General features: G+C 72.1%; 43 protein-coding genes and 2 pseudogenes (2 of these 45 cut by a window edge). 26 read left to right on the top strand and 19 right to left on the bottom strand.

Going from position 1 to position 57,671, the window contains the following annotated elements; genetic code table 11:
• Both AR3_RS02885 and AR3_RS02880 read right to left on the bottom strand, forming a co-directional pair.
• Positions 1–1,160, bottom strand: partial view of a bifunctional glycosyltransferase/CDP-glycerol:glycerophosphate glycerophosphotransferase gene (locus AR3_RS02885; protein WP_227022976.1) — the 5' portion only. Its footprint begins 2,263 nt before the window's first position; the window shows 1,160 of its 3,423 coding nt (coding positions 1–1,160); its start codon is at positions 1,158–1,160; the stop codon falls past the left edge of the window.
• Positions 1,161–1,214: 54 nt separating this feature from the next.
• Complete coding sequence (locus AR3_RS02880) at positions 1,215–3,470, bottom strand: bifunctional glycosyltransferase/CDP-glycerol:glycerophosphate glycerophosphotransferase (protein ID WP_083950879.1); 2,256 nt, start codon at positions 3,468–3,470, stop codon at positions 1,215–1,217.
• A 340-nt stretch (positions 3,471–3,810) separates the two neighbouring features.
• On the opposite strand from AR3_RS02880, the gene AR3_RS02875 reads away from it, so the two are divergent.
• Positions 3,811–5,742 (top strand): glycosyltransferase family 2 protein, encoded by a 1,932-nt coding sequence (locus tag AR3_RS02875; RefSeq protein WP_083950878.1) that lies wholly within the window; start codon positions 3,811–3,813, stop codon positions 5,740–5,742.
• Between the two features lie 32 nt (positions 5,743–5,774).
• Here the strand turns inward: AR3_RS02875 and AR3_RS02870 are convergent, their stop codons facing one another.
• Positions 5,775–7,295: a glycosyltransferase family 39 protein gene (locus AR3_RS02870; protein ID WP_067907860.1), complete on the bottom strand. Its 1,521-nt coding sequence runs from the start codon at positions 7,293–7,295 to the stop codon at positions 5,775–5,777.
• 194 nt (positions 7,296–7,489) lie between these two features.
• Between AR3_RS02870 and AR3_RS02865 the strand changes: the two genes are divergently transcribed.
• From AR3_RS02865 to AR3_RS30975, 3 genes are all read left to right on the top strand, one after another.
• On the top strand, positions 7,490–9,160 hold the full coding sequence (locus AR3_RS02865) for a hypothetical protein (RefSeq protein WP_146150151.1): 1,671 nt from the start codon (positions 7,490–7,492) through the stop codon (positions 9,158–9,160).
• Between the two features lie 242 nt (positions 9,161–9,402).
• The gene (locus AR3_RS30220; protein ID WP_067907854.1) at positions 9,403–9,780 is read left to right on the top strand and encodes a hypothetical protein; all 378 of its coding nucleotides are present in this window, start codon (positions 9,403–9,405) and stop codon (positions 9,778–9,780) included.
• 728 nt (positions 9,781–10,508) lie between these two features.
• Positions 10,509–10,862 (top strand): hypothetical protein, encoded by a 354-nt coding sequence (locus AR3_RS30975; RefSeq protein WP_169803776.1) that lies wholly within the window; start codon positions 10,509–10,511, stop codon positions 10,860–10,862.
• Between the two features lie 243 nt (positions 10,863–11,105).
• On the opposite strand, the gene AR3_RS02850 is transcribed toward AR3_RS30975, so the two are convergent.
• From AR3_RS02850 to AR3_RS02820, 7 genes are all read right to left on the bottom strand, one after another.
• Positions 11,106–11,777 carry a hypothetical protein gene (locus AR3_RS02850; RefSeq protein ID WP_067907848.1) on the bottom strand — a complete coding sequence of 224 codons (672 nt, stop codon included), beginning with the start codon at positions 11,775–11,777 and terminating at the stop codon, positions 11,106–11,108.
• Complete coding sequence (locus tag AR3_RS02845) at positions 11,767–13,275, bottom strand: protein kinase domain-containing protein (RefSeq protein ID WP_067907845.1); 1,509 nt, start codon at positions 13,273–13,275, stop codon at positions 11,767–11,769. The genes AR3_RS02850 and AR3_RS02845 overlap by 11 nt, the downstream gene beginning before the upstream one ends.
• 170 nt (positions 13,276–13,445) lie before the next feature.
• On the bottom strand, positions 13,446–14,459 hold the full coding sequence (locus tag AR3_RS02840; protein WP_067907842.1) for a CDP-alcohol phosphatidyltransferase family protein: 1,014 nt from the start codon (positions 14,457–14,459) through the stop codon (positions 13,446–13,448).
• Positions 14,460–14,769: 310 nt separating this feature from the next.
• Positions 14,770–18,270: a bifunctional glycosyltransferase/CDP-glycerol:glycerophosphate glycerophosphotransferase gene (locus AR3_RS02835; RefSeq protein ID WP_067907839.1), complete on the bottom strand. Its 3,501-nt coding sequence runs from the start codon at positions 18,268–18,270 to the stop codon at positions 14,770–14,772.
• Positions 18,271–18,375: 105 nt separating this feature from the next.
• Positions 18,376–19,776 carry an acyltransferase family protein gene (locus AR3_RS02830; RefSeq protein ID WP_083950875.1) on the bottom strand — a complete coding sequence of 467 codons (1,401 nt, stop codon included), beginning with the start codon at positions 19,774–19,776 and terminating at the stop codon, positions 18,376–18,378.
• A 39-nt stretch (positions 19,777–19,815) separates the two neighbouring features.
• Positions 19,816–21,252: an LCP family protein gene (locus AR3_RS02825; protein ID WP_067907836.1), complete on the bottom strand. Its 1,437-nt coding sequence runs from the start codon at positions 21,250–21,252 to the stop codon at positions 19,816–19,818.
• A 58-nt stretch (positions 21,253–21,310) separates the two neighbouring features.
• Positions 21,311–22,174 (bottom strand): TIGR03089 family protein, encoded by an 864-nt coding sequence (locus tag AR3_RS02820; protein ID WP_067907834.1) that lies wholly within the window; start codon positions 22,172–22,174, stop codon positions 21,311–21,313.
• Positions 22,175–22,295: 121 nt separating this feature from the next.
• Between AR3_RS02820 and AR3_RS02815 the strand changes: the two genes are divergently transcribed.
• From AR3_RS02815 to AR3_RS02805, 3 genes are all read left to right on the top strand, one after another.
• Positions 22,296–24,311, top strand: coding sequence for a glycosyltransferase family protein (locus tag AR3_RS02815; protein WP_067907832.1), 2,016 nt, complete (start codon positions 22,296–22,298; stop codon positions 24,309–24,311).
• 121 nt (positions 24,312–24,432) lie between these two features.
• Positions 24,433–25,365 carry a glycosyltransferase family 2 protein gene (locus AR3_RS02810; RefSeq protein WP_067907829.1) on the top strand — a complete coding sequence of 311 codons (933 nt, stop codon included), beginning with the start codon at positions 24,433–24,435 and terminating at the stop codon, positions 25,363–25,365.
• A gap of 13 nt (positions 25,366–25,378) precedes the next feature.
• Entirely contained in the window at positions 25,379–26,470 is a 1,092-nt protein-coding gene (locus AR3_RS02805; protein WP_067907826.1) for a glycosyltransferase family 4 protein, read from the top strand.
• A 55-nt stretch (positions 26,471–26,525) separates the two neighbouring features.
• On the opposite strand, the gene trxA is transcribed toward AR3_RS02805, so the two are convergent.
• The gene (gene trxA, locus AR3_RS02800) at positions 26,526–26,849 is read right to left on the bottom strand and encodes a thioredoxin (RefSeq protein WP_067907900.1); all 324 of its coding nucleotides are present in this window, start codon (positions 26,847–26,849) and stop codon (positions 26,526–26,528) included.
• A gap of 2 nt (positions 26,850–26,851) precedes the next feature.
• A complete protein-coding gene (locus AR3_RS02795; protein ID WP_227022927.1) occupies positions 26,852–27,871 on the bottom strand; it encodes a lysylphosphatidylglycerol synthase domain-containing protein in 1,020 nt (339 codons plus the stop codon).
• A gap of 152 nt (positions 27,872–28,023) precedes the next feature.
• On the opposite strand from AR3_RS02795, the gene AR3_RS02790 reads away from it, so the two are divergent.
• The 6 genes from AR3_RS02790 to AR3_RS02765 all read left to right on the top strand — a co-directional run bounded on the left by AR3_RS02790 (position 28,024) and on the right by AR3_RS02765 (position 36,242).
• Positions 28,024–28,728 carry a class I SAM-dependent methyltransferase gene (locus tag AR3_RS02790; protein WP_067907822.1) on the top strand — a complete coding sequence of 235 codons (705 nt, stop codon included), beginning with the start codon at positions 28,024–28,026 and terminating at the stop codon, positions 28,726–28,728.
• 98 nt (positions 28,729–28,826) lie between these two features.
• Positions 28,827–29,987 carry a glycosyltransferase family 4 protein gene (locus AR3_RS02785; RefSeq protein WP_106258090.1) on the top strand — a complete coding sequence of 387 codons (1,161 nt, stop codon included), beginning with the start codon at positions 28,827–28,829 and terminating at the stop codon, positions 29,985–29,987.
• A gap of 146 nt (positions 29,988–30,133) precedes the next feature.
• The gene (locus tag AR3_RS02780) at positions 30,134–31,201 is read left to right on the top strand and encodes a mannose-1-phosphate guanylyltransferase (RefSeq protein WP_067907819.1); all 1,068 of its coding nucleotides are present in this window, start codon (positions 30,134–30,136) and stop codon (positions 31,199–31,201) included.
• 57 nt (positions 31,202–31,258) lie between these two features.
• Positions 31,259–32,173: a DNA-3-methyladenine glycosylase family protein gene (locus AR3_RS02775; protein WP_313819567.1), complete on the top strand. Its 915-nt coding sequence runs from the start codon at positions 31,259–31,261 to the stop codon at positions 32,171–32,173.
• Between the two features lie 373 nt (positions 32,174–32,546).
• Positions 32,547–33,533, top strand: coding sequence for a LysR family transcriptional regulator (locus AR3_RS02770; protein WP_067907813.1), 987 nt, complete (start codon positions 32,547–32,549; stop codon positions 33,531–33,533).
• A gap of 135 nt (positions 33,534–33,668) precedes the next feature.
• Positions 33,669–36,242 (top strand): bifunctional FO biosynthesis protein CofGH, encoded by a 2,574-nt coding sequence (locus AR3_RS02765; RefSeq protein ID WP_067907810.1) that lies wholly within the window; start codon positions 33,669–33,671, stop codon positions 36,240–36,242.
• Between the two features lie 52 nt (positions 36,243–36,294).
• Here the strand turns inward: AR3_RS02765 and AR3_RS02760 are convergent, their stop codons facing one another.
• Positions 36,295–39,162, bottom strand: coding sequence for an ATP-binding protein (locus AR3_RS02760; RefSeq protein WP_067907807.1), 2,868 nt, complete (start codon positions 39,160–39,162; stop codon positions 36,295–36,297).
• Between the two features lie 190 nt (positions 39,163–39,352).
• Here AR3_RS02760 and AR3_RS02755 point away from each other — a divergent pair, with 190 nt between their 5' ends.
• From AR3_RS02755 to AR3_RS02740, 5 genes are all read left to right on the top strand, one after another.
• On the top strand, positions 39,353–41,491 hold the full coding sequence (locus AR3_RS02755) for a hypothetical protein (protein ID WP_146150152.1): 2,139 nt from the start codon (positions 39,353–39,355) through the stop codon (positions 41,489–41,491).
• Between the two features lie 698 nt (positions 41,492–42,189).
• The gene (locus AR3_RS30210; RefSeq protein ID WP_146150153.1) at positions 42,190–43,140 is read left to right on the top strand and encodes a hypothetical protein; all 951 of its coding nucleotides are present in this window, start codon (positions 42,190–42,192) and stop codon (positions 43,138–43,140) included.
• Between the two features lie 2 nt (positions 43,141–43,142).
• The gene (locus AR3_RS02745; protein ID WP_067907798.1) at positions 43,143–43,586 is read left to right on the top strand and encodes a hypothetical protein; all 444 of its coding nucleotides are present in this window, start codon (positions 43,143–43,145) and stop codon (positions 43,584–43,586) included.
• Positions 43,587–43,600: 14 nt separating this feature from the next.
• Positions 43,601–44,047: a hypothetical protein gene (locus tag AR3_RS30205; protein ID WP_146150154.1), complete on the top strand. Its 447-nt coding sequence runs from the start codon at positions 43,601–43,603 to the stop codon at positions 44,045–44,047.
• Positions 44,048–45,246: 1,199 nt separating this feature from the next.
• A complete protein-coding gene (locus tag AR3_RS02740) occupies positions 45,247–45,921 on the top strand; it encodes a TIGR04222 domain-containing membrane protein (protein WP_146150155.1) in 675 nt (224 codons plus the stop codon).
• Positions 45,922–45,947: 26 nt separating this feature from the next.
• Here the strand turns inward: AR3_RS02740 and AR3_RS02735 are convergent, their stop codons facing one another.
• The gene (locus tag AR3_RS02735) at positions 45,948–46,175 is read right to left on the bottom strand and encodes a helix-turn-helix domain-containing protein (protein WP_067907792.1); all 228 of its coding nucleotides are present in this window, start codon (positions 46,173–46,175) and stop codon (positions 45,948–45,950) included.
• Positions 46,162–46,947: an ATP-binding protein gene (locus tag AR3_RS02730; RefSeq protein ID WP_067907789.1), complete on the bottom strand. Its 786-nt coding sequence runs from the start codon at positions 46,945–46,947 to the stop codon at positions 46,162–46,164. Before AR3_RS02730 ends, AR3_RS02735 begins: the two co-directional genes overlap by 14 nt.
• A gap of 178 nt (positions 46,948–47,125) precedes the next feature.
• Here AR3_RS02730 and AR3_RS02725 point away from each other — a divergent pair, with 178 nt between their 5' ends.
• The 4 genes and pseudogenes from AR3_RS02725 to AR3_RS32860 all read left to right on the top strand — a co-directional run.
• Positions 47,126–47,986, top strand: coding sequence for a helix-turn-helix domain-containing protein (locus AR3_RS02725; RefSeq protein ID WP_067907786.1), 861 nt, complete (start codon positions 47,126–47,128; stop codon positions 47,984–47,986).
• A gap of 14 nt (positions 47,987–48,000) precedes the next feature.
• Positions 48,001–48,210: a DUF397 domain-containing protein gene (locus AR3_RS02720; protein WP_067907895.1), complete on the top strand. Its 210-nt coding sequence runs from the start codon at positions 48,001–48,003 to the stop codon at positions 48,208–48,210.
• Positions 48,211–48,224: 14 nt separating this feature from the next.
• Positions 48,225–48,560, top strand: a complete 336-nt coding sequence (locus tag AR3_RS32760; RefSeq protein ID WP_313819566.1) for a DUF397 domain-containing protein — start codon at positions 48,225–48,227, stop codon at positions 48,558–48,560.
• A 55-nt stretch (positions 48,561–48,615) separates the two neighbouring features.
• Positions 48,616–48,711, top strand: a pseudogene (locus AR3_RS32860) (DUF397 domain-containing protein); the annotation flags it as partial.
• 25 nt (positions 48,712–48,736) lie between these two features.
• Here AR3_RS32860 and AR3_RS30195 read toward each other — a convergent pair.
• From AR3_RS30195 to cofD, 4 genes and pseudogenes are all read right to left on the bottom strand, one after another.
• The gene (locus AR3_RS30195; protein WP_227022977.1) at positions 48,737–49,726 is read right to left on the bottom strand and encodes a M48 family metalloprotease; all 990 of its coding nucleotides are present in this window, start codon (positions 49,724–49,726) and stop codon (positions 48,737–48,739) included.
• A gap of 27 nt (positions 49,727–49,753) precedes the next feature.
• A pseudogene (locus AR3_RS32855) lies at positions 49,754–49,840 on the bottom strand (DUF2510 domain-containing protein); the annotation flags it as partial.
• An 86-nt stretch (positions 49,841–49,926) separates the two neighbouring features.
• A complete protein-coding gene (locus AR3_RS02710; protein WP_067907780.1) occupies positions 49,927–51,213 on the bottom strand; it encodes a coenzyme F420-0:L-glutamate ligase in 1,287 nt (428 codons plus the stop codon).
• Positions 51,210–52,160, bottom strand: a complete 951-nt coding sequence (cofD, locus tag AR3_RS02705; protein ID WP_067907777.1) for a 2-phospho-L-lactate transferase — start codon at positions 52,158–52,160, stop codon at positions 51,210–51,212. Before cofD ends, AR3_RS02710 begins: the two co-directional genes overlap by 4 nt.
• 215 nt (positions 52,161–52,375) lie before the next feature.
• On the opposite strand from cofD, the gene AR3_RS02700 reads away from it, so the two are divergent.
• The 4 genes from AR3_RS02700 to AR3_RS02685 form a co-directional block, all read left to right on the top strand.
• Positions 52,376–53,194, top strand: a complete 819-nt coding sequence (locus AR3_RS02700; protein WP_106258099.1) for a hypothetical protein — start codon at positions 52,376–52,378, stop codon at positions 53,192–53,194.
• A 207-nt stretch (positions 53,195–53,401) separates the two neighbouring features.
• Positions 53,402–53,665 (top strand): WhiB family transcriptional regulator, encoded by a 264-nt coding sequence (locus tag AR3_RS02695; protein ID WP_067907771.1) that lies wholly within the window; start codon positions 53,402–53,404, stop codon positions 53,663–53,665.
• Positions 53,666–53,870: 205 nt separating this feature from the next.
• The gene (locus tag AR3_RS02690) at positions 53,871–57,602 is read left to right on the top strand and encodes a glycosyltransferase (protein WP_083950870.1); all 3,732 of its coding nucleotides are present in this window, start codon (positions 53,871–53,873) and stop codon (positions 57,600–57,602) included.
• Positions 57,603–57,604: 2 nt separating this feature from the next.
• A protein-coding gene (locus tag AR3_RS02685) for a DUF5719 family protein (RefSeq protein WP_067907768.1) crosses the window boundary here: on the top strand, positions 57,605–57,671 show its 5' end (the start). It continues 1,376 nt past the right edge of the window; only the first 67 of its 1,443 coding nucleotides appear in the window; it begins with the start codon at positions 57,605–57,607; its stop codon lies off the right edge, out of view.

Below are 57,671 nucleotides of genomic sequence, written 5' to 3'. Positions count from 1 at the left end.
CGGCGCCGCATGCTCACCGCGTTGATGTACGCCTCGCCGGTCACGAACAGCTTGCCGTCGCGCCAGGCCACCTCGTGGGTGCGGCTGCGCAGCGCCACCTCGGTGCGCGCCAGGTACACCTCGTCGGGGACGCCGACCTTCTCGTCCTTCCAGTACGGGTGGACGACGTAGCGGCGCAGCCCGCTGCGCACGATGGCGGGGGACGGCTTGCCCCGCGCGTACCGCACCACCTTGACCAGCTCGGTGCGGCGCTCCCGGCCCGCCAGATGCCACTTCAGCCGGGTGATCGACGGCAGTTCGGCCAGCGTCTCGGAGTCCAGCCAGGACGCGTGCGCCGCCGCCTGCTTCACCACGGCGGCGCGGTCTTCGTCGGTGGCGTCGGGCAGCGCGTCCAGGAACGCCCGCAGCTCGGCGTTCAGCACCGAGGCGAGGAAGCGGCGGCGGTCGCGGGCGGTCCAGCGGCCGTCCAGGGCGGCCAGCGCCGCGGCGACGGCGGCGAACCCGTCGGCGACGGCCTGCGGATCGGCGGTCGGCTCGGGCGCGGTGTCGCGGGCGCGGCGCAGCACCACCTCGGGCAGCACGTCCACCGCCTCCGCCAGGAAGTACGCCGGCACCGCCACGGCCAGGTCGTCGTCGCGGTTGACGTCGGGGAAGGCGAGGGCGTGCCGGTCCCAGAACGCGCGGCGGAACAGCTTGCCGGTGACCAGCCGGTCGTCCAGCAGCGCGGGATGCTTGCGCACGTGGGTGCGCAGGTGCGCGGACGCGAACGCCTCGCGGTGCCGCCGCGACGGCCGCGACCCGCCCTCCCGCCGGACCGCGATGTTCCCGGCCGCGAAGTCCGACCCGCTGGTGGTGAGCGAGGAGTGCAGCGCGGCCAGCGCGTCCTTGGGCAGCACGTCGCCGTCGTCGGCGAACGCCAGGAACTCGCCCTCCGCCTCGGCGACGCCGATGCCGCGGGCCGCGCCGCGGCTCGGCGCGCCGCGCCGGATCAGCCTGAACCGGTCGTCGGGCAGGTCGGCCTCGGCGGCCGCGCCGGTCCCGCCGTCCACCACGAGCACCTCGAGGTCGCCGTACGTCTGGGCGGCCAGCGATCGCAGCGTGTCGTTCAGCTCGGCGGCGGTGCCGTGCGCGGGGACGATGACGCTGATCCGGTGGGGCACCAAGGCGATCTCCTTTTGCCGGGGGGAGGGCGGGGAGACGGGGGTGGCCGGAGTCTAGGCCGGGGAGGGCGGGTTCGGCACGTCCTCGCCGAGGAAAACGCGGCGCACGGCCCGTTCGGCCGCGTGCCCGTCGTCCCACGGGCAGAAGCGGGCCCGGAACGCCGCGCGCGCCCGCGCCACCTCCTCGTCCTGCCACGGCCTGCCGGAGCGGAACGTCTTGATCAGTTCCTCTTCGTCGAAGGCGACCGCGCCCGGCGGGAAGGCGGTGACGTCGAAGTTGGTGCCCCGGGTGAGCCGGTAGGTCTCCCAGTCGGGGACGAACAGCACGATCGGCCGGTCGGGCAGCACCGCGTAGTCGAACATGATCGACGAATAGTCGGTGAGCAGCGCGTCCGAGGCGATGCACAGGTCCTCGACCGAGCGGTGCGCCGACACGTCGATGACCCGTTCGGGGTCCCACTGCCGGGCGCCCGGCTTGTAGAAGTAGTGGGCGCGCAGCAGCAGCACGTACTCGTCCCCGAGCTCGCGGGCGAAGCGGCGGATGTCGAACGTCGGCTTGAACGAGCGCTGGTACTCGCGGTGCGTCGGCGTGTAGAGGACGGCCTTCTTGCCCTCGGGGACGCCGAGCATGCGGCGGAGCTCGGCCTTCTCCTCGGCGGTGGCGCGCACCAGCCGGTCGTTGCGCGGGTAGCCGATCTCCAGCATCTCGTACTTGCAGGGGAAGCCGCGCTCCCACGCCTCGGTGGACAGCGGGTTGGCCGAGACCACGAAGTCCCACCGGTCGGCCCGGCGGATCATCAGCTTGAAGTCCATGCCCTTGGCGCTGGCCGGGTACTTCATCTGGTCCAGGCCCATGCTCTTGAGCGGGGTGCCGTGGTGGGTCATCACGTGCACCTGGCCGGGCCGCTTGACGATGTCGTCGGTGAAGTTGACGTTGTTGACGAAGTACTTGGCCCGCGCCATGACGCGCCAGAAGTCCTTGGACCCGCGCACCACGTAGTCCACGCCCTTGGGCAGGGACTTGACGTTCTCCTGCTTGACCACCCACACGCCGTGGATGTTCGGCGCCAGCTCCTTGAGCTTCTCGTAGATGGCCGCCGGGTTGCAGGCGTAGCCGCGGTACCAGTACGCGGCGAACACCGCGAGGTTCTCGTCGATGGGCAGCCGCAGCTGCGCCTTGTAGTACTGCTTCAGGCCGGTGCGCTTGGCGGCGTTGACGGCGGCGCGCTGCCGCTTGCGGAACATGGAGGCCGCGGCCTTGGCGGGCTTGGCGGGGCCGGACGTGCCGGCCAGCTGCCGCTGGTAGCCCTTGAAGTCGTTCTTCTCGATGGCCGCGTACTTCTTGGCGAGCCGCTCGTCGCGGGGAAGCTCGTGCCCGGCGGGCCGGTATCGGGCGTAGGTCTGCGCCATGCGCTCGAAGAAGCGCGGGCCGTCCTCGTGGTTCACCAGGCCGCCGCGTTCGAGGACGGTCTGCAGGTGCCGGATCATCGCGTCGAACATCGGCGGCCGGAGCGGCTCGCCGGCGGCGCCCCGCGCGTCGAGGAACGCGAAGACCTTGTCGTACTGGTCGAACACGTCGAAGCGCCCGGCGCCGGCGGCCCGGGCGGCCGCGCCGCGCCGCCGCTCCCGGCGGATGAAGCAGACCTGGTCGAGCAGGCTGATCCGCTCGGCGGCCAGAAGCGCCGGGTAGGCGACGCCGACCTCCTCGAAGTCGCCGCCGCCGAACCGCACCCCCAGGTCGAGCAGGAACCGCCGGCGGAAGGCCCGGTTCCAGGGCGCCGGCGTCACGCGCAGCACGTCGGGCCGCTCGGCGCAGGCGAACACCGCGGGCTCCGGGTCGCGGAACAGGGCGTGGTCGGCGCTGCGCTTGACCTTGCCGTGCCAGTACTCGCGGGCGTGGTCGAACAGCAGCACGTCCGGCTGGTCCTCGGAGAGCCGCTCCAGGATCGCGCCGAGCGCGTCGGGCGGGAGGCAGCCGTCGCTGTCGACGAACCACACGTAGTCGCCGGCGGCCGCGTCGAGGCCGATGTCGCGGGCTTCGCCCGGGCCGACGCTGCGCTGCATGTGCAGCACCCGCACCCGCGGGTCGCGCTCGGCGTACTCGTCGAGGATCCGGCCGCTGTGGTCGGGGGAGGCGTCGTCCACCGCGATCACTTCGAGGTCGGGCACGTCCGGCACCAGGATCGAGTCCAGGCACTGGCGCAGATACCCCTGCGCCAGGTGGACGGGGACGACCACGCTGAGCGAGACGGGGGCGCCCGGGCTCGGGTCGGCGTGTCCGTTGGGGATGTGACCGGGGGTCTCTGCCATTGCTCCGAAAGGGGTAGTCCAGCGGTCGGCCGTGAATGGGTGGCTGTACGGACTTTAGCCGCAAGTCAACCGCGCGTACCTCGCCGTTTCCTGAGGACGCAGCTCACATCTTGGGGCAGCTCGCCCTTCACTGCACATCGTCGCAATGTGGTTACGGTACGGCATGGCTGACAAATGTTGCCAATTAGCAGCAACTGGGACATCGGCGGTGGTCGGCGGCGGGCTCGGCGCTCGCGGCGCGCGGCGCCGGGCGGCAGCCCCGGCAAAGACGGCGCGGCGCGGCGGGGCGGTCGATAGCCTGGTGAAGTTCTACAAGTGACCGATATTACGGACACACGGGGTGGGTGTGGGACAGGGGTCGAAAGTCACCGTCGTCGTGCCGGTCTACAACTGTCGCCCCACGCTGCGACGGGCGCTGGAGTCGGTGTTCGAGCAGTCGCTGCGGCGTTCGCTCGGCCCCGACGCGATCGAGGTCATCGCGGTGGACGACGGGTCCACCGACGGCAGCGGCGCCGAACTCGACGGGCTCGCCGAGGAGCATCCCGGGCTGACCGTGGTGCACCAGCCCAACTCCGGCGGCCCGGGCGCGCCGCGCAACGTCGGCATCGACCGGGCGTCCGGCGAGTACGTGTTCTTCCTCGACGCCGACGACTACCTGGCGCCCGAGGCGCTGGAGCGCATGTGCGCGATGGCCGACGCCAACGGCACCGACGTGGTGGTCGGCCAGTACGTGGGCGTCGGGCGCCAGGGGCCGGTGTTCGCGCGCGACCTGCCGCGCACCACCGTGGCCGAGACGCCGCTGCTGTACAACTCGCTGTCGCCGCTGAAGCTGTTCCGCCGCTCGCTGCTGGAGCGGCTCGGGCTGCGGTTCGTCGAGGGCCTGTTCTCGCACGAGGACATGCTCTTCACCGCCCAGGCGTACTTCGGCGCCGACGGGATCTCCGTCCTGGCGACCTACGACTGCTACTACTGGGTCGACCGGGAGGACGGCACGAGCGTCCTCCAGCAGGGCGGCGCGCCCGCCGAGCGCTACTTCCCGGCCATCTCGGAGGTGATGAGCTTCCTGGCCGGACGGGTCGAGCCGGGCCCGCTGCGCGACCGCCTGATGCTGCGGCACTTCCGGCACGAGATCGTCTCCCGGTTCGGCCGGCGCTACCACGAGCTGCCGGAGGAGGAGCAGGCGCTCACCCGCGTCGGCGCGCGCCGGCTCGTCGACGCCTGGTACACGCCGGGGGTCGAGGCCCGGCTGTGGCCCCGGTCCCGGCTGATCATGCACTGCCTGCGGTACCGGCTGGACGACGTGCTGGCCGAGATCGTGGCGACCGACCCGGACGTCCCGCCGCCCACGGTCGTGGAGAAGGACAAGGCGTTCCAGGCCTACCCCCGCTTCCGCGACCCCGCCACGGCCCTGCCCGACCACCTGTACGACATCACCGACCGGATCCCCGCGCAGACCCAGGCGGCCGAGGCGTCCTGGACGCCGTCCGGCCTTCGCCTGACCGGCCGCGCCACGCTGTCGGGCGTCGCCGAGCGGCACGAGACCGCGCTGCTGCTGCGGCGCCGGGGCGAGCCCGCCGAGGAGCGCCGCGTGCCCGCCCGCGCCGTCGCCCCCGACCGGTTCCGCGCCGACGTCGACCTGGCCGCCGACGAGCCGCTCGCCGACGGACGCTGGGACCTGCACGTCGAGATGCGGGTGCAGGAGCTGACCGTCGTGCGGCCGCTGCGCCCGGCCGACGGCCTCGAGCTGCCGGAGCGGCGCCTCATGCGCGGCGGCCGCTTCCTCACCCCGGCCCCGCGCGGCGACGGCCTGGAACTGCGCGTGTCCGCGCCGCAGCGCGGATCCTTCATGACGCTGGAGACGGCCGGGTGGGCCGCGGACGGGGTGCTGCGCGTCACCGGCCACCTGCCGAGCGCGCTGCCGTCCGGGCACCCGGTCGAGGCCGCCGCCGAGCTGGTGCGGCGGCAGGACGGCACCGTCGTGCCCGCGCGGGTGCAGGCGTCGTGCGTCCCCGAGGCGCTGAACCTGACCGCCGAGTTCGACCTGCGCGGCTGCGCTCCCGGCCGGTGGACGCCCTGGGTGGAGGTCACCGTCGACGGCACGGTCATCCGGCTGCGTCCTCCCGCGCCGGCGTCGCTCCCGCCGTCCGGCACGGCGGGCAGGCTGCGGCAGGCCGTCCCGTACCGCACCGAACGCGGCGGCCTGTCGGTGAAGATCACCCCGGCGCGGGCCGCCCAGGCCGCGCGCCGCTTCGCGCGCCGCCTGCGGGGCTGACCGGGCCGCCCGGGCCGGCGGCCCCCGCGCCGTCAGGGGGCGCGCTCGCCGCCCTCGCCGCCGGGCACGACGCCGGGACGCCGGTTCTCGTACAGCGTCACGGTGCCGCCTTTGAAGCGCCAGCGCTTCACCATGCGGAAGGCGCCGGACCGCCGGACCAGCTCGTCCTTGGCTCGGTCGTGCGCGTCCGCCCTCGCGGTGTACCGGTGGACGTACCAGAGCCGTCTCGCATCGGCCAGGCGCCGCGCCAGCTCCGCCGGCCCGACCTCCTCCCCGTCGATGGTCCCCGACCGCGCGCCCGTCCGCGCCATCGCGATGTCGCGCAGCCCCTCGTACGCGTCCGCGTAGGCGCCCATGGCGCGGCGGTAGTACCGCTGGTGGAACAGGATCGCGTCGTCCGGCCGCTTATTGGCGCGGACGACGGCGCTGAGCGTGCGCAGGTCGTCGGCGCGCGCGTCGGGCGCGCGGATCTGCCGGTGCTCCGGCACGACCGCGACGACGACCACGCCGAGCACCGCGACCGCGGCCCACACGGGCAGCCGCCGCAGGCCCAGCGCGGCGAGCAGCGCCACCGCCGGAAGGCAGAACAGGACGTAGCGGAACAGGTACGCCGGCACCACGAGCGAGACGGCCAGCAGCACCGCCGGCGGCAGCGCCAGCCAGGCCGCCAGCCCCCACCGCGCGTCCGCCTCGGCGCCCGCCGACGCTTCGGCCGGGCGTGCGCGCGGACGCCAGAGCGCGAGGACGACGAGCGCGGCGATCGGCGGGATCAGCCACCGGGCGCCCGCCAGCATGTCGAGCAGCTGCCGCAGGTCGGCGCCGTCCGGCCGGGTGATCCAGTCGACCTGCGCGCGCTGCGTGACCGACAGGGCCGCCAGCGGCAGCACCGCCGCCAAGGCGCGGCCCACGGCCATCGCCCACTGCCGCAGGGCGCCCCGCGCCAGCACCGCGTGCGGCAGCACCAGCAGCAGTGCGAACATGTGCAGCCAGCCCATCACCGCGACCACCACGGCGTACGCGGTGAACTCCCGGCGGCGGCGGTCGTCGTGGTCCTGCCGTCCCAAGGCGCGGAGAAGCAGCAGCGTGGCCGCGACCGCGAGCGCGGTAACCCACGTGTACTGGCGGGCCTCCTGCGCGTACCGCGACATCGCGGGCGACACCGCGACCAGCAGCCCGGCGGCCAGCCCGACCCGCGCGTCCGCCAGCCGCAGGCCCAGCCGGGCGGTGAGCCCGGCCGCGGCCGCCGCGCCCAGCACCGACGGCACCCGCACGGCCGCCTCGCCCGCGCCGAACAGGGCCACCACCGGGTGCATGAGCAGGTAGTACAGGACGTGCACGGCGTCGACGTGGAACAGCAGCCGCAGGATGTCCCACGGGGAACGCTCCGCCACCGCGATGGTGACGGCCTCGTCACGCCACAGCGTCGGCCGCGTCAGCGCCCACAGGTGCACGACGAGGGCCGCCACGGCGGGGAGCGCGACGGCGTAGGCGGCGGCGCTCGCGGACCCTCGGGCTCTCCCGGCGGCGCGCTCCGGCAGGATGCGCGTCGACATGAGCACCCCCGTCCAGCGCGCAAATGGCGGTTAATGCCCGAATTCTAAGTTGAATTCCGCCATATCGGGCGTCCAGGGGACGGCTATGCTTCGCGAGGGGGCGCGAAACCGGGGGCGGGGAGGTGGCCGAAACCGGCCGCATGGACGGAAAACGCGGAGCTGGAGTGAGCGACGAGGCCACAATTGCGCAGGGCTTGAGCCGAACGATGCGTGGCCTGGGACGATTTCTCGTCGGGCACGGCCTGTTCCTGGTCGTGCTGGCCGGGGCGGTCGCGGTTCGCTGGATCGCGGTGCTGGGGTACCCGACGGTGCTGTGGTTCGGCGACTCCAACACCTACCTCGAGAGCGCCCTGCGCTTCGAGCCGTCCCCGCTGCGGCCGGGCGGCTACTCGGTGTTCCTGTGGCTGCTCAAGCCGTTCCACAGCTTCCTGGTCGTGCTGGCGGCGCAGCACGCGCTCGGCGTGCTCACCGGGCTCATGGTGTACGCGCTGGTGTGGCGGGCGTTCCGCGCCGGGTGGCCGCGCCGCGGCGTCTGGCTGCCGGGCCTGGTCGCCTCCCTCGTGTCGGTCCCGGTGCTGTACGACGCGTACCAGATCCAGCTCGAGCACATGCTCGTGTCGGACGGGGTGTTCACCTTCCTGCTGGCCGCCGCGATCACCGTCGTGCTGTGGAACGCCGGCGGGCGCGGATGGGGCGCCCCCCGCACGCCGGACGCGCGGCCCCGCAGGCTGAGCTGGTGGGCCGGGGCGCTGGCCGGACTGCTGATCTCCGCCGCGGCGATGGTGCGGTCGGTCGGGCTGCCGATGCTGATCGTGCTGCTGGTGTGCATGCTCGTCATGCGTTCGGGCCGGCGGGCCATGGCCGCGGCGGTCGCGGCGGCCGCCGTCCCGGTGGCGCTGTACATGTCGTGGTTCCACTCCGTGCACGGCAAGTACGCCATCACCACGACCGACAAGATCTGGCTGTACGGCCGGACGGTCGACTTCGCCCGTTGCGACATCATCAAGCCCGCCCCGGACGTCGCCGTCCTGTGCCGCGACCACCTGCCGCCGGAGCCCGGGACGGCGCCCGCGTTCCAGGCCCTGTGGGGCGAGGACTCCGGCTTCAAGCAGCTGCCCGGCTGGATGTACGACCCGGAGGCCAACCGGATCGCGGGGGAGTTCGCCATGGCCGCGATCACCAAGCAGCCCGGCGACTACGCCCGCGTGATCGTCCGCGACACGTTCCGCGCGTTCGAGTGGGAGCGCAAGCCCTACCCGCGCAAGAGCACCGTGGAGGAGTACGAATTCCCGGTCGGCGCGGCGCTGCGCGACGACCACGCCCTGCGCGCCTACCCGTACGGCGGCGACACGGCCGAGGCCCGGGTCGTCGAGCCCTACGCCGGCTGGATGCGCGACTACCAGGACAGGGTGTTCGTGCGCGGCCCCTACCTGGGCGTGCTGATGGCGGTGGGGCTGCTGGGAGTGCTGGTGCGGGTGCGGCGGCTCGGCGGCGAGGTGCTGCTCCCGTGGTCGGTGGCGCTGGCCCTGCTGGTCGTCCCGGCCGCCACCGCCGACTTCGACTACCGGTACGTGCTGCCCGCCATCCCCTTCGCGGCGCTCGGCGCGGGCGTGACCTTCTCCCGCCGTCCCCGCTCCCGCCGTCCCCGCGCGGCCGCCGCGACCCCGGCGGGCGCCAAGGCGCTGTCACTCGAGCCGCCGCGCACCGATCCCGAACCGTCGCGGACCGAGCCTGAGCCGCAGGCCGAGGCCGAGCCGCGTCCGTCCGAGCCAGAGCCGTCGCCGCTGGAAATGTCGCCGCCTGGGCCCGGCGACTCCGCGGACGCCTCCGGACCGGCCGTGGCCGACACGAAGGTCGGCTCCTGAAGGGACGGCGGCGGCCCTCGCCGCGTCATCACACAGAGTGGTCGCTTGAACACTCTGTGCTGAAGCGCGGCGATTAAACGCTCGATTCCGATAATCGATCGGCGTCACGGCAATCTTGCTTCTTTTTGCTGCCCTAGAAGCATTTGTGCATAAGGGGACGGGCATTCCTCGGTGCGGCGAGATGGTGGGGAAATTCCAATGTCTCGTCATGGTCGACATCCCAGATGGGGGGAGACAGGCGAATGAACATTCGCACGGGAGTTGCCCTCGGCATCTCCGGGCTCGTGCTGGGCGGCACGGCCGTGGTCGCGCCCGCCGCTCGGGCCGCCGCCGTCGCCGACACCGCCGCCGTCGCCGCGGTCCAGGCGGCCGCTCCGGCCGACCGCGCGCCGCGATGCCAGTACGGCCGCGGCTACTGGGGCAGCGACGGCCGCTGGTACTGCCGCGGCTGGGGCAACCAGGGCTGGGGCAACCAGGGCTGGACCGGCTGGGGCAACCAAGGCTGGGGCTACAACCGGAACCTCGGCTTCAACCGGAACTTCGGCTTCTGGCGCGGTGACGGCCGTTGGAACTACGGGCGAGGATTCGCCCAAGGGGGCATCGGCTCCAACGGCCGCTGACGCGTAACTCCGCAAACGGGCGTTCCGTGCGGCACGGCACGGGACGCCCGTTTCCGTGCGCGGCGACCACCGCCGCATGGTGCGCCGCGCGACGGCGGCCAGGCGAAGGCGGCAGTGCGGCGCTCACGACGAGCTGGTCGACCGAGCCGGTCGACCGAGCCGGTCGACAAGGCGATGGCGGCCGTGCGGTCGCGGGGGAGCGTGACGCCGGTCGCGGGCCGGGCGAACCCGATCACCATGCTCACCTGGTCACGGTCGCCGTTCACGTCCTGACCCCGACCGGCCGCGTCGCCTGCCGGCCGCCAGACGACAGACCGGGGCCGTGTCGGAGGGGCCGCAGCGGGTGGGCGACCGTCAGACGACGAAGCCCAGCGAGCGCCGTACGGCCCGACGTCGGCGCACGTCGTCGGCGCAACTCCGTACCGCGAGCGGTCCTTGACCCGTCTCCCCACATCTCCCTCACACCCGCCCTCCTCGGTGACTCTCTTCGGCGACATCACGCCACCAGGTGACTACGCATTGTAGCTAGTACGTCACGCTGTGTCATGATTCGCCGTCAAGCACCTAATTTCAGGGGTTAGTGATTGATTCATGGGTAATCTTGCTTCTTTTTGCTGATCTGGAGGCATTTGTACAAGAAAGTACGGGCATCCCTCGTCACGGCGAGATGGTGCGAATTCCGCGATATCTCGCCGCGGTCGAGAACCCAGATAGGGGGAGACATGCGGATGAACATTCGCACGGGAGCTGCCCTCGGCATCTCCGGGCTCGTGCTGGGCGGCGCGGCCGTGGTCGCGCCCGCCGCTCAGGCGTCCACCGTCGCCGGCACCACCACGGCCGTCGCCGCCAAGGCGACCACCGCGACCGCCACGTCGCACCGCTGCGGCAGGAAGCGCTGCCACCGCAGCTTCCACACCTGGGGCTACAAGCGCTACTACTTCGGCCCCCTGGGTGAGCTGCGCGAGCGCGGCTTCAGCGTCAAGACCCGCGGCCACAAGCGCCTCGGCGGCCTCGGCTGGGGCGGCCTCGGCGGCTTCGGCGGCTGGGGCGGTCTCGGCGGCTTCGGCGGCTGGGGCTGGTGACGCCGTCCACAAGTGATCACAATGGCGGGCGTTCCGTGCACGGCACGGGACGCCCGTCCCGTGTTTCCACAGATCACCATCGTGAGCGGGGAATGGGCCGGCGCCTGGGCAATGCCTCCGGCGGTGACATCATCGGCCTCCGCCGCGAGACGGGATTCTCCTCCTTTCGGGCCAGTGCCCGCCCCCCCGAAAGAATGGGGCCTTCTGGGGAATTGCGATCTGCCGATGCGACCGCCGAGGCGCTCAGTGCTGGGCGTCGGCATCGTCGATCAGGCGTTGCAGGCGCGAGGCGCGCCACGGGGTGATGGTGCGCTCGCGGACGCGGGTGACGACGGTGGCGCGGAGCTGCTCGATGCGGGCGTCCACGCTGCGCTCGATGCCCGCGCGGGCCTCCCGGATGGCGGCGTCGATGAGGTTGGTCAGGTCCAGGCCCACGTCGGGCCGGATCTCGCGGGCCTCCACGCCGTTCTGCACGGACATGCGCAGGAGCAGCAGCGCGTCGCCGTCCTCGTGCTCCCGCTTCCACTCGGAGCCGCGCCGCTTCCGCGGCCGGTCGGAGTCGTCGTCGGGCGGGTCCGGGACGGGGGAGGAGGGCGTCGAGGTCGCGGGCGGCCGGAACGAAGGGGGCGGCGTTCCGGGCGTCGACGTGCGCGGCGGGGCGAGGGTGGGCTGGCTGCGGTCCAGCGGGGTCAGGTCGATCCCGGCGTACAGGACGGTCGCGGCGGTGGCGGTCGAGACCAGGCTGCCCGCGATCGGCAGGAGCATCCGCAGGACGCGGTGCCCGCGGGCGCGGACCCCGGCCGGACGGCCGCCGGCGGCCGGCGGCGCGGCGCGGTGGTCGAGAGGCTCGACGATCTCGTCGGTCGGCGCGGGGCGCCGCCCGGTGTCCGTTCCCCGGTCCGTCTCAGCCGTCATGGTCGTCCAGGACGCGGGTCAGTTCGGCGGCGGCGTCCGGGGTCAGCGCGCGCTCCCGGAGCCGCGTGTCGATCCTGCGGCGCAGCTCCTCGACGCGGGAGTCCGCGTCGACGGCGTGGCCCGTGACCAGCTCGTTGCGCAGATTGTTGATGTGGTTGTTCAGGTCGACGGCCACGTCCGGCCGCATCCGCCCGGTGGCCTGCGCGCCGTCCACGATCGGCTGCAGCCGTCCGAGGAGGCCGAGCAGCCCGGTGTCCGCGGCCTCGCGGGCGGCCGGCGGCTCGGAGGGGACGGGCTCGGAGGGGACGGGCTCGGAGGGGAAGGGCGCGGAGGGGAAAGGCGCGGAGGGGAAGGGCGCGGACGGCTCGGTGTCCGGCGCCGGCGCCTCGGAGGGCGTCTCGGCGGGCGCCGCGGAGACGCCGCCGGCCGGGGGCGGTTGCGGGGCGGCGACCTCCCTGGCCGCGGGCGCGGGGCGGTTCAGCGCGATCATCATCGCGATGACGGCGGCGGCCGCGACGGCGACCGCCGCGATGAGGACGGGCCGCCGGTCCGCGGGCGGCGGGCCGGGCGGGGGAGGAGCGTCCAAGAGCTCGGTCCGCTGGTCGCCGCGTCCCCCGGCGAGGTCCCGGCCGCCGTCGGCACCGGGCCGCGGCGCGTCGCCGCGCCCGGCGGACAGGCTCGCCAGGTCGATCCGGTCGCGGACGGACGCGGACGGCGCCGCCGCGCGGGTGAGCACGTCGGCGACGCGGCTCATGGGCGGCCGCTCCCCGGGATCGGCGGCGCGGCATTCGTCGCGGAGGAGCGCGACCTCGTCGGGGACGCGCGCCGCCGCCGGGCCCGCGTCCAGGCAGGCGGCGAGCAGCTCCCCGAACGCGCGGACGTCGTCGGCCTCGGCGGCGGCTCGACCGACGCGCGCCTCGACGGGCGCGGTGCCGGCGGCCGGCTCCGCCGGTTCGCACGCGCGGGCGGGCGCGGAGCGCAGCACCGCCCCGATGCCCACGTCCACGATCTTCACGCCGCCGGGGGTGAGGAAGACCCGGCGGGGCGTCAGGTCGCCGTGCGTCACCCCGTCGCGGTGCGCGACCGCCAGCGCGGCGGCGACCCTGGCGCAGATCTCCAGCGCCTCGCCCGCGGGCAGCGGGGCGCGGTCGAGGCGCGCCGCCAGGCTCTCGCCCTCCAGGTACTCGGTGACGAGGTAGGGGACGGACCGTCCGGCGGCGTCGCGGGTGCGGTCGCAGTCGTAGATGGCGGCGAAACCAGCGTGCGGCACGCCCGCGGCCCGGCTCGCCAGCCGGTCGAAGTCGCGGACGCGGTCGGCGCCCCCCAGCCGGACCGGGTCGGGCAGCTTGATGGCGACGGAGCGGCTCAGCGCCTCGTCCCAGGCGCGCCACACCTCCATGGCGTCCCCGTCGTCGAGGCGCTCCATCAGCCGGTAGCGCTCGGCGAGCCGCAGCTCCGGCTTCACCGGACCGGCCTTCCGCGCGCGCAGGCCGTACATCTCAGCACGTCCAGCAATACGCGGCGCGCCCCCCAGGGGTTCGACGCGCCGACGCGCCCGCCGGGCGCCGCGCGGGGGGCGGGACGGCGGCGCCGCGACATGAAAAACCCGTCCGCGCGAGGCGGACGGGCGGTGCGCGGACGCGCCGTCGAACGGCGCGTCCGCCGGGCTCACACGTGGTCGACGACCGTCACCTGCTCGGGAAAGCGCGCCCGATACTCGGCGATCTTGTTCTCCAGCCTGGTCACCGCGCGGCTGTAGTCCCGGCTGGACAGCCAGAACTTGTAGATGATCACGAGCTCGAAGGCCAGCAGCCCGGCGGCGGCCACGACGGTCACCGGAATGATCGCGCCCGGCACCGCGGCGGCGATCACCGGGCCGACGATGAACACGCCCATCTGGAACTCGATGCCGCTGATCAGGTGCGGGCGGATGCGGCCGCGCAGCAGGGCGTTGCGGATCCGCGCGTACCAGGGGAACTTCCGGTTGAACTCCTGCTGCATGAGCAGGTTGGCCTGCTGGGTGGTGTCGCCGACGACCCGGTCCTCCATGTCGGCCTCCGGGTCCGGGCGCAGCGCGCCCTGGGCCGACGCCAGGTCCTGGTCCACCGCCGTGGCCGCGGCCGCCCCGCCCTCGGCGCGCCGCGCGGCCTCCTCCAGCGTCCGCGCCTCCTCCTGCAGCTGGCGCAGCTTGTTGCGCATCTGCGAACGCACCTTGTAGATCTCCAGGGCGTCCATGTAGCGCAGCATGTCCAGGAACACCACGGCCAGCCCGGTCCACACGTACGCGACGTTGCCGGTGGCCGCGTACTGCCCGCCCATCAGCGCGATCGCGCAGGCCAGCACCCGCACCCGGTCGAAGATGTAGTCCAGCCAGGCGCCGAACACCGACCCGGTGCCCTTCAGCCGGGCGATCTTGCCGTCCATGCAGTCGAGCGTGAACGACAGGTGGTACAGCACCGCGCCGAGCAGCAGGAACTGCCACTCCGCCACCGCGTAGCAGGCGCCCGCGCCCAGCCCCAGGATCAGCGCGCCCACGGTGAGCTGGTTGGGCGTGATGTTGGTGCGGTTCGCCGTGAAACGCACCAGGCGGGATGCCAGCGGGTCGACCAGCAGCACGGTCCACCATGCGTCACGCGCCTTGTACGTCCGTTCGCGAACGTCCGCGAGCGTGAAGTTCGCCATGGAGAGCTGTCCTTTCAACTTGTGGCTGGAGGCTTCCCGCCGTCGATCCACGCGAACCCCAAGACGCGGCGACCGTCCAGGTGGCCCGCTCGGCGGCTCCGAGCGCCATCGGCCGCGGGGGGCTGCGAGCGCGCACCCGCCGACCGGGGGCTCGATGGTATCGCCCTGACACGGGGTGTCCGCCGGGGAGACGCGCGATTCGTCATCTTATGGTGATCAATAACGCCTCGCGGCGCCCGGCGGACCCCCGACGGCCGGGCGGCCCCCGGCCGGGAACCGGGGGCCGCCGACGGCGACGGGCGAAGGCCCCTCAGAGCGACAGCAGCCGGTCGACGACCCGCGCCGCGGCCTGCCCGTCGTCCTTCGGGCAGTACCGCTCGCGGAAGGCGCGGTAGGCCGCGGCGTGCTCGAGGGCGAGGGAGTCCACGCGGCGCAGCGCGTCCACGACCTCGTCCGGCTCGCGCAGCAGCGGACCCGGCGCCTCCGCGGCCAGGTCGAAGTACGCCCCGCGCAGTTCCTCCTGGTAGAAGTCCAGGTCGGGGGTGTAGAGGAGGATCGGCCGACCGGTCGCGGTGAAGTCGAACATGGCCGACGAATAGTCGGTGATCAGCACGTCCGCGACCAGGAACAGCTCGGTGACGTCCGGGTAGTGGGTGACGTCCACCACCCGGTCCCCGACGCCGACGGTCCGGTCGGCCACCAGGTGGTGCTGGCGGACGAGGAGCACGTGGTCGTCGCCGAGCGCGGCGGCGAGCCGGTCGACGTCCAGCACGAGCTCGGCCTTCCGGCCCGCGGTCTGCCAGACGTCCTCTCGCCAGGTCGGCGCGTACAGCACCGTGCGGCGCCCCGCCGACAGCCCGAGCCGCTTGCGCACCTGCTGCGCCCGCTCATGCCGGTCGGCGGCGAACAGCAGGTCGTTGCGCGGATACCCGGTCTCCCAGACCTCGCCCTCGTAGCGGAACGCGCTGCGCAGCACCTGCGTGACGTGCGGGCCGGACGACAGCAGGACGTCCCAGAAGGGCACGTCCTCGACGAACCGGCCGAGCGTGGCGATGCCCCCGGCGATCCGGCCGCCCCGCACCAGGTCGTAGCCGATGTGCTTGTACGGGGTGCCGTGCCAGGTCTGCAGGTACACCTGGCCGTGGCGCTTCTCGAACCCCTGCATCTGCGGGCCGTTGTTGACGATGTACCGGGCCGCCGACGTCAGCTCGTGGTGCTCGCGGCTGCCGCGCAGCACCGTCTTCCCGCCGTCCGGCACCCGGAACTGCCCGTCGGAGGTGCACCACACCAGCTCCAGGCCCGTGTCGCGGCGCCTGAGCTCCTCGTAGATCGCCTGCGGGTTGCACGCGTACCGCTGGCCCGCGTAGCTCTCGAACACCGCCACGTCGCGCAGCGGCGCGGTGTTGGACGCGGAGAAGTACCGCCGCTGCAGCTTGCGCTGCGCGTACGGGCCCCGCTCGTCGTCCGACAGCGCCGGGCGGATCCACAGGTGCAGCAGGTCCCGGCTGACCTGCAGCGCCAGCTCGTGGACGCCGACGAACCGCGGCTCGGGCAGCGACGCGCGGGCCTGCCGGTCGATCCCGACGGCCACGTCGCCGTTCGGGCCCGGGGCGTAGAAGTCCCACCGGCCGCTCGGCAGCGGCAGCGGCCCGTCGAACGACGTCCACCGGGCGTCCAGCAGCGCCGTGAACTCCGCGCCGTCCCACGTCAGCGGCACCTCGTGCACCGTGCTCGAGCGGCGCCGCCGCATCACCAGGCGGTCGGGGCGGGTGCCGGGGTCGGCGCACGCGCCGCGCAGCTCGATCGTGGTGCCCTCCAGCCAGCGCACGCCCGTCACCACCAGGCGCGGCGACCGCTCCACCAGCGTCAGGTTGCCGTACTTGGTGCTGATGACGTCGTACTCGCGGCCCGCCACGGTCTCGCGCAGCCCGAGCAGGTCGGCCTCGACGCCCAGGCGCAGCTTGCCGCGCCCCTTGACCTGCAGCGACACGTCCCAGTCGATGCTGTCGCCGGTCACCGCGGCCTCGGCCGCGCCGGTCTGCTCGACCAGCTTGGCCAGCTCGATGGCGGCGGTGAACTCCACCCGTCCGCCGACGCCCGTCCCGGTGTGCCGCACCGGGAACTTCACCGAGGTCTTGCCCTGCCGGAACGACACCAGCAGCTGCCCGCCGGTCACGTACGCCGCGTCCTCGCGCCGCACCCACCCGGTCAGCTCGATGGCGCCGTCGCCGCCCCGCACGTCGGTGACCTGCGCGCGGATCGGCTGCACGCCGATGAGCAGCTCGCGCGCCTGGGTGTACTTGGGCTTGACCTGGCGGCCGGGGGCGACCTCGTGCGCCGGAGGCCACAGGCCCGCGCCCTTGGGGCCGGCGAGCCGGCCGCGCCGCTTCTCCCCGTGCGTGGTGACGGTGACGAACACGTGCCAGTTGCCGTGCCCCGGGCCGAGCTTGGCCGGGTCCAGCTCGAACACGAACCCGGACCAGTCGAGGTCGGCGGTGGCCTGCCCGCTGCCAGCCGTCACGTCCGGGCGCCGCACCCGCTGCACCTCGGGCCGGATCACCTTGGGGAACAGCCGCAGCAGCCGCCGGCGCAGCTCGATCTCGATCACCGAGTCGTCGGGGGACGACACGTCCAGCCGGTCGATGTAGGCGTGGCCCTCGATGCGCAGCCTGCCGTTGCGCCACGACACCTCGTCGATGCCGGTCTTCAGCTGGAGCTCGTCCTCCGACAGCTCGAACAGCCGGTCGGGGAACCGCGGGTCGCCCAGGAACGGGTAGTCGCCGTACCAGCGGCCGGGCGCGCCCTCCCGCCGGATGGCGCTGGTGCGCTGCGGGTGCCGCTTGGAGAACGAGACGATCTCCACCAGCTCCGGCATCATCCGCTGCCGCACCGCGTGGAACTTCAGCCGGTCGATGGCGGGCAGGTCGTCGTACAGCTTCGGGTCGACGGTGTCGAGGAACTCGTTGACGATGTCGAAGAACGTCTCGCGGTACTGGTCGTCGCCCTGGTCGACGATGTTGACGTAGATGCGGATGTCGTCGCGCAGCGTCGAGGCGTCGTAGGCGTTCTTCAGGTCCGACGCGTGCTCGGCGAGGAACTGCGACGCCGACCGCACCGACCGGATGCGGTCGGCCAGGTTGCCCGGCTCGGTGCGCCGCTGGGTGATGGACCGGGCTCCGGTCTCGCGGACCCGCCAGTGGTAGACGACCTCGTGCAGCACGTCCACCCGCTTGGCGAGCACGTGCGCGGGGATGGTCACCGGCGCGTCCTCGTACAGCCCCGACGGGAACTCGAAGCCGTGCCGGTCCCAGAACGAGCGGCGGAACACCTTGTTCCAGGCGGTGCGGTCGCGCAGCAGCTCGGGGAACTCGCGGACGTGGGTGCGCTTGCGCGTCACCGGGAAGATCTTCTGGTGCACGCCCGAGTGCGTCAGCCCGTCGACGCCGAACCGCCGCACCGCGCCGCACGCGATGTCCGAGCCGGTCTCCTCCAGCGACGACACCATCAGGTCGTAGGCGTACCGCGGGATGATGTCGTCGCTGTCGGCGAACGCCAGGTACTTGCCGGTGGCGTGCGGCACGCCGGCGTTGCGCGCCGGGCCGAGCCCTTGGTTCTCCTGCTGGACGAGCCGGAACCGGGAGTCGCGTTCGGCGAAGTCCTTGGCGATCGTCGCGCTGCCGTCGGTGGACCCGTCGTCCACCATGATGACTTCCAGATCCCTCAGGGTCTGCCCGGCGATGGACTCCAGGCAGGGCTCGAGATACGCCTCGACGTTGTAGAAGGGGACGACGACGCTCAGCAGTGGTGACACTTTTTTCTCGGCTTTCCCGACGGAGGTGCGCCCGACACTGGACGCTGGGGGCGACCCGGGCCGGCGGGGCGGCGCTCGGGGGACTCTGGCAGAGTAGCCAACCGCTTAACGAACGACCGGTTCCGCGTGTTTCGCGGAGGAGTCCGCCGTCGTGGAGGGGCCCGACGCCTGCGGCGGACGCGGCTTCTTGGCCTTGGACTTGGCCGAGGGGCCGGCCCCGAGGTGGCGGAACCGCGTGAACGCCCACGTCATCTTCGGCTCCAGCGCCCAGCTCATGCAGCGGACCACCGGCTTGGTGCACAGCACGGTGCCGACGACCAGCGCGATCGCGATGATGGCCAGCACGCCCGGCGTGGTGTTCATCCAGGGCAGGTCCCACCAGCCGAGGAACTTCAGCAGCCGGGTGTAGAAGCCGTGCAGCAGGTAGGTGTACAGGGTGTACGCGCCGAGCTTGGTGAACCAGGTGCGGCGCCGCGGCACCACCGAGAGGAAGGCGAACACCAGCGCCGTCGCGCAGACCATCATGCCGAGCCGCATGAGCGTGCCGGTGACGTTGTCCACGCCCAGCTCGGAGTGGGGGTCCTTCCAGTAGATCCAGTCCCGCGACATGCGGTTCATGACCAGGTAGGCGCAGCCCAGCCCGCCCGCGAGCACGACGACGCCGAACACCCGCGACAGCGGGCGCTTGATGATCTCGAAGTGCTCGGGCCGCAGCATCAGGCCCAGCACGTAGAACGGCAGCAGCCCGATGACGCGGTGGATGTTGAACGTGCCGCCCATCTCGCTCATGTACGACATCAGCGAGAAGCCCAACGCCACCGCCAGCGGCCACCGGATCTGCTGCCACACCGGCGTGGACAGCCGCCACATGAACAGCGCGCACAGGAACCAGGTCAGGTAGTACGGCTTGAGCAGGCTGATCTCCAGCTCGTTGCGCCCGACCAGCCAGTCGTAGGTGGAGTAGGCCGTCTCGAACACCACGTACGGCACGCCGACGTTGGTGATGAGCTTGCGCGCCTTGCCCGGGGAGGCCGACCAATGCCGCGAGAAGTAGCCGGTGATCACGATGAACAGCGGCATGTGGAACATGTAGATGAAGATGTACAGGCCTTTGGCCAGCGGCACCTCCATCAGGCCGGCGATCGAGTGGCCCACCACCACCAGAAGGATCGCCAGGAACTTGGCGTTGTCGAAGAACGGGTCGCGCTCCTTGCGGCGCGGCGCCGCGCCCTTGCCGCCGCCTCCCGCTCCCGGCTTGCCCTTGGTCGCGGCTCCGCCGCCGGACGGGGCCTTCCCCGAGTAGACCACCGTGTCGGAGGACGGCCCGCCCTGCGCGGGCACGGCCGCGCCGCCGAAGGGGCCGCCGGGCGTGTCGTCGCGCGGGGCCGCGGGGGCGGGGACGGGCTCGTGCCGGCCGGGCGCGGGGGGACCTCCCCCGTTCTCCGGTGTCGCGGTCGGTGCGGGGTCGTTCTGCGGAGCTGCGCTCGGCCTGGTCGGATGAGTCATGAGCCCGGGTGCGGGATTCTCCCTAGTTGGCTGCTGGGGTCATTCTTTGCAGATGTCGTCGGTCGCCCGGATCTCGCCCTGCTGACGCGGGATGCCGGTCTGCACCCCCTGGGCGGTCTTGAGCGCCTGCCAGTCCGAGCCGACCACCAGGTCCACCGTGCCGGGGACGGCGTCGCCCATGCGCGGGGCGGGCTTGGGCCCGCTCGGGATCAGTCCGGCCAGCGTCTGCGCCTGCTGGTCGGCACCGGCACCGTACAGCACTTTGGTGGTCCGTGAGGCGGGCATGTTGCCGCCGACGCTGACCTGGAAGCCCTGTTCCTCCAGATCGTCGGCGACCCGGCGCGCCTGGCCGTTGATGCCGCTGGCGTTGTAGACGCGCACCCGGATCTGGCTCGGCGGGATCTTGGGGCCGGCGTTCTGCTTGCGCTGGCTCGGCACGGTCTTGTCGTTGCGCAGCGCGGTGAAGAACTGGTCGGCGGCGGGCTGGGTGAGCTGGAGCCGGTTCGGGTCCTGCACCCACGGACCGGACGGGACCGTCACGAAGCGCAGCTTGCCCGACGTCAGGCCCTGCATCCCCTGGGCGATCTGCATCATCACCCGCGGGGTGAGGTCGTCGTCGGTGGTCAGCGACTTGGTCCCCGCGTTGATCAGCGCCCACAGGCGGCTGGGGTTGGTGAGCACGCCCGCGCTCAGCGCCTTGTTGGCCAGCGAGCCCATGAACTTCTGCTGGCGCTTGATGCGGGCGGTGTCGGAGCCGTCGCCGAGGGCGTAGCGGGCGCGCACGTACGCCAGGGCCGTCTCGCCCTTGATGACGTGGCGGCCCTTGGACAGCCGGAGCTTGGACTTGGGGTCGTTGACGTCCTTGGGCAGGCACACCTCGACGCCGCCGACGGCCTCGGTGATGGCCTTGAACCCCTGGAAGTCGACCTGCACGAAGTGGTCGATGTGGATCTTGGTGAGGTGCTCGATCGTCTTGACCGTGCAGGACGCGCCGCCGTAGGTGAACGAGTTGTTGATCTGGTCGAGCGACCGGGCCGGGGTCTTGGTGCCGTCCTTGCGGGTGCACGACGGGATGGGGATCATCAGGTCGCGCGGGAAGCTCACGCCGATCGCCTGCCCGCCGCCCGGCGACAGGTGCAGCAAAATCATGGTGTCCGACCGCGGCGGGTCGTTCCTCAGGCTGCGGCCGTACTTGGCGTTGGCGCCCTCGCGGGTGTCCGACCCGAGCAGCAGGATGTTCAGCGCGTTGTTCAGCTTCTTCGGCCGGTTGGGACCGACCAGGGCGTCGGTGTCCTCGTGCGTGATGTTGCCGAACGCCTGGCGGTAGAAGCCGTAGGCGGTCAGGCTCCCGACGACCATGGCCGCCGACAGTCCGATGGACACCCAGCCCAGGATGCGCCAGCCGCGTCGACGCGCCGGCTCGGGCTGCAGCTCGGCGTCGTCGACGTACTCCATGTACATCGGGTTGCTGCTCATCGGCTCCGTGGTGGGGCTCTGCCGCCCCTCAGGGGTCGGAAACAAGGGGAAGGTTAGGTCAAAGGAGGCGGCGCACGGACCCGGTTGCGTCATTCCATCCGGACACGCCCGCCACCGCTGTCACATGCTCCAGGATGACTCGGCGATCTACGGCTGCTTTGTTCGGGTTTCGTTGGATTATGACGGAAGCTCCTGAGGCCAGTGGGGCGACCAGCCCGCACAGAACCCCGTTCAGTGTGGTGAAGGGCAGATCGACCAGGATCCGGTCGCTCGCGCCCAGCCCCCATTTCTCCACCGCCGCGCGCGCCTCGTATGTCACACCTGCCGCGCTGAGTGTGGTTTTTGTCACAAGTCTCCCCGGTACCGTGAGGGCGGGATCGTCCGGAGTGACCGAAGGGTCCGGGGTGAACCGGTCGCCGTGGGCGCGGACCTCCGCCGCGTAGTCGACCACGCCCGGCGGGCACGCGGCCAGCGGGCCGCCCAGCGAGTGCAGCGACAACCCGACGATCTCTTCGGTCCCGGCGTCGTCGATCACCGTGTCCAGCACCTCCTCGGCGGCCGCCAGGAGGTACGGACCGGACGGGACGGCCGGTTCGCCCGCCTCGCCGCCCGGCTCGGCGCCCGCCGTGGCCGGGTCGCCCGGCGGCGGGACCGGCTCGGCTACCAGGCCCGCCGACCAGCAGGCCATCAGCCACACCGCGGTCTGCCAGTGCGGCGGCAGCATGAGCACCACCCGGTCGCCGGGCTGCGCCCCCAGCCCGTCGACGAGCAGGTTCGCGGTCTTGGCGACCCAGTTGTCGAAGGTCCGGGCCGACAGTTCGACGCGTTCGTCGGTCGCGTCGTCGTAGAACGTCACGAAGGGCCGGGACGGGTCCGTCGCCACCCGTCGACGCAGCAGCTCGGCTGGTCCGATCTCGGTCATGTGTCCCGAGCGTAGAACCCGCGGCGCCGATCGCCCGGCTGCCCCGGTGATCACGGCGCGCCCGCGCCGCGCGTCGCGGCCCGCTACGCTCCGCACCGATGATTCGACCGAGGAAGAGCCGATGAGCGCCGGGCGCGTCCTGGCGCGCGCCGGCGTCGTCCCGGCCCTGCTGATCGCGGCGTGGCTGGCGGCGTCGCTGCCGCTGCTGCTCGCGGGCGCCTTCCGCCCCGGCCCGGCCGTCGCCCTGTTCGCCGCGACCGCGGCGGCGGCGCTCTGGCTCGCCCTGCGCGTGCCGCCGGCCGAGGACGACACGCGGCCCGTGACCTGGCGGGCGGCGGGGGGCGTGTTCGCGGTCGGGGCCGTCTTCCTCGTCTTCCAGGCCGTCATGGCCTCCGAGCAGATCATCGTGCGCCGCGACCCGGCGTCGTACGTGCAGTTCGCGACCTGGCTGAGCGAGCACGGCTCGCTGCCCATTCCGCAGATGCGGTGGGCGTTCGGCGGGGGAGACCCCGCGCTGACGTACGACAGCCCCGCCTTCTACCAAAGGGGCGGCGTCATCGTCCCGCAGTTCATGGCGGGACTGCCGATGCTCCTCGCGCTGGGCGGCTGGATCGCCGGGACCCACGGGATGCTGCTGATGGCGCCCCTCCTCGGCGCCTGCGCGGTGGTGTCGTTCGGGGGGCTGACCGCGCGTCTGGTGGGGCCGAACTGGGCGCCGCTCGGCGCGCTTGCGCTCGCGTCGACCCTGCCGATGCTGTGGGTGTCGCGTTCCACCTACAGCGAGCTTCCCGCCCTGGTGCTGCTGCTGGGCGGCTTGGCGCTGGTGCACGACGCCCAGCGCCGCCAGGTGCGGACGCAGGCGTTCCTGGCCGGGCTGGCGTTCGGGCTCATCGTGCTCGTGCGCATCGACGCGCTCCGGGACGTGCTGCCGGTCGTCGTGTTCGCCGGGCTGCTGATGGGGCTCGGGCGCCGGACCGGATGGCCGCTGGGCCTGGGGCTGCTCATCGGCGCCGGCGCGGGACTGGTCGAAGGGTTCGTCCTGTCCCGCCCCTACCTGGAATACCTGCACGCGTCGCTGAACCCGCTCCTGTACATCGCCGCCGCGCTGGTGGTCGCGACCCTGCTCATGGCGGTCGCGTTGCGGTGGGACGCGACCGGCCGGCGGTTGCGGGGCCTCGGCGCGGCCGTGGCGCGCGGGCGGCTGCCGGACGTCGCGGCCGCGCTCACCGTGCTGGTCGTGGCCGCGTTCGCCGTCCGGCCGCTGCTGCAGACCGTCCGCCGGGAGCCGCGCACGGCCGACGACCGGCTGAACGCCGACTTCATCGCGCAGGTGCAGCGCATCAACCACCTGCCGATCGACGGCACCCGGCAGTACTCGGAGCTGTCGTACCACTGGGTCGTCTGGTACATCGGCGTGCCGGCCGCGCTGCTGGCCGCGCTCGGCGCGGCGCTGCTGGTCCGCCGCCTGCTGCGCGGCCGCTCCCCGGAATGGGCGCTGCCGTTCGCCGTCGTGGCGTGGACGACCGTCACCACGCTGCTGCGTCCGGCCATCACCCCTGACCACCCGTGGGCGTCGCGGCGGCTCATCGCCGTGGTCATCCCGGGCATGCTGCTGCTCGCGCTGTGGGCGGCCGCATGGGCGCCGCGCAGGATCCGCCGCGCCGGGCACGGGACGCGGGCCGTGCGGGCGGCCGCCGCGGGCGGCGCGGTGCTCATCGTCGCCCCCATCATGATCATGTCGGCGGCGTACGCGGCGGTGCGCACCGAGCAGGGCGAGGTCGCGGCCGTGCGGGGGATGTGCGACCGGCTCGGCCCGGGACGCTCCGTCGTGATCGTCGAACGCGCCACCGCCGACCGCTTCTCCCAGGTCGTGCGCGGCATGTGCGGGCTGCCCGCCGCGCGCACGGTCCCCGACGCCGGCGCCGGCGACGTCCGCCGGATCGTCCGCCGGATCTACGACGCGGGACGGCGCCCGGCGATCCTCGGCGGCGCGGCGTCCGACGTGGCGCCCTACGGGCGGCCGGTGCGGGTGCTGCACCTGCGGACCCGCCAGGACCAGCGCACCCTGACCAAGGCGCCGACGGGCACCTGGAGCATGTCCGTCGACGTGTGGATGGCCGAGCCGCCCCGCCCCTGACCCGTCCCCGGCGCCGGTGCCCGTCTCCCGGCCGCGGACGGCGGCCGGCTGGCGGCGTCGCCCGCGGCGGTCGGCCCATGGTGGCCGACCCGCGCCGTCCGGGCGAGTATCCTCGCCCTGCGTGAGCACCGAGCCCGAGCCCACCGTGCCCGCCGAGCCTCCCGAGAACGTGCACGTGACGATCGTCCTGCCGTGCTACAACGAGCAGGACCACGTCATCGACGAGGTCGAGCGCATCTGCAAGGCCATGGACAACAGCGGCCAGTCCTACGAGCTGCTGGCCATCGACGACTGCTCCACCGACGCCACCCTGGAGCGCCTGCGCGAGGCCGAACCCCGCTTCCCGAACATGCGGGTCATCGCGTTCCAGCACAACAGCGGCTCGGGCACCGTGCGGCGCATCGGCACCCAGCAGGCGCGCGGCGACATCGTGGTGTGGACCGACGCCGACATGTCCTACCCGAACGACCGCATCCCCGAGCTGGTCGAGATCCTCGACGACGACCCGTCGATCGACCAGGTCGTCGGCGCCCGCAAGACCGAGGAGGGCACGCACAAGCTGCTGCGGGTGCCCGCCAAGTGGTTCATCCGCAAGGTCGCCGAGCGGCTCACCAACACCAAGATCCCGGACCTGAACTCCGGGCTGCGCGCGTTCCGCCGCGAGGTGGCCAAGCCCTACCTGCGGCTGCTGCCGCCCGGGTTCTCCTGCGTCACCACGATCACGATCGCGTTCCTGTCGAACCAGCACCCGATCCGGTACGTGCCGATCGACTACTTCAAGCGGGCGGGCAAGTCCAAGTTCCACTTCACCAAGGACGCCTACCGCTACATCCTGCAGGTGCTGCGGATGGTGATGTACTTCAACCCGCTGAAGGTGCTGATGCCGCCCGCCCTGTGGCTCCTGGGCATCGGCATCGTCAAGGGCGTGTTCGACATGGTCGTGCACTTCGGGTACTTCGCCAACAACACCGTGATGATCTTCATCAGCGGGCTGCTCATCGCCTCGCTGGCGCTGCTGGCCGACCTGATCGTGCGCTCGCGCGGCGACACGTGAGACGCGGGGCCGCATGAAGATCGCGATCGTGGGGCCCGCGTTCCCCTACAAGGGGGGCGGCGCCCATCACACCACCGAACTGGCGCACCGCCTGGCGGCGGCCGGGCACGACGTCGTCATCGAGTCGTGGCGCGCCCAGTACCCGTCGTTCCTGTACCCGGGGCAGCAGACCATCTCCGAACCCGAGGGCGAGCCCTTCCCCGGGACGCGCCGCCGCCTCGACTGGCGGCGCCCCGACGGCTGGTGGCGCACCGGCCGGGCCCTGCGTTCGCACGACCTGGTCGTGCTGGCCGTGCTCAGCCCCGTGCAGGTCCCGTCGTACCTGGGCATCCTCGGCGGGCTGGGGCGGCGGACCCGCGCGGTGGCGCTCTGCCACAACGTCCTGCCGCACGAGCGCAAGCCCTACGACCGGCCGCTGATGAAGGCGCTGCTGCGCCGGGTCGGCGGGGTGCTCGTCCACACCGAGCAGCAGGCGGCGCTCGCGCGTCAGCTCACCGACCGTCCGGTGCGGGCGGCGGAGATGCCCGCGCATCTGCCCACGCCCCGGGTGGAGACGGACAGGCCCGAGGGGGTCCGGCGCCGGCTGCTGTTCTTCGGGATCGTCCGTCCCTACAAGGGGCTGGACGTGCTCCTGCGGGCCCTCGCCGCCGGTCCGGAGGACGTGTCGCTCACCGTGGCCGGGGAGTTCTGGGGCGGGCTGGAGGAGACCCGCGCGCTCATCGCCGAACTCGGGCTGACCGACCGGGTGGAGCTGCGGCCGGGGTACGTGCCCGCCGCCGACGTCCCGGCCCTGTTCGCCGCGGCCGACGCGCTCGTCCTGCCGTACCGGTCGGCCACGGCGTCGCAGAACGTGTGGATGGCCTACGAACACGGCGTGCCCGTCATCGCCACGCGGGTGGGCGGCTTCGCCGACCAGGTCCGCGACGGGGTCGACGGCCTGATCTGCGAACCCGACGACCCGGGCTCGCTCGCCGACGCCCTCAAGCGCTTCTACGCGCCGGGGGAGCCGGAGCGGCTGCGCTCCGGCGTCCGCCCGGTCGACCACGAACCCGTGTGGGCCGCCTACCTGGAGGCGCTCACGGGCCCCTTCACCCAGTCCTCCTAGGTCCCGGCCCTCCCGGACCGCTCCGGGCAGCGGGGGCGCGGCCCTCGCACGCGCCTCACACGTGCTCGTCGATGACCTTGAGGAGCGCCCGCTTGGGCTTGCTGCCGACGATCTGCTCGACGAGCTCGCCGTTCTTGTAGAGGTTGAGCGTCGGCAGGCTCATCACGCCGTACCGGGCGCCGGTCTGCGGGTTGGCGTCCGCGTCGATCTTGGCGACGGTCAGGCGGCCGGCGTACTCCTGCGCGATCTCGTCCAGCACCGGAGCGAGCTGCTTGCACGGGCCGCACCAGTCGGCCCAGAAGTCGACCAGTACGGGCAGGTCGCTCTTGAGCACCTTCTCGTCGAAGGTGTCGTCGGTCACGGTGATGGGAGCGGTCACGTTCACTCCTTACTCGACGGCGTACCGGGAACAAGGCGATCATCGCGTGCGGCATTCCCGCGCCCCGCGCCGCGCGGGCGAAGGCCCGGCCGGTCCGCGCCGGGCGCTCCCGCGCCGCCCGGCGAGCGGGCGGTCAGCAGCGCCGCGCCCGCGTTGACCAGGTCGGCGAGGGTCAGCAGCACGCGGGACGCGATCGCCACCACGATCGGCGCCCCGGCGGGCAGCCAGGACGACAGCACCAGCACCAGCGCCGCCTCGCGGGCGCCCAGGCCGGACGGCGCGATGAACACCAGGAACCCCGTCACGAACGCCAGCGCGTACGCGCCCGTCGCCGCGAACGGCAGCCCGGCCCCTTCGCCGCCCACCGCCGCGCACAGCAGCCAGGTGTGCACGCCGAACAGCGCCCACGCCAGCATCGTCCAGGCCACCGCGCGCAGCGTCACGCCCAGGCCGACCGCGTGCTCCAGCGGCGGCCGGCGCACCAGCCGCAGCGCCGTGTTCAGGAACCAGGTGACGATCCGGGGATGCAGCGCGCCCAGCAGCAGCGGCGCGAGCAGGAACAGCCACCAGTACCGGTCGCGGGCCGCCTGCGAGGTCAGCGGAAGCGTCACCGACGCGACGGCGAGCCCGCACGCGCACGTCGTCGCCACCGCCAGCAGCACGGAACTGAAGTTGCGCAGCCGCGGCACCTGGTAGGCCCGTCCCATCTCCACCTGGGTGACGAGCGCCCACACCTTGCCCGGCACGTACTTGCCGAGCTGGGACACGGCGTTGATGCGGAAGGCCACCCCGAGCGGCAACGGCGACCCCAGCCCGCCCAGCAGCGCCCGCCAGGCCACCATCCAGGAGAACAACCCGGCGAGGCCCGCCGCGAACGCGCCCAGCAGCGTCGCCCAGGACATCTGCTGGAACGCCCGTACCGTCTCGTCCCACCGGCTGATGAGGCTGTAGGCGCAAAAGCCCAGGGCGAGCAGCACGAGCAGGACGCGCACCGCCCGCATCGCCACGGCCTTCACAGTCACCCGCCCAGACTAGGCGAATTGGACGGCGGACCTGACGCGCCCCACCGAGGGCGCGTCCCCGGGGGGCGAAGCCCTCCGGTGGTTCCCCAGACGCGCCATCTTCTTCCTGGCTGCCCCCGGCCATCGGCGAGGCGCCCTATTGTGGGCTGACGATGAAACTCTCCGATGTGGTCGCCTTCATGGGGCACCAGGTGCACGTGTGCCGGTTCCGCGAGGCGGGGACGCTGCTCGACTGGATGGGCCGCGACCTGCGCGGCAAGCGCGTCCTGGACGTGGCCGGCGGCGACGGCTACTGGGCCGGCCGGGCCCGCCGGCGCGGCGCCCAGGCGGTGTCGATCGACCTGTCCCGCAAGAAGATGCTGTACGGGCGGACCCTCGCCGACGCGCCCGCCCTCATCGAATGCGACGCCCTGCGCCTGCCGTTCGCCGACGCGTCGTTCGACGCGATCCTGTCCGTCTGCGCGATCGAGCACTTCGACGACGGCGGGACGTCCCTGGACGAGATGGCGCGGGTGCTCAAGCCCGGCGGCGAGATCTTCATGTCCGCCGACGTGCTCAGCCGCGCCGACGCCTGGCCCAAGCTGCGCGACGCGCACAAGGCCAAGTACCACGTCCAGCACACCTACACGCACGAGTCGCTGCGCAAGCTCATGGACGAGCGCGACCTGGACCTGGTGCGGCACTCCTACCAGTTCCGCACCGCCGCCGCCGAGCGCCTGTACCTGTCGCTGTCGGCCTACGGCGGCCGGGTGGGCTTCAACGCCGCCGCCCCGCTGACGCCGCTCGTGGCGCTCGCCGACCGGCGCGCCCCCAACGAGCGCGGCAGCATCGTGCTGGTCCACGCGCGCAAACGATGATCACGTCGGGGTCCGCGCCCGGCCGCCGCGGTGGGCGTAGGCTTGCGGGGGAGGAGTGATCCCCGTCACTTCCACCGAACCGGAATAGGGGTGGACCCGTGACGCATCGGATTCTGCTCGACGCCACCGCCGTGCCCGCCGACCGCGGCGCGCTCAGCCGGTACGTCGACGGCCTGCTCGCGGCGCTGCACGCGCTCGGCGCCGATCTCGCGGTGGCCTGCCAGCGCGCCGACGAACGCCGCTACGCCGACCTGGTGCCCGGCGCCCGCGTCGTGCCCGGGCCGGCCGCGCTGGCGCACCGCGCGTCCCGCCTGGCCTGGGAGCAGACCGGACTGCCGTACCTGGCGCGGCAGGTGGGGGCCGACGTGCTGCACGTCCCCGCCTACGCCATGCCCATGGCGGCGGACCTGCCGACCGTGGTCACCATCCACGACGTCACGCTGTTCACCGAGCCGGGCGACGACCCGATCCGCGCCACCTACGTCAAGTCGGCGACCCGCACCGCCGTCCGCCGCGCCACCCGGCTGATCGCGCCGTCCCGCGCCACCCGCGACGGGCTGGTGCGGATGCTGGACGCCGACCCGTCCCACATCGACGTGGCCTACCACGGCGTCGACCACGGGCTGTTCCACCGCCCGTCGGAGGAGGAGGCCAAGCGGGTCTCCGACCGGCTCGGCCTGCACGGCCGCCCGTACATCGCCTACCTGGGCGCCCTGGAGCCGCGCAAGAACGTGCCGAACCTGATCCGCGGCTGGGCGAAGGCGTGCGCGCGGCGCGACGACCCGCCCGCGCTGGTGCTGGCGGGCAGCGGCGGCTGGGACGACGAGATCGACGCCGCGCTGGCCGCCGTCCCCCCGCACCTCAAGATCGTCCGCCCCGGGTACCTGCCGTGGTCGGCGCTGCCGGGCTTCTTCGGCGGGGCGCTGGCCGTGGCGCTGCCCAGCCGCGGCGAGGGCTTCGGCCTGCCCGTCCTGGAGGCCATGGCCTGCGGCGCCGCGGTGCTGACGACGCGGCGCGGCCCGCTGCCGGAGGTCGGCGGGGACGCCGTCGCCTACACCGAGCCCGACGCCGACGGCATCGCCGCGGCCCTGTCCGCGCTGATCGACGACCCGTCCGGCCGCCGCGCCCTGGGGGAGGCCGCCGTCGAACGCGCCCGCCGCTTCACCTGGACGGCCTCCGCCGAAAACCATCTGGCGTCCTACCGGCGGGCCGTGGAGCAGTACGCCGCCGCCTCCTCCGCCGGAGGAGAAGCACCCTAGATATGCCCAAAGGTACGTGACCTCGCCGTTTTCGCGGGATTGCCACTAGGCTCGCTCGGACCTGACGCCGTGGGAGCCGGGCCGCGTCCCGTCGCCGCCGCCGCGCGCGACGGGCCCGCGTCCCGGCCAGTCGTGAGAGGAGCCTGTTGGAAGCCATCCTGTTGGTCGGGGGCCAGGGCACCCGGCTGCGACCGCTGACAATCTCCACGCCCAAGCCGCTGCTTCCCACGGCCGGAGTGCCCTTCCTCGCGCACCAGCTCGCGCGCGCCCACGCGGCGGGCGTCGAGCGGATCGTGTTCGCCACCTCCTACCGCGCGGAGATGTTCGAGGCCGCGTTCGGGCGGCGCGCCCACGGCGTCGAACTCGTCTACGTCAGCGAGGAGGAGCCGCTCGGCACGGGCGGGGCGATCCGCAACGCGGCGCGGGCCCTGACGTGCGGCCCGGACGACCCCGTGCTGATCCTCAACGGCGACATCCTGTCCGGGCACGACATCCGGGCGCAGGTGGAGCTGCACGAGAAGACGGGCGCCGCCGTCACGCTGCACCTGACGGAGGTGGACGACCCGTCCCGGTTCGGATGCGTGCCCACCGACGACGAGGGCCGGGTCACCGCGTTCCTGGAGAAGACCCCGAACCCGGTCACGAACCGGATCAACGCCGGCTGCTACGTGTTCCGCCGCTCGGCGATCGACGCGATCCCGGCGGACACGGTGGTGTCGGTGGAGCGCGAGACGTTCCCCGGGCTGATCGCGTCCGGCGCGGTGGTCATGGGGCACGTCGAGACCGGCTACTGGATGGACGTCGGCACGCCGCAGGCGTTCGTGCGGGGCTCCTGCGACCTGGTGCTGGGCCGCCTGGCCTCGCCCGCCATGCCGGGCGAGCCGGGCGAGCGGCTCGTCCTGGACGGCGCGGTGGTGTCGCCGGGCGCGGTGGTGCGGGGCGGCACCACCGTTGGGCGCGGGGCGGTGGTGGAGGCGGGCGCCACCGTGTCCGGCAGCGTCCTGCTGGACGAGGTGGTCGTGGCCGAGGGCGCGACGGTGTGCGACTCGGTGCTCAGCCGCGGCGCGCGGGTGGGGCCCGGCGCGGTGCTGGAGGGCGTCGTCCTCGGCGACGGCGCCGTGGTCGGGCCGGGCAACGAGCTGCGCGGCGGCCTGCGGGTCTGGCCGGGCATCGAGCTGCCGCCCACCGCCGTGCGGTTCTCCACCGACGCCTGAGCCGCCATGGGACAGGGAGCGCTTGCCGGCGGCGCCGCCGGGGCGTTGCCTGGAAAGGTGCGTCACTGGCGCCCGCCGTGGCCGCTGGACCTGCGGACGACGCTGGACCCGCACCGGCGCGGACCGCACGACCCGGCGTTCCGCGTCGACGCGGACGGCGCGATCTGGCGCGCCTCATTCACCCCCGACGGGCCGGGCACGCTCCGCCTGCGCATGCGCCGGGACGCGTCCGGGAACGGCGTCTCCGGAGACGTCGTCGAGGCCACCGCGTGGGGGCCGGGCGCGGACGCGCTGCTGGAGGGCGTGCCCGACCTGCTCGGTGCGAGCGATCCCGCCGACGGCTTCCGGCCCCTCGACCCGGTGGTGCGGGAGGCGGTCCGGCTCCGGCCGGGGCTGCGCATCGGCCGGACGGGACGGGTGTTCGAGGCGCTCGTCCCCGCGGTGCTGGAGCAGAAGGTGCCGGGCGCCGAGGCGTGGCGGGCCTGGGGGTACCTGCTGCGGCGGTTCGGGGAGCCCGCGCCCGGCACCGAGGGGCTGCCGGGCGGGCCCCTGCGCGTCCCGCCGCCGCCGGAGGTCTGGGCCCGGATCCCGTCGTGGGAGTGGCACCGCTCCGGCGCCGAGCCGGTCCGCGCGCGGACGATCATCGGCGCCGCCCGCGTCGCCGCCCGGCTGGAGGAGGACCCCAGCGAGCGGCGACTGCGCTCCCTGCCGGGCATCGGGCCGTGGACGGCCGCCGAGGTGCGCCAGCGGGCCGTGGGCGACGCCGACGCGGTGTCCGTCGGCGACTACCACCTGCCCGGGCTGGTGGGCCGGGCCCTGATCGGCCGCGAGGTGGACGACGCGGGGATGCTCGAACTGCTGGAGCCGTACGCGGGGCATCGGCATCGCGTCACCCGGCTGCTGGTGCCGTTCGGCGCGGGTCGGCCGCGACGCGGCCCCCGGATGCCCGTGCGCGACTACCGGAGGTTCTGAGGTCCGGGGGCGTCGTCCCCCGGCGGCGCAGCCAGAAGTTGTTCGGGGCCCAGTCGAGCCCGTCCCTGCTGTCCGCGCCGAGCCACGGGCCGACCAGGCCCAGGGCGGCGATGGCGATGAGCATGTAGAGCATGGCGGAACCCTTCGACGGCGTGCGTGATCGACGGCTGTGATCTATGGCGTGCGTGGTCGACCTTCGGTGCGGGCCCTGGCCAGGGGCTCGTCGCGGCGCCTGCGCGCGGTGCGGTGCGGCCGCTCTCCGGCTCCGGTGGCGGGGTCCCCGCCGTCTGCCGGACGCATCTTCAGTTTGACTTCGTCCACCTTTCAGGTCCAGCGACTATTTCTGCACCATTCATGTAAGAATCTCTTCACGATGTTGGATCTCGGTCGGCTGCGGGTGCTGCGCGAGCTCAAGCTGCGCGGCACGGTCAGCGCGGTCGCGTCCGCCCTCGGATACACCCCCTCCGCGGTGTCCCAGCAGCTCGCGCAGCTGCAGCGGGAGGTGGGCGTGCCCCTGGTGGAGCGGGCCGGGCGGCGGCTGCGGCTGACCGAGGCGGGCGAGGTGCTCGCCGAGCACGCCGAGACGCTGCTGGCGAAGGCGCAGCGCGCCGAGGAGGAGACCCTCGCCGCCAGCGGCCGCGTCGCGGGCACCGTGCGCGCCGTGGCGTACCAGACGGCGCTGCTGCACGTCGTCGCCCCCACGCTGCCGCGCCTGGCCGCCGAGCACCCCGACCTGGTGGTCGAGGTGCTCGACGAGGAGTTCGTGCGGGTGCTGCAGGCGCTGGTGCTGCGCGAGATCGACCTCGTGCTGACCGACGAGTACACCCATCTGCCCCGGCCGCGCCGCCCCGAGCTGGCCGCCGAGGTGCTGATCAGCGAGCGGATGCGGATCGCGCTGCCGGCCGCGCACCCGCTGGCGGCCCGGCCCGGCCCGGTGCGCATGGCCGAGCTGGCCGAGCAGGTGTGGGCGACCGGCCACCACGGCACCAATCACGCCGACCTGCTGGAGCGCACCTGCGTGGAGCTGGGCGGGTTCCGGCCGCTGGTGCGCTACCGCTCCAACGACCTGATGGTGGTCTTCGCGCTGGTCGCGCAGGGCTGCGCGGCGGCGCTCGTCCCCGACCTGTCGCTGGCCGAGGACCAGGAGGACGTCGTCGTGCGCGACATCGCCGACGCCCCGGTGAGCCGGCGCATGGTGATGTGGACGCGGGTCGGCGCGGACGTGCGGCCCTCGGTTCGGGCCGTCCTGGAGGCGCTGCGGCATTCGGCGGACCTGCTGGTGGCGCGCCGTCCCGGGCTCGTCCGGGGCGTCCCGGACGCCGGCGCCGAGTCTGAGGCCCGCCGGCGCCCGGATGCGTAACAAAGGGCGAGACAAAGGGCGCAAAGGCCGCCGACGGGGAATAAGAAGAAGGTCCGCGGGGCTCCCTTCACCGTCGATGCGTTTCCGCCCCTCCCCATGCCCGCAAAATATGACGTTTGGCATAGAGTGCCTGGCATGGACGCTGGTGCTGTAACGGAGTCCGCGCTCCGCCGGGCCCTCGCCCGGGCACGCGACGGCAAGACGCTCGACCTCGACGAGGCCACCACCCTGCTGCACGCCCGCGGCGCGCAGCTCGACGCCCTGCTCGACCACGCCTCCCGGATCCGCGACGCCGGCCTGGCCGCCGCCGGGCGACCCGGGATCATCACCTACAGCCGCAAGGTCTTCATCCCGCTCACCCGCCTGTGCCGGGACCGCTGCGGCTACTGCACGTTCGCCACCGTGCCGCACCGGCTGGACGCGCCGTACCTCAGCCCCGACGAGGTGCTGGAGATCGCCCGCCGGGGCGCCGCGCTCGGCTGCAAGGAGGCCCTGTTCACCCTCGGCGACCGGCCCGAGGACCGCTGGCGCCAGGCCCGCGAGTGGCTGGACGCGCACGGCTACGACGACACGCTCTCCTACGTCCGGGCGATGGCGATCCGGGTGCTGGAGGAGACCGGGCTGCTGCCGCACCTCAACCCGGGCGTGCTGAGCTGGCGCGACTTCCAGCGGCTCAAGCCGGTCGCGCCGTCCATGGGCATGATGCTGGAGACCACCGCGACCCGCCTGTTCACCGAGCGGGGCGGGCCGCACTTCGGCTCCCCGGACAAGGACCCGGCCGTGCGGCTGCGCGTGCTGGAGGACGCCGGCCGCACCAACGTGCCGTTCACCACGGGCATCCTCATCGGCATCGGCGAGACCCCCGCCGAACGCGCCGACGCGATCTTCGCGATCCGCCGGACGATGCGCGAGTACGGGGCGATCCAGGAGGTGATCGTCCAGAACTTCCGCGCCAAGCCCGACACCAAGATGCGCGACACGCCGGACGCCGAGCTGGAGGAGCTCGCGGCCACCATCGCCGTCGCCCGGCTCGTGCTCGGCCCCAAGGCCCGCATCCAGGCCCCGCCGAACCTGGTGGACGACCAGTACGCGCTCATGCTGCGCGCCGGCATCGACGACTGGGGCGGCGTGTCGCCGCTCACGCCCGACCACGTCAACCCCGAACGCCCCTGGCCGCAGATCGACGAGCTGGCCGCCAAGACCGCGGCCGCGGGCTTCCAGCTGCGCGAACGCCTCACCATCTACCCCGAGTACCTCAAGCGCGGCGAGCCCTGGCTCGACCCGCGGCTGCGCGCCCACGTCGCCGCGCTGGCCGACCCCGCGACGGGCCTGGCCCGCGAGGACGCCGTGCCGGTGGGCCGCCCCTGGCAGGAGCCCGACGGCGGGCTGGACGCGTCCGGCCGCACCGACCTGCACGTGGAGATCGACACCGTCGGCCGCACGAGCGACCGCCGCGAGGACTTCGACTCCGTCTACGGCGACTGGGACGCGCTGCGCGACCGCGTGCACGCCCCGCGCCGCTTCGACGCCGACGTCAAGGCCGCGCTCGCCGCCGCCGAGAAGAACCCCGCCGGGCTCTCCGACGACGAGGCCCTCGCCCTCCTGCACGCCGACGGCCCCGAACTGGACGCGCTCCAGAAGATCGCCGACGACCTGCGGCGCGACGCGGTCGGCGACGACGTCACCTACGTCGTCACCCGCAACATCAACTTCACCAACGTCTGCTACACCGGCTGCCGGTTCTGCGCGTTCGCCCAGCGCCGCACCGACGCCGACGCCTACACGCTGTCGCTGGAACAGGTCGGCGACCGGGTCGACCAGGCCTGGGAGGCGGGCGCCACCGAGATCTGCATGCAGGGCGGCATCCACCCCGACCTGCCCGGCACCGCGTACTTCGACCTCGCCCGCGAGGTCAAGCGCCGCGCCCCCGACATCCACCTGCACGCCTACAGCCCGATGGAGGTCGTCAACGGCGCGGCCCGCACCGACATGTCCATCCGCGAGTGGCTGCAGGAGGCCAAGGCCGCCGGGGTCGACTCGCTGCCCGGCACCGCCGCCGAGATCCTGGACGACGACGTCCGCTGGGTGCTCACCAAGGGCAAGCTGCCCACCGACCAGTGGATCGAGGTCGTCACCACCGCCCACGAGATCGGCCTGCCGACGACGTCCACGATGATGTACGGGCACGTCGACACGCCCGCGCACTGGGTGGCCCACATCAAGCTGCTGCGTTCCATCCAGGAGCGCACCGGCGGGTTCACCGAGTTCGTGCTGCTGCCGTTCGTGCACCACAACGCGCCGATCTACCTGGCGGGCCTCGCCCGCCCGGGCCCCACCGTCCGGGAGAACATCGCGGTGCACGCCCTCGCCCGCATCCTGCTGCACGGCGCCATCCCCAACATCCAGACGTCCTGGGTGAAGCTGGGCGACGAGCTGTGCGCGCGCGTCCTGCAGGGCGGCGTCAACGACCTGGGCGGCACCCTGATGGAGGAGACCATCAGCCGCATGGCCGGGTCGGAGAACGGCTCCTTCAAGACGATCAGCTCGCTGGAGGCCATCGCCGCCCGGGCGGGCCGCCCCGCCCGCCAACGCACCACCCTCTACGGCGAGGTGCCCGAAGAGCGGATCCAGGCGGCCCGCCGCACCGACGGCGTCGGCCACTTCGGCAAGTCCGCCGGCCGTACGCAACTGCCCCTCGTGCAGGCCTGAACGAGGACGACCCGCGGCTGGACGGCGCTCACTCGCCGTCCAGCCGCACCGGTCATCCCTCGGCGTCCTCGGGCTGCGGCGGCAGATACGAGCCGAGCAGGCCGTCGACGTTGCCCAACGCGGCCGTGGCCTCCCGCAGCCGCTCGGCCCAGTCGCCGTCGTCGCGGCGGGCGCCCACGGCGGACTCGATCGCCGACGGCGCGGCCGTGCCCCAGAGGGCGGCGCCGCGGGTGTCCAGGTCGCGCTGGTCGCGGTTCCACCAGGCGTTGACGTGCGTGAACTGCTCGGCGAGCGTGGCACCGGGGATGGCCCGCCCGTACGCGGCCTCCCACTCGTCGCTTCGCGGATGCCGCCCGGCGTCCGGCGCCTGTTGATAGGCGCCATGAAGCTCCTCCACGACCACGCACCACCGGTACGGGGTCGCGAAGTACTGGGGCTCTTCTCCCACGCACACGACCTTGCCGTCGAGGCGTGCGCGCAACACTTCCGCCAGGTGGTCGGCGAAGCCTCCCGGATCGCACGTCGGCGGGATCGCCGTGGAACGAGCGGCGACGGCGGCGTCCACCGCGTGGGAGATCGCGCAGTCGCGCACGCGCGCGGGCAACTCCCGCAGCGGATGCACGATCGCGTCGTCCGGCACCGGAGCGCCCCAGCCGGTCAGGTGGGCAGCGGCCGCCAGCTCCGCCCACAGCACATACTCGGGGTGTTCGCTCAACAGGCGCTGCGCCGCACGCATGTCCCGCAGCGTGCAGGGGGAGCCCTGGCAGTCAGGCCCGCACGTGCCGCTGCGGGGGTTTACGAGCACAGCCGGCGACGCCGTGGAGGCCGGGACGGAGTTCTCGATCCGGGTGCCGTCCGGCATGCGGACCAGGTGCGGGAAGTCCATGCCGTCGGTGAACACCGCGCCTTCCCCGGGAGTCAGCGTTACCAGGAACTGCGACTGGGCGTCGGTGATGTTCATCGTGGCGCCGACCGCGTCCCGGTCGTCCTTGGCGGGCAGCCGATGCACGATCTTGACGGCGGTGTTCTTGATGACGTCGGGGACGAGCTTGGACGGGATCTGCTCGGCCACGATCAGCCCCTCCCCGTAGGCGCGGATCTCGGCCAGCAGGCTGGCGAACGTCTCCACCGCGTGCGAGGCGGGGCCCGCCTCCTCGCTGCGGCGCAGCAGCCGGTGCGCCTCCTCGAAGACGCTCAAATGCCGCAGCCCCCCGCCCGCGCCGCCGTCATGGCGCTGCCGCAGCCGCAGATGCTCCACCAGACGGACCAGCACCGTCCCCATGAGGAACGCCTTGTCGCGGTCGTCCCCCACGTCCTCGATCTCCAGCACCACGTTGCGCGCCAGGAGCCGGTCGAAGTCGATCGGATGGCCGCCCTCGAAGAACCGCCCGGTGGTGCCGAGCCGCAGACTCGACAGCCGCACCCGGATGAACCCCCGCACGTTGTCGGTGATCTCCTGACCGTAGCCGATCTCGTCCACCACCTGCTCCGCGACGGCCTGCAGGTCGGCGAGCGTCGGGTAACGCGGCCGCGTCCCCGGGACGACCGGCTCGCCCAACGCCAGATCCCAGCCGAGCTGCTCGTAGCAGCGCGTCAGCGCCGCCGACAGCACCTGGGGGAACGGCTCGTCGGCCTCGAACGCCGCCAAGAACAGCGCGCGCACCAGGTCGGCATGCGTCTGCAGGGGGAACGGCCGCCCGTCGGGCCCGATCGCGGGCTCCAGCGGGTTGATGCCCGCCGCGATCGCCTCCGCGTCCCCGGGCCGGATCGCCACGACCTCCGCCGTGCCGGCGAGACGCGCCGCCATCAACCGGTACTCGGCCTTGGCGGGCTCGACCACCAGCCAGGGCAGCCCGGCCTGGCTCACGGCCGTCAGCAGCGCCCGCACGGTCTGCGACTTGCCGCCCCCGGTGGCGCCGCACACGAACGTGTGCCTGTTCAAACTCGACAATGGCACCACCAGCGGACCGACCTCGCGGCGATTGCGGTCCAAAACCTGCCCCAGACGCACCGAGGCCGCCGGATCGGGCGTGGATTCGGGCGTCACGTCGAATTCCGGGCGCATGACAAAGCGCACCCCCGCGACCTCCCGAATCGGAGGACGCGCGAGCGCCGCCACCAATTGCGTGCTCGCCTCGAACGGAAACGCCGCCTCACCGATTGAGGGCTCAGGGACCAGCGCATAAGGAAGCCGGTCCAGATCGGCCGACGCGCACAGCAACGCCGCCACCTGTGCGGCCTCCTGCGGGGACGACGCCCCGGCCATCAGATGCACCCGCCACAGCCCCGACGTCGCGGCCTGCCGCAGTTCGCGGTGCCGCCGCTCCAGCCGGTCGGCCGCCACCGCGTTCTCCGGCGACAGCTCCGCCATCGACCGGGCGTGCTGCTGCCGATCGGCCACGTCGTCGGCGAGCCGCGCCGCGTCCTCCGGCCCCACCGGCTCGGCGACCAACAGCCACGCGAACGGCCGCGTCCACACCGACAGCAGCCCTTCCTCCAACGACGGCCGCGCCTCGTCCGCGCCCGGCCCGGCGGGATCCGCCAGCAGCCCGTCCGCGATGCCGCCGATCCGCACCCAGTGCGGGAAGGCGCCCATCGCGTCCGCGACCGCCCCGTCCGGCAGCGGCGCGCCGCGCCCGCCCGCCGGCAGGCTCAGCATCACCGAACCGTCCCCGCCGTCAGTGATCAGAGCGTCCCCGCCGACGAACACCTCCGTCGGCCCGAACGCCTGCGCCCGCCGCCACCCGACCAGCACCGCGCCGCCGCCCGAGTGGTAGGCCGACACCAGCGCCGCCATCCGCTGCTCGCGCCACTCGTCCCGCCCGTCCGTCCCGGGCTCCTCGCGGGACCGCCGCGGCACCTCCAGCAGGCGGCACACCGGCACGGCCGACACCACATCCCACACCGAGCGCCCGGTCATCGCAGCCTGGATCCTCCCTCACCGTGACGAGCCAGGTCAGGCTATTGAGCAAGAAACCCAATGTGAACCCCCGATTCCGAACAGACGTGGTGACAAGATCCCTGTCAATCTGCTTGGGTTGTTTGCGGCAATCGCTCCGCTGGCCGGAGGAAGATCGAGACGGGAGAGCGGGAAACGGGGGCGCAGCGAGGTGACCGGCGCACCGATCGATCAACAAGAGTTGCTCGCCCGCCGCACCCTGCTGTTCAATCCCGAGCCCCGTCTGGGCTGGGTGTTCCGGGACAGACGCGCGTCCGTCCGGCCTTTTTCCGAACCCCCGCCGCAGGAACGGCGCCTGCCCGCCTACCTCGAACGACGCGTCACCGAAACGGAGCAGCTGGCGCACCGCCGGCTGCGCCGCACCCTCCCGTTCACCCTGACCTCCGCCGCGCTGCTGGCCCTGCTCGCCGCCGGCACGGCCGCCGCGTCGTCCGGCGCCGCCGTCCCCGTCGGCGTGGCGCTGCTGGCGCTGTCGGTGGCCGCCCCCGGATCGGCGCTCACCCTCTCCGCCGTCCGCCACCGAGACCAGGCGCGCCAGGCGTACGAGCTGGCCTACCGGCAGACCACCGGCCGCTATCAGGCCGAACTCCGGCAGTGGCAGGACCGCAAACAGGCGCACGAGGCCGCGGAGCACGCCCGCGCCGACGCCCGTCCCGAATGGAACCCGGTGCCCCGCCCGTCGCGCCGCCTGGACGTGTTCGGCGGCACGCTCTGGTCGTGGGAGGCGCTGCTCACCACCTACGGCACGTCCGCCCTGGCCGCCCAGCCGCTGCTGGTGCTCGACCTGTCCCGCGAACTGGTCAGCGACGAACTGGTCGCCCTCGCCGAACAGGCCGGACTGGACGTGGACACGCAACTTCTCCCCAGCGGCCAGGCGTCGTCCACCCTCCTGTCCGGACTCCCGCCCCGCGACCTGGTCGACGCCATCGTCGAATCCATGCACGGCGGCACACCGGACGCCCCGCGCTCCGAACGCAGCATGGACGACCGCATCCTCACCAAGGTGTGCGACGCGCTCGGCGAGCACGTCACCCTCCGCAGGATGGCGGCCGCGCTGCGCGTCCTGATGGGGGAGCCCGAGAACTCCGACGCCCTCACCCGAGACGAACGCCGCCACATCCTCAACGAACTGTTCAGCGTGGAGTACCGGCGCCAGGCCCACGCGAACCTGTCGCGGATCGAGTCCTACATCCACCCGCTGGAGGACCTCGGAACCGCGGCGGATCCCAGCCCTCGGGCCGGCTACCTCACCCGCATCGCCCTGGACAGCCAGGCCCGCAACGTCCGCGCCGAACTGCTGACCGACCTGATCGTCCAGTGGGTCACCCACCGCATCACCGCGTCCGACGCCTCCGCGCCCGCCCTCGTCGTCGCGGGCGCGGACGAACTGGCCCGCCGCCACCTGGAGCGGCTGTCGGACGCGTGTGAACGCCGCGGGGTGCCCCTCACGTTCATGTTCCGCCGCCTGCGCGACACGTCCGCGGAACTCATCGGCGGCGGCGCCGTCGCGTTCATGCGCCTGGGCAACCACGAGGACGCCACCCGCGCGGCCGACTTCATCGGCCGCGACCACCGCTTCGTCCTGTCCCAGATCACCAAGAACGTCGGCGGCAACGAGTCTCACACGCTGACCGACACCACCGGCGAAAGCGACGGCGAGACGTACGGCACGAGCCACACCACCGGCACGTCCACCAGCTGGGGCACGTCCCACTCCTCCGGAGCCTCCTACACCGGCGGCGGACTCTTCCCCGAGGGCTCCACCTCGCGCAGCTCCGGCGGCAACCGGAGCCGCTCACGCAGCACCAGCGACTCGGAGAGCCGCTCCGTGTCCACCTCACGCAACTGGTCGGCCGCCTACGCCTACGCGACGGGCACCAACTGGAGCGACTCCGACAGCATCCAACGCGTCTACGAGTACGCCGTCGAACCCGTCGCCCTCCAGCACCTGCCCGACCACGCCCTCCTCCTGGTCGAGTCCGATCCCGGCGGCGGCCGCACCCTCACGCCCGTCGAATGCGACCCCGCCATCATCACCCTCGACCGCGTGAGCACCACTCCGCAGGACTCCGCGGCCGACGCGGCGCCCCAGTGGCTGAGCCCGCCCGCCGCACCGACGCCTCGTCCGCCCCTCCCACAGGACCCGGGCCCGCCCCCCGGCTACCACACCGGCCCCCGCGAGGAACCCTTCACCCAGCACCCCCGGGTCTCGCCGCCTTCGCGCCGCCGACCGTCGGGGCCCACCCCGCCCCGCCAAGGCCCCCCGCCTCTGTTCGGCGGAAAGGAATGAGGATGGCCGTCGAGCACACCAACACTCCCGACACCCGTACCGAGACGGCGGACAAGCCCCGAACCCCGGAGAAGCCCCCGCCGATCCCACCCGACAGGCCAGGCGCCCCAGGCCGGCCATCACGGGCCGAGAGCCGCGCCGCCGCCCAGGCGCCGCCGGAGAAGAGCGCTACGAAGCCGTCCGACAAGCCGAGTAGTGCTCCACAGGGCAAGCCGACTAGTACGGACCTGCGCGTCACTACGTCAACCGAGTTGACCCCGCGCCACGCCTCCCGCGAGGCCGCGGCCCGTCCCCAGGACGCACCGGCCACGGCACCGCCAAAGGCGTCGGCCCCTGTTGATTTCAGCCCACGACGAGCGTCCCGAGAGGCCGCCAGCCGCCCTCAGGACGCCACCACCTCTCGGCCCGAACGCGAGGACGAGGGCAAGCAATCGCCAGAGACAACGGACGCTTCTAAAGGCCCGCGCCGTGCGTCCAAGGACGCCGCCGCATCAGCACCACGTGCCGAAGCGGGCAAGCCCGAGCAGGACCAGCGGTCGAAGGAGACCCCACGCGCCCGCGAGTTCACCGAAGGCACAGCGTCCCCCTCCAAGGAGACCGGACGCCCCACGGAGAAGGCGGAACGGACTGAGCCCGCACCAGACCGCACCCCGCGCGCGGACGACGCCACCAGCCGTCCAGCCCAGGCCACCAGCGGCGTGTTCGACGACCCGGCCGAGCCCGCCAAGGAGCCTCGCGCCGCTGGTGACGCCCCCTCCAGCACAGCTCCCGCCGATCAGCAGCCGTCACCTGACGCCCCTGCGGCCGCTGACAAGCCCCAACCCGCGCCCAAGGAAGCCGCGAACGCCGACACCGCGGCGAAGACAAGCGGCCCCACAGACCAGCCAACCCCGCAACCCGTCGCCGCCAGTGACTCGCCGCCTTCCGCCGCCGAACCGGCGAAGCCCAAGGCCGACCAGCCGCCCAGCAACGTGGGCGAGTCCAACACTAATGTGTCGGACCAGTCGCGCGACGTCATCGATCCAGGCAAGACTGGACCCGATGACGCAGCCGAAGATCCCGCTCAACACGCGGATGCGAAGCCGCCAGTCGGCGACGCCGACGCGCCGGAATCCGAGGACGAGCCGACCCCGCTCACCGAGCCGGACGCCCAACGCCCCGAACCCGCAACAACAGAAAACGAACGCGGCTCTGAGCAGCCTCCGGCGTCGAACGATGCTCCCAGGCGCATCGAACTCAAGGTCGACGGCCGCCCCATTCGGGAGTACCTCGACCCCGTCGGAGCATATGGCGGTTGGGGAGAGGTCGGCGATCAGGTCCCAGACCCGACTGACCGAACGGGGGACCGGATCGCGAAGTCGGAGAATGACAAACAATCCAGAAGTGACGCATTCCGCAGGGCCTTCCATCGAGAAGGCGAACGACTGGTCGATCGCGCCGGAAAGACGGCTGGCAAGATTCAGGACATGCTCAAGGGGCGCCCCCCGACGGGCAAGACTGAGGTGCGGACTGGCGATCACATAGTGTCTGCACCCCATCTAGGGCTTGATGCTGCGAACGTGGTGACCTCAGCTCTGGTTGCGGGTGTGCTGGCCGGTGAAGGTATCCGATGGGTCCGAAAGAAAGTGCGTAGTAGAAAGGTTGGATAAAGATGGCTGTCACCGACCAGGAGGTTGCGGTCCTTCGCGCCCATCTGGCAGGGGACTTCGAAGAATACGAGCGTCTGTGGTCTCAGCTGGATCGGGAAGCTGCCGCCAAGGGCTATACAGCTCTGATCGCAGCCGCATTCTTCGAGGCAGTCGATCGGCGATTCTCCGGGCAGCTCAACAACGCCGATGTGGTGGAATATGTCGGCGAGGTGCGCGCACGTTTTGACGAGCGCGGAACGGAGATCGACCCGACTGCTGCCGAGCTCATGATACGAGCCGCACTCGGTGATGAGGTGAATGCAGACCTCGACGACGAAACCGTGATCAGCACTCAACTGTGGGTGCTTACCGCGTTGGTTCTCGATGAGGAACTCGATGGTGCGGCGCTGGACGAGTTTCTCGCTGAAGCGCGAAAGACGGCTGACGGCTGGCTCAGTAATCCTTGATTGATGGGCCGCGCATGCAAGTGACCGATGAGCACGTCAAGGCATTGCGGTCCTATCTTTCCGGGGACCCAGAAGTATGGATTCCGGTGCACGAGAGGCTACTTGCGTCCGGGCGTGCCGAAGGGCACGAGTCGCTAATCTGGGCCGCGTTCGCCCTGCTGGTTCGCAGGAAATTTTCGCCGACCTGGTCGGTCGACAAGGTGATTCGGTACGTGGCCAGCGTGCGAGCTTCACTTGGCGAACAAGCCAGTCTGATAGATGCTCGGGTGGCTGAAAGCCTGATGTGTCGCGCACTGGGTGATGAGGTCAACAGTGAGGTGCTCGACAAGGCAGGTGACAAAGCAAAGGTGCATGCCGAACTCGTGATGCTGATGGCATTGGTTTCTGACGCCAATATGGATGACTCTGCGTTGGACGAGCTTCTGGAATCGGCTCAAAAGGTGGCCAATCAGTGGCAGTGAGCCAAGCCCACGGATCCGGACGTGAATGCTCCTTTATACGGAGTTCGTGGGGATTGAGCTAATGTGCCGGATGACGCCGGAAGCAACTGCGATCCCGTGAAGAAGGGGGTCCCAACAGGCTATGTCTGTCGCCAGAAGCTCTGCCCTGTCGTGGGACATTGCCGCGCTGATGGGTTGTAGAAGCAGACGTGAAGTCCATCGTGTGCGTCTCGAGGTGATGGCTCTGTGAGGCAGGCCAAGCCGGTGACGATATGCGATGCGTGCGCCCGCCTGCGACAGCGATTCAATCCCGAGCATGATGGCCAGTCACCGGAAACGGTGTTCATAGATTACTGCGCTGCCTTTCCCGATGGCATACCTTCCGATATTTGGAAGGAAGGATTCGACCATCGCAGGCCTTATCCTGGAGACGGCGGGATCAGGTTCGAGCTCCGGCCAGGCTCTGAACGGCGCCTAGAGTCATATGAAAGGCTGGTCCCTGAAGAGCGTCGTAACCGGCTTGGGCAGTAGTTGTTCGATCGAGGCACGCAGTTCGGCATCAACGGCTGACTGTCGTTCAGGCAGCGATCCCCGTAGAAAAGGGCCCCTACAGGCTATTGTCTAGCGTCAGAAGATCTGCCTTGTCGTGCATTGTTGCGAGGGTGATGGATCGTAGAAGCAGGCGTGAAGTCGATCGCGTGCCTACTGTGCTCTTGAGGAGGTGGCTCTGTGGTACGGGCCAGGCCGGTGACCATCTGCGATGCGTGCGTCCACCTGCGAGAACGTCTGAACCCTGAGCATGATGGCCAGTCGCCGGACACGGTATCCATACGTTACTGTGCGGCCTTCCCGGAGCGTATACCCTCCGATATTTGGCCAGGGGGGTTCGATCACCGCAACCCTTATCCGGGGGATAATAGGGTCAGGTTCGAGCTCCGTCCAGGGGATGAAGATCTCCTCGAGTCATATGAAGAACTCGTCCCTGAAGAACAACGTAATCGGCAGGCCGATAGTGGTGCGATCGGGGATCGATGAAGGATGAGCGATCAGCCTGCATCCTTTGGCTGACGGTCATTCGGCTGGCGTAGACGAGCGCGGGCGCAGCTCATGTTTCGGTCTGTCCGTTACCTTGATGACGCCTAGTAGCGAAATAGGTCGACCTTCATCTCTGCAACCAGTCGAGGAGCGGCTGCGTCCTACTGGCACCAGGTCGGGCATGAGTGCATGACATTCCGGCTCGTCAGGGGATCGGTGTGGCCTTGCACTTCGGCATGACCGAGCAGTCGGCTGGAAGCGGAGGTGATCCGGTGGAGAGGCTGGAACTCGACCGCTACGAGCTGGCCTACCTGTGCGGCGGGGGCGAGCGGGTGGCCATGGTCGCGCTGGTCGCGCTGTGCCGCGACGGCCGAGTGCGGATCACCTCGGATCGGCACCGCGTCCACACGGTGCGGGCGGAGGCCCATGAAGCGGTCGAGTCGGCTGTTCTCGCTGCGGTTCCCGACGTGGGGCGAGTGCTGGGGTTCACCATGCGCTTGGTCGCTGAGTCCGACGCTGTGCAGGAGATCGTTGAACGACTGCGAGAACGACGCCTGCTCCCCACCTCGCGGTTCGCTGCGGTGTGGCACTGGCGGCGTGTGCGCGCCGGCAGGCGCGTCAAGGAGGAGGCCGCACGGGGATACACCACGGACGCGCTGGAGCGCGTTGCGATTTCCGGCGCATCAGCGATCCTCGATGTTGAGCTGCGGAAGATCTTCGAGACGCATAAGTGGGAGCCCCCGGTCAACGTCAAGCCATTGAAGCTGGGCCTCGTCCGCGGTGAACCGGATCCGGCGCATCAGTACAGCCCGCCATACCGTTCCTTCGGCGGGTTCGATGCGTCAGATTCATGGTGGTGACCAGTGCACGTTCGTGACCTGCAGTCCTAGTTTTCGATCTCGTCCGGCGTGACGGGTGGTGTGGTCGTGGCCGCGCGGATCGTCTCGACCTGCTGCCTATGGAAACGCAGCTGGCCGCTCGGAGTGCGGGCATAGGAGAGCAGGCCACGGTAGGCCCAGGACAACACGGTCGATCTTGAAACGCCCAGCAGCCGTGCGACTTCGCTGGTCTTCAACAGCTCCGGCGGCTGGCTGTCGTTGTCACGCTGTGACACCGCATGCCCCTTCGCCACGAGTGGTCGGGTGCCGAGACCGGTCGATGGCGTGGAGTACGTGCTCGGTGGTCTCCTGCAGGTCGATGAGCGGATGGCGGTGATGGGTGCCGTCGCCGCCGGTCCACGAGAACGCCTCGTGACACACCCAGATGTTGAGCACGCGGGTGGTGACGACGGAGATGCCGGTCGCGTCGCTGCACCGATCGGCGGTGATCCCTCGATGGGCGAGGTGCGCTGTCAAATGCTGGGCGGCAACGGTCGGCGGGATGCGATGGGGCGGTCGCGGCCAAGTGGAGGGCAGCGGCAGGGAGAACCACACCGCCTTTCCGCAGATCGGCCGCGAGGCAAGGCGTGACCGCGAACGCCGCCAGCCCCAGGCTGACGTGAGGGCTTGAACGATGCCGAGTCCTCTGCCTTGCGGGCTCATCACGTCTTCGGCCCGCAGCTGTGGTGTCAACTCCGGGACGGCGTCGAACACGGCGACCACGAGTTCGGGCTGCGGGGCGATGCGGGCCCAGGTCCACAGCTCCGGGGCGGTGAGCCGACTGGGGGCCTCTGTGCCGGTCGCATAGGGATTCGTCGCGTGCCAGAGCGCGTTGGTGGCCAGCTCGCTCACCGCGAGCGTCCCGTCGTCGATGCTGGACGCCGGGAACCGAAGCGTCTTCATCACTGAGCCCAGCGCCGACCGGGCCTGGGCGGCGCAGCCGGCGTCCGCCGAGAGCCGCCAGGCGCATGCGCCTCCGTGAGCAAGGTGGAGGGGGTTGTCACTCATGGGAGCGCCTCCGTGTGAGTGGGACGTCGCTCGAGATGCTCTCGCTACGCTCTGTGAGCGTGTCGATACGGAGTCATAGTAGCCATGAATATTCATCGACAGCATGAATGATTCAGATTCGGTGGCCATGTGTGGCCATATGTGTGCGCTCTGTCGATGAAGAGAGAGGATCCTCCCGATGGCAGCAACGAAGTCAGCCCTGACGTACGCGCCCTCGGTGCGTGCCCGCCGCTTGGCGAGGAGTCTGAAGGAGGCCCGTCAGCGAGCCGGGCTCACTGCCGTGCAAGCGGCAGCTCGGCTGGGCTGGAGTCAGCCCAAAATAAGCCATATTGAGAACGGTCGGACGAAACCCGGTGTAGAGGACGTCGAGGTGATGCTCACCCTCTATGGCATCACCAGCCCCGAGCGAGATGCGCTGCTCACCCTCACACGAGAAGCAGAGCGGCGTGGTTGGTGGACCAACTACGCCGACGTCTTCACTGGCAGCTATGTGGCGCTGGAGGACGAAGCGTCACTCATCCGAGAGTGGGAGCCTCAGATCGTTCCAGGGCTGCTGCAGACGCAGGACTACGCTCGTGAGGTCATCAGGGCAGGAAGGCCCCACGTTGACGAGCATGAACTCCGGCGACGGGTCATGGCCAGGATGGCGCGCCAGACCTTGTTGCGTAGGGAGCCAGAGCCGCCACATCTTCACGCGGTCCTCGATGAGGCGATCCTACGTCGGCCGATTGGCGGCTGGGACCTGATGAAAGATCAACTGCGTCATCTGTCTAAAGAGGCCAGGCGTCCCAACGTCACCCTTCAGGTACTCCCGTTCGCAGTGGGCGCTCACGCTGGCCTCGAGGGGCTGTTCATCGTGCTGAGCTTCCCAGAAGAGTCCGATCCAGACGTGGTCTACACCGAGGGAATCTACGGCGACGTTTACCTTGAGAGCCCGGAGGAGATCAAACGCTGTACCCTCGCCTTTGAGGAGCTCTGTGAGATGGCGCTCAGCCCCGAGGAGTCGGTGGCGTTGATCGATGCCGCCGCCGGAGATTAGAGGTGCATCCTGTCATGTACGAACGCGTCCCTGAGCTGAAGGCCGCAGTCTGGCGGAAGAGCAGCTACAGCGGTAGCGGCAACGCATGTGTCGAGGTCGCTCGCATGCGTCATGGCATCGCGATCCGTGACTCCAAGGACGCCTTCGGGCCGATGTTGGTGTTCGGACGAGACGAGGTCGTCCGGTTCGCTGAGGCCGTGCGTCAAGGTAGGTACGACCTGTAGACAGCCTGAACGTCGTGCCGTTGGGAGCGCGGGCGGCGGGGGAAGGGCCGGTCCCTGGTAGCTCTTGGAGACTCGCTGGCTCGTCATGTGTGGTCTGGCGGAAGGCTGAACGCAGTCAGGGGACTGGCGTTGAATGCGTCGAGTTCGCCCTTGTCTCTTTGCCTGCGGAGCTATGGCGCAAGGCCAGTCGGAGCACGGGGAGCGGTGAGGACTGCGTCGAGGTTGCGCGCATGCGTGTAGGTGTCGCCGTCCGTGACTCCAAGAACCCGTCGGGGCCGAAACTGACGTTGAGCCGCCAAGAGTTCGCCAGGTTCGCTGAGAGTGTGCGGCGGGGCAGGTACGACCTGTAGTCAGGTGGAGCGAGTCGTGCCCTTGGAGGCGAAGTTCGCTCAGCCCTGAGGGGGTCTGGGCAGCTACAGCTGTGGCGACAACGCATGTGTCGAGGTCGTGCGCATGCGTGCTGGTCTCGCCGTCCGCGGCTCCAGGAACCCGCCGGGCTCGAAGCTGGTGTTTTGCGTTGAGGGTGTTACGCCAGGACGCGGCGTAGGTGGTGGGCGCGTTGGACGAGGGGGAGCGGCAGCGACCCCGAAGCCTGGTGGCGGCTTTCGATGTGGTCTTCGATCGCGGCCAGCAGGTCGGGGCCCAGGCCGAGGCGTGCGGCGAAGGCGTCCGCTTGGGCTTCGAGATGCGGGGCGGCGAGCCGGGTGAGGGCCGCTGCGGCGTAAGCGGCGGCCGCCGGTAGGGCCGCGGCGACGGTGACCGCGGTGGCGACGGCGGCGAGCAGGAAGACCATGAGGAAGCCGATCGGGCGGTGCCAGGCGACCGCTCGTTTCCACAGGGGGACGATCGGCGACCAGAGCGCTCGCAGCGTCCACCGTAGCGCCCTGCTGGGCACGGCGAGATGGGCGGTGACGAACGCGGGCAGGGCCTGCGGGCCGCGCTTGTGACCCAGTTCGTGTGCCAAGACCGCCTGGAGATGCGCCGTGGACAGCGAGCCCGCGGAATGGGTGGTGACCGCCACGATCCCCGGGACCGGCGTGCAGGCGTTCAGCTCCTCGGAATCGGCCACCATGAGCGGATACGAACGCAGCCCGGCGCGGCGCACGACCTGGCGCCACGTCCAGTCCAGCCGAGCGCGTTCGGGGCCGGTGGCGGGACGGCACCCGCAGGCGCGGGCGGCGAGGTTCCGGGCCGGCGGCAGGAAGGTGAGCAGCGCGAGTGCGCACCACGCGGCGAACGGCACCGCCGCGCCCCAGACCGGCCAGGCCCGGTGCGCCACGTAGGCGAGCGGGCCGACGATCGCCAGTTCGCTGGCGAGCAGCGACAGCGCGGCGAGGACGGTCACCGTGGTGGGCCACCAGGTCCGGTGGGGCGCGGCGGGTGCGGCGGGCGTCGGCTGGTGGGGAGTGCGGCTCGGCGCCGTCGCCGTCCGCTGCGGGGAGCGGTCCGGACGGCCTCGGGCCAGGGCCTTGCGCGAGGGGAGGCGCCGGGCGGGCACGGTCACGTGTTCCGTCATGGCCTTCGCCTTGCCGGTCCACGGGCGTGACTGGTCCGTCCAGCCTTGTCCGTCCCAGTAGCGTTCGCGCCCCATCCATTGCGGATCGGGGTACCACCCCGGTGGTGCGCTCACCGAGCCCTGCCTTCCCGCAACAGGGTGTGATCAGCAGACAGTAGGCTGACGCACCCCGCCATCCACCGTCAATGGAGTTGTCATACTCAGCGGACCTCGATGAAGGCGTCGGGGCTGCGGGGCGGACGTTCGCGCGGCGGGGCGGCGGGATGGCCGACGCCGACGGCGCCCATCGGGTCCCAGTCGGCGGGAAGGTTCAAGGTCTCGCGGACGACGTCGCGGCAGAACATCGTGCTGGACACCCAGCAGGAGCCGAGCCCCTCCACGGCCAGGGCGACGAGGAGGTTCTCCACGCCCGCGCCCATGGCGACGACGAACATCTCCCGTTCCGCCTGGGAGCGCCGCTCGTCGGGGTAGTCGTGGGAGCCGTCCATCACCAGGCACGGCACCACCAGGTAGGGGGCGCGGCGCAGCACGTCGCCGCGGCGCAGGCGTTTGGCGATCTTCTCGTCGGAGAGGCCGTCGCGGCGCAGGTCCGCCTCCCACGCGTCGCGCATGGCGTCCAGGAGGCGCGTGCGGGATTCGGGAGATTCCAGCAGGACGAAGCGCCACGGGGTCGTGTGGTGCGGGGCGGGCGCGGTGACCGCCGCGGCGACCGCCCTGCGCACGGCGGCCGGGTCCACCGGCTCGTCGGTGAACTCGCGGATCGTGCGGCGCGCGTAGAGCACCTCCGACGAGCCGTAGCGGAACATGTCCTCGGCGGCCGGACGCACCAGCGCGCGGGCTCCGGGGCCGTCGTCCTCGGTGACCAGGCCGTCCAGGCCGCGGACGACCGCGATCGGGACGCCGTCGAGCTTGCCCTTGACCAGTTCGGCCGCCGAGGCGAGCTCGTCGGCGACGGCGGTGACCGTGGATTCCAGGCGGTTGCCGTACGCGTCGGTGCGGCCGCGCAGGTCGCGCAGCGGGGTCAGGCCCGCGGCGCCGATCGCCACGTCGGTCAGGCCGTTGCGCCACGGGCGGCCGAACGTGTCGGAGACGATGACGCCGACTTTCTTGCCGGTGCGTTCGCGGATGCCCGCGCGGATGCGGCGGGCGGAGGCGTCCGGGTCCTCGGGGAGCAGCAGGACGGTCCCGGGGGCGGTGTTGGACGCGTCGACGCCGGCGGCGGCGAGCACCAGCCCCTGCCGGGTCTCCACGATGCGGGTCTCGCCACCGGGGTGCGTCCGGCGCGCCACCACGCGGACGGTCTCGGCGTCGATCGCCTTCTGCCGGTCGTCCGCGACGAGCACCCGCCCCTCCGCCTTGCTGACGATCTTGGAGGTGACGACCACGACGTCGCCGTCGGCGACGGCGTCTGCGGGGACGAGGGCCGCGATGTCGGTGCCCTCGACGACCTCGGGCAGCCCCGGAATGCCGAAGATCTCCAGTTTCATGCGGCGTCCTTGTCCAGCTCGCGGGCCAGGTCGAGGGCGGCCTCGGCGATCGCGGCGGCCGCGCGCTCGTCCGTCATCAGCAGCGGCCGGGAGCGCACGGCGATGCCCGGCACCTCCACCCCGGCGTCGGCCTCGTCGACCAGCCATCCGTTCAACAGGTCCGGGCCGTAGTGCGCGGCGACCGCCGCGGCCGAGGTCTCCACGCCGATCGCGGTCAGGCACGCGTCGGCCATGCCGCGGACGGGCGCCCCGCCGATGATCGGCGACACGCCCACCACAGTGCGGGCCGCCACGGCGTCGCGGATGCCCGGCACCGACAGGATCGTGCCGATGCTCACCACCGGGTTGGACGGCGGGAACAGCACGACGTCGGCGTCCCGGATCGCGTCGAGGACCCCGGGCGCGGGCTTGGCGTCGTCCGCGCCCACCGGAACGATCGACTGGGCGGGGACGGACGCCCGCAGCCGCACCCACCACTCCTGGAAGTGGACGGCGCGGCGGCCCTTGTCCGGGTCGTCGATGACGACGTGGGTCTCGACCTGGTCGTCGGTCATCGGGATCAGCCGCACGCCCGGCTTCCACCGGTCGCACAGCGCCTCGGTGACCGCCGACAGCGGGTACCCCGCCGCCAGCATCTGGGTGCGGACGATGTGGGTGGCGAAGTCGCGGTCGCCCAGGGTGAACCAGCCCGGCCCCACCCCGTAGGCGGCCAGCTCCTCCTTGACCGTGAACGTCTCGTCGGCGCGTCCCCAGCCCTGCTCCTCGTTGATGCCGCCGCCGAGCGTGTACATCACCGTGTCGAGGTCGGGACAGACCCGTAGCCCGAACAGTGAGATGTCGTCGCCCGTGTTGCCGATGACGGTGATCTCCGCGTCCGGGGCCGCCAGCCGCAGCCCGCGCAGGAAGCGGGCCCCGCCGATGCCGCCCGCCAGCGCCACGATCCTCATGCGCCCCAGCCTAGGGCTCCCGGAGGACGGACCTTGCCCGCGGGCCAAGGCCCGGTACGGGGCGGTTTGTGGAAGAGACGGCGGGGCACGCGATGTGCAAAGCTTTGCAGAGCAACCCCTTGCGTACGTCTGGAGAGGTCGTGGTGAACACCGAAGCCGTCCGACGTCTGCGTGAACCGGCCGCGTGGATTTTGGTCGCCGCAGCGGGACTGCAATTGCTCGCTGGCATCATCATGCTGTTCATCGGCGGAGGCAACGGCTTCTCGGCCCGGGCGTACAGCGAGGCCGCCGACGGGTTCTTCACGCACGTGACCGTGACGGGCCTGGCGGTGCTCGCGGTCGCGCTGACGACGTGGGGCCAGGCCCCCACGCCGCAGGCCCGCACCATCGCCATGGGCGCGCTGGGCGTGCTCGGCGGCGTGGCGCTGTTCGGCGTGATCGTGCTGCTGGGCGCGCTTTTCGTGGACTCCACGATCGTGACGGCGGGCTCCAAGCTGGCCGTCTTCCTGTACTGCGCGGCCAAGCTGGCGGTGGCGGCCGCGGGCGGCTGGTTCGTCTTCACGGTGTTCCAGGGCGTGCAGCCGGCCCGGCCCCAGGGGGTGGCGCAGATGCCGTCCGCGTACCCGGGCTACGGGTACCAGCAGGGGCAGCCTCTCCAGCCGGGGCAGGCCGCGGGGCAGCCGGGACAGCAGCCCTACGCCCAGCCGTACCAGCAGCCCTATCAGCAGCAGTACGGGCAGCCGGGCTACGGACAGCAGCAGCAGTACGGCCAGCCGCAGGGGTACCAGCAGGGGGGCGTCCAGCAGGGCCAGCAGTACGGGCAGGGCGGGGGCTTCCAGCAGCCCTCCCAGGAGGCCTCCCAGCAGTCCTCCAGCGGTGAGGACGTCGGCGATTGGACCCGCGCGTACGGTGGCGGCGGCGCAGGTCAGGAGGGCCACTCCGCGGGCCAGACCGGCTATGGTTCGCAGCAGCAGGGCGAGCAGCGGTCCGATGAGGGCGGCGACTGGTACCGCGACAACCGGCCCTCACAGTGACCCGCGACGCGATTATCTGATCTCCATACCAAATCCGATCGCAGCGATACCCAAAAAAACCTCTTTGTCCCCTCGGAAACTCGTTCCGCTTGACGGACCGGGCGCTACACGCGTGTAATTTCGTGGGTGTAGTTCTATGCCTTCTCGGGGGATGGAGCTCGAGGGAAGGCAGTGACCAGGGGGGCTCCACGGGCTAGGAGGTGCGCTGTGAGCGAGGTGGTCATCCCGCTGGCGCACGGCACAGAAGGCGAAGAGTTGGGCTGGCAGGAGCGCGCGCTGTGCGCGCAGACGGACCCGGAGGCATTTTTTCCGGAGAAGGGCGGCTCCACTCGCGAAGCCAAGAAGGTGTGCCGCGCATGCGAGGTTCGGGCCGAGTGCCTGGAGTACGCGCTGCAGCATGACGAGCGTTTCGGTATTTGGGGAGGACTGTCGGAACGGGAGCGTCGCAAGTTGAAGCGCCAGGCCGTCTGACTCATCCGGCCCTCCCCGGGCCCCCGGAGCCGGGGAGGGCCGACGCCGACGACGGCGCCGCGCGGACGCCGCCGCGGCCCGCACCGCGGCCCGCCGATCCGGGGAGATCCCGGGCACGTCCGCGAGGGCGCGCGTACAGTTGTCAGCCGTGTCGACCCCTGGTCGGCACGGCTGCTGACTGTCACCCCACAGATCGAGCGGACCCTTGTCGCCCACTGTCGATCGCCACGTCGTCACGGCGGTCCTCGTCGCCCATGACGGCGCGCGCTGGCTTCCCGAGACCCTGAAGGCGCTGCTGACGCAGACGCGGCCGGTGCAACGGCTCGTCGCCGTGGACACCGGCAGCCGCGACCGCGGCCCGGCCGTGCTGACCGAGGTCGCCGGCCCCGGGAACGTGCTGACCCTGCCCCGCGCCACCGGCTACGGCGAGGCCGTCGCCGAGGCTTTGCGCCACCCCGCCGCGTCCCTGCCCGTCCCGGACGACCGTCCCGGCGAGCCCCGCACCGAGTGGGTGTGGCTGCTGCACGACGACTCCGCCCCCGCCCCCGACGCGCTCGCGCGGCTGCTGCGCGTCGCCGACACCGATCCCCGCGCCGCCGTGCTCGGCGCCAAGGCCCGCGACTGGTACGACCGCCGGGTGCTGCTGGAGGTCGGCGTCGCCGTCGACGGCGCCGCCCGCCGCGAGACCGGCCTGGACCGCCGCGAGTTCGACCAGGGCCAGCACGACGGCGTCCGCGACGTGCTGGCCGTCGGCAGCGCCGGCATGCTGGTGCGCCGCGACGTGTGGGACCGGCTCGGCGGCTTCGACACCGGCTTCGGCCTGTTCGCCGAGGACGTCGACTTCTGCTGGCGCGCCCACGCCGCCGGGCACCGCGTGCTCGTCGTCACCGACGCCGTCGTCTACCACGTCGAGGCGTCCCACCGAGGGCTGCGGGACATCGGCATGTTCACCGAGTCCCGGCGCCGCCGCGCCCGGCGCAACGCCCTCCACGCGCTGCTGGCGAACGTCCCCTTCAGCGCGTTCCCGCGGCTCCTGGCGAGCAACGTCCTCATCGCCCTGGCGCGGACGCTGTACTTGCTCCTCCTCAAACACCCTCGGCACGCGCGCGACGAACTGGCCGCGATGGTCGACGTGCTGCGCAGCCCCCGGCGGCTGCTCAGCGCCCGCAAGGCACGGCGCGAAGGACGCGGACACGTCTACCGCAGCATCCGCCGCCTCATGCCGCGCCGGGTCGCCCCCCGGCGTGTGTACGAGAACATCCTCAACCGCCTGTCCCCACGGGACGACGACGAGGAGCAGGCGTCCAGCGCCCAAGGCGCCGGGCGCATGCGTCGGCTGCTGGCCCGCCCCGGGGTCATGCTGACGCTCGCCCTCACCGCCGTGACCCTGGCGGCCCAACGCTCACTGCTCACCGCCGGCGGGCGTCTCGGCGGGGGCGCTCTGCTGCCCGCCCCGGGCGGCGCCAGCGACCTGTGGACGCAGTACATCTCCGGCTGGCATCCCGTCGGCCTGGGATCCGACACCGGCAGCCCCCCGTACATCGCGGTGCTGGCGGCGTTGTCCACGGTCCTGTTCGGCAAGCCCTGGCTGGCGATGACGCTGCTGCTGTTGGCGAGCGTTCCGCTGGCGGGGCTGACGGCCTACCACGCGTCCCGCACCCTGATGGCGCAGCTGCCGCGCATCGGCCGCAGAGCGCGCGAACGCCGCCGCGTGCCCACCTCCGCCGTGCGCGTGTGGTTCGCCGCCACCTACGCGCTGCTGCCGTCCGCCACCGGCGCCGTCTCCAACGGACGGTTCGGCACGGCCGTCGTCATCGTGCTGCTGCCGCTCATCGCCGTGCAGTCCCTCCGCCTCTACGGCGTGCCGCGCGAAACGACCGACGCCCGCCGCGCCGACCGCGCGGCGTGGGCCGTGGCCTTCCTGCTGACGATCGCGATGGCGTTCGTGCCGCTCGCCTGGCCGCTCGCACTCGCCGCCGGAGGCCTGTCGTGGCTGCTGTTCGGCAGCCCCCGCGTCCGCACCCGCCTGGCCGTCGCCTTGGGCGTGCCGCCGCTGCTGCTCCTGCCGTGGACGGTCGGCCTGCTGCTGCACCCGTCCCGTTTCCTGCTGGAGGCGGGCATGCACGCCACGGCGCCGCCCTTCCCCGACGCGCGCGACCTGATGGCGCTCGTTCCCGGCGGGCCGGGCGCCCCCGCCCGCTGGACCATGTACGGGCTGCTGCTGGTCGCGCTGTGCGCACTGCTGCTGCGCGGCCGCCGCACCGTCGTCGCCGCGGGCTGGGCGGTGGGCCTGTTCGGGCTGCTGACCGCCATCCTCGTCAGCGCCGCCACCGTCACCAAGGGGGCCGACCGCGCGCCCGCCTGGCCCGGCGTGGCGTTGGCGTTCGCCGCGGCCGGGATCCTGCTCGCGGCCGCCGTCGCGGTACGGCGGGCGGCGGAGGTCGTGGCCGGCGGCCACCTGGTCGCCACCGCCGCGGGCGGCCTGATCTGCGTCGCGGCCGTGGCCACGCCCCTTCTCGCCGCGGGCGCCTGGGTCCTGAACGGCACTGACGGGGCGGTCGGCCGCGTGCCCAACAGCGTTCCATTGTTCGTCGACGGGCCGACGGGGCCGCGGACGCTCGTCCTGCGCAAAGAAGGCAGCGGACGGGTCTCCTACACCGTGCTGCGCGGCGCCGAACCCGTTCTGGGGGAGAACGAGACCCCCGGCTCCGATCGCCTCCGGAACGTCGTCGCCGGAATGGCCGCGGGCCGCGTCGGGGACGGCCCCGCCCTGACCCGCATGGGCATCCAGTACGTGCTGGTGCCGCGTCCCACCCGCGACCCCCTCACCCCGGTCCTGGACGCCAACCCCGAACTGACCCGGCTGAACCGCACCGCCGCTTATGGCGTGTGGCGCCTGCGGCCCTCCGCAGGCCGCCTCATGCTCCTGGACGGCGCAGCGGTCACCACTCTCCCTGCGGGGCGCGTCGACGCCCGCGTCCGCATCCCGCCGGGCAACGGGTCGAGGACACTCCTGCTGGCCGAACCCGCCGACGGCGGTTGGCACGCCACCCTCAACGGACGCGACCTCAAGGGCAAGACCGTGGACGGCTGGGCGCAGGCGTACGACATCCCCGCGTCCGGCGGCGTGTTCGAGCTGTCACGCGGCATGGTCCTGCGCCACATGTGGGTGGCCATCCAGGCCGTCGCCGTCCTCGTGGTGGCCGCACTGGCCCTCCCAGGTGCCCGGACCGCTCCGCCGCGTCCCCGGCGCCGTCCAGGCCGCCGCGGATTGACCACGCGCGCTGGGACCGCTGCGGCCTCCGGCGCCGCCTCTCAACCTGACCAGACGGCCCTCTCGCAAGCTGAGAAGCCCGCAGAGGTTGCATCCGGCGGTGAGACCGGCGGTGCCGCCCCCGGCGGAGGAACGGCATCCCCCGCCACTCCTGCCGAGCCCGCCCCGACCGGCGAGGCCGTTGGCGGGGGCGGCGCTTCGACCACGGCTCCCACGCCTGTCGTCGAAGCGCCGGCGGACGGCGGTTCCGCTGTTGAGGACGTTGCCAAGGCCGGCGTGCCTGAGGAGTCGGCCGCGCCCCAGACGCCGTCTTCCGGTGACCAGGAGGAGCCGGGCAGTGCGGATGCCGCGGAGGGTTCTGCGGCATCGTCCGGTGAAACGGAGGCGAACGAAGCGCCGCCTCGGGAGTCCGCGGTCTCACCGCTCGGGAAGTCGTCTCTCACGGGTGCGTTCCGGCGCGGCGGATCGGCCATTCAGGCCGCCGTGGACGCGGCCCGCGCCGCGAGGGCCGTCGTACGGGGCGAGCACTCGACGGGCGGCGACGCGGCTCCCGCGGCAGGCGAACGATCCGCATCCCCGGACGGCGGTGAAGAAGCCGCCGTCGGCGGTGCGAAGCGGGACACGGCGGGCGAGGCGGCCTCTGAAGGCGAGGAGCGGCGCTGAGCATGGACAAGATCCTGCGTTTCCTGGGACTGCGCTACGCGACCGCCGTGCTCGTGGTGGCGGCACTGG

This window comes from Actinomadura rubrobrunea NBRC 15275, from assembly GCF_001552235.1.
GTDB lineage: Bacteria > Actinomycetota > Actinomycetes > Streptosporangiales > Streptosporangiaceae > Spirillospora > Spirillospora viridilutea.
The sequence above is the reverse complement of the archived record's forward strand: the minus strand, read 5'-3'. Positions and strand labels throughout refer to the sequence as shown.

What these genes read in the sequence shown, in the direction of transcription:
- AR3_RS30975 (WP_169803776.1), top strand. Translation starts at nt 10,509, where the DNA reads ATGAACATTCGCACGGGAGCTGCCCTCGGCATCTCCGGGCTCGTGCTG.
- cofD (WP_067907777.1), bottom strand. Translation starts at nt 52,160, where the DNA reads ATGAGGATCGTGGCGCTGGCGGGCGGCATCGGCGGGGCCCGCTTCCTG.
- AR3_RS02720 (WP_067907895.1), top strand. Translation starts at nt 48,001, where the DNA reads ATGTACGAACGCGTCCCTGAGCTGAAGGCCGCAGTCTGGCGGAAGAGC.
- AR3_RS02710 (WP_067907780.1), bottom strand. Translation starts at nt 51,213, where the DNA reads ATGAAACTGGAGATCTTCGGCATTCCGGGGCTGCCCGAGGTCGTCGAG.
- AR3_RS02850 (WP_067907848.1), bottom strand. Translation starts at nt 11,777, where the DNA reads ATGACGGCTGAGACGGACCGGGGAACGGACACCGGGCGGCGCCCCGCG.
- AR3_RS02805 (WP_067907826.1), top strand. Translation starts at nt 25,379, where the DNA reads ATGAAGATCGCGATCGTGGGGCCCGCGTTCCCCTACAAGGGGGGCGGC.
- AR3_RS30205 (WP_146150154.1), top strand. Translation starts at nt 43,601, where the DNA reads ATGCAAGTGACCGATGAGCACGTCAAGGCATTGCGGTCCTATCTTTCC.
- AR3_RS02725 (WP_067907786.1), top strand. Translation starts at nt 47,126, where the DNA reads ATGGCAGCAACGAAGTCAGCCCTGACGTACGCGCCCTCGGTGCGTGCC.
- AR3_RS02870 (WP_067907860.1), bottom strand. Translation starts at nt 7,295, where the DNA reads ATGTCGACGCGCATCCTGCCGGAGCGCGCCGCCGGGAGAGCCCGAGGG.
- AR3_RS02770 (WP_067907813.1), top strand. Translation starts at nt 32,547, where the DNA reads ATGTTGGATCTCGGTCGGCTGCGGGTGCTGCGCGAGCTCAAGCTGCGC.
- AR3_RS02815 (WP_067907832.1), top strand. Translation starts at nt 22,296, where the DNA reads ATGAGCGCCGGGCGCGTCCTGGCGCGCGCCGGCGTCGTCCCGGCCCTG.
- AR3_RS02765 (WP_067907810.1), top strand. Translation starts at nt 33,669, where the DNA reads ATGGACGCTGGTGCTGTAACGGAGTCCGCGCTCCGCCGGGCCCTCGCC.
- AR3_RS02845 (WP_067907845.1), bottom strand. Translation starts at nt 13,275, where the DNA reads ATGTACGGCCTGCGCGCGCGGAAGGCCGGTCCGGTGAAGCCGGAGCTG.
- AR3_RS02880 (WP_083950879.1), bottom strand. Translation starts at nt 3,470, where the DNA reads ATGGCAGAGACCCCCGGTCACATCCCCAACGGACACGCCGACCCGAGC.
- AR3_RS02825 (WP_067907836.1), bottom strand. Translation starts at nt 21,252, where the DNA reads ATGAGCAGCAACCCGATGTACATGGAGTACGTCGACGACGCCGAGCTG.
- AR3_RS30220 (WP_067907854.1), top strand. Translation starts at nt 9,403, where the DNA reads ATGAACATTCGCACGGGAGTTGCCCTCGGCATCTCCGGGCTCGTGCTG.
- AR3_RS02745 (WP_067907798.1), top strand. Translation starts at nt 43,143, where the DNA reads ATGGCTGTCACCGACCAGGAGGTTGCGGTCCTTCGCGCCCATCTGGCA.
- AR3_RS02790 (WP_067907822.1), top strand. Translation starts at nt 28,024, where the DNA reads ATGAAACTCTCCGATGTGGTCGCCTTCATGGGGCACCAGGTGCACGTG.
- AR3_RS30195 (WP_227022977.1), bottom strand. Translation starts at nt 49,726, where the DNA reads ATGACGGAACACGTGACCGTGCCCGCCCGGCGCCTCCCCTCGCGCAAG.
- AR3_RS02730 (WP_067907789.1), bottom strand. Translation starts at nt 46,947, where the DNA reads ATGAGTGACAACCCCCTCCACCTTGCTCACGGAGGCGCATGCGCCTGG.
- AR3_RS02760 (WP_067907807.1), bottom strand. Translation starts at nt 39,162, where the DNA reads ATGACCGGGCGCTCGGTGTGGGATGTGGTGTCGGCCGTGCCGGTGTGC.
- AR3_RS02840 (WP_067907842.1), bottom strand. Translation starts at nt 14,459, where the DNA reads ATGGCGAACTTCACGCTCGCGGACGTTCGCGAACGGACGTACAAGGCG.
- AR3_RS02820 (WP_067907834.1), bottom strand. Translation starts at nt 22,174, where the DNA reads ATGACCGAGATCGGACCAGCCGAGCTGCTGCGTCGACGGGTGGCGACG.
- AR3_RS02830 (WP_083950875.1), bottom strand. Translation starts at nt 19,776, where the DNA reads ATGACTCATCCGACCAGGCCGAGCGCAGCTCCGCAGAACGACCCCGCA.